The sequence below is a fragment of the Mycobacterium sp. M26 genome (assembly GCF_001494595.1).
In the GTDB taxonomy this organism is placed as follows: domain Bacteria; phylum Actinomycetota; class Actinomycetes; order Mycobacteriales; family Mycobacteriaceae; genus Mycobacterium.
The window spans coordinates 398,592-439,292 of sequence record NZ_LN929907.1 but is presented as its reverse complement, the minus strand read 5'-3'; the positions used below and the strand labels follow the sequence as shown (position 1 = coordinate 439,292).

The window sequence follows — 40,701 nt, the reverse complement described above, 5'->3', positions numbered from 1 at the left end:
TCGGCGGCACCACCTGCGGAGTCTCCTGACCGGTCAACCCCGGCGGCGGCAACGTCGGGGTCTCCCCGGTGTAGCTCGGCGGCACCACCTGCGGAGTCTCCTGACCCGTCACCGTCGGCGGCACCACCTGCGGAGTCTCCTGACCCGTCAACGTCGGCGGCACCACCTGCGGAGTCTCCTGACCGGTCAACCCCGGCGGCGGCAACGTCGGGGTCTCCCCGGTGTAGCTCGGCGGCACCACCATTGGGGTCGCTTGTGGGGTCGCCTGCGGTATCGCACCGGGCACCTGATGGGGCGCCAGTTGCGGGGTCAACCCCTCCGGGCTTGGGGTCGCCACCTGCTGCGGTGCCGGCGCGAGCCGCCCATTCGGGTCGATGCCGTAGTACCCCACATGCCCGGGAGCCGAGATGGGCACGAAGCCAGAGTCGGACGGGAGGACTTCGTCGGGCAGCTTTCGGTACACCAACTGGCCCTGATAGACCGAAAACCGGCCGAGGTGAAGGCTGTCCGGCAGCGAACCCTGAGGGAAAACTTGGAGGATGGCGTCAGGTTCCACCGTGCCGCTGGGGAGAATCCCCCACCCGGGTAGCTGAGACGCAGCCCCCGTCAACGCTCCATCGGGTCCGAGGACCTCGGGGAGGAAACCGGACGATGGTGGCGGCGGGGGGGCCGGGGCGTTGTGCTGAGGTACCACCTGCGGATCGGGTTGGGTCGGCGTTGACGCCTTGGCAGCCTCGGCAGCCCCCAGCACCTGATGCGGTGTTCGTGTCGGGGTGTCGGCAGGCGCCTTTGGCTTCTGAGCGCTATCCGTGCCTTCGTAACCGGGGTTATCCGCGCCCGCCCCGGTACCTGAATGCGACGTCCCGTGTGTGGTAGTGGCTGAGACGAAGGGTGTCGGGCTTTTTTGGGTGCTGGCCGCGCCCTTCTTCGAGTCGCTGGATTTCGAAACCGAGCCGGGTGTCGCGGAGCTCTTGTGGTGGGTGCTCGTATCGGCCTTCGAGGAGTCGTTGAGTTTCGCACCCTTCGTGCTCGACGGAGCCGATGTCTGTGCCGTAGGGGTTGACGCCTTCGGCTTGGAGGTCTTGTGCGCGGACGCCTGACTAGTCGAGGTGTTCTTCGCAGTCGAATCGGCATCCTTGGCGTCACCGGTTTTTGTGCCCTTGTCCGAGCCGCCGATGTCGGCGCGGTACGTCCGGGCCTGCTGGGTGATCGACTTGGTCAGGTGGCCCAGCATGGCGCTGGCGGGGGTGACCGCAGCTGCGGCACTGCTCGTCGCGACCAGGCCGAGCCCGAGAAGGGCCGCCTTCTGCTCCTTGGACACGCTCTCGCGCCTCAACTGCAGCCCGTCGAAGATCACCATGACATCGCAGGCGGCATCGTTAATCAGGGACACCGCGGCGCGTGGATCGCCCTCATTGAGCCGTGGGCGTGCGCCGAGCAGGCCAGACCGCGCAGGGATCTCCAGCACGCCGATGATGACGCCGACCGCGGAACCGGATTGCGCGATCACCAGGTTGCTCGGGCTTGGATCCGTCACCTCCGTCCACGAGACGCCGGCTTCGGCCGCGAGTTGCTGAGCGTGGTTGAACACGTTGGTGCGGGGTCCTCGGACCCGTCCGGGTGGTGTGACTAGGACGATCTCGCGGCCCAGGTGGTTGGCGATGCCCAGAGCGAACAACGGTTCGTAGCCAGATGTGTCACCGCTGTCGGTGACGGTGAACACCCTTCCTGTTCTCGTGTCGTGTTCCCCGAGTACGACCAGAGCGACCGCTGGGAGGCCGTGGTCGACCGCGCTCGCCGCGGCACGCGCCGCTTCGCGCACAAGTTTCTCGGCCTTGGCCGGCCTTCCGGTGACCACGACGATCGCGCTGGCTTGCGCCGCGGTCCGAATCGCCGACTCGATGTCGGCTCGACCTTCCTCGACGGCCACTGGGACGCCGAGTTCGCGCAGTCGTTCTACGGTCTTGCTGCGGCGTCGTTCTCCGACCACGATCACCTCGGAGGCGTACTCCGCGACGCGACCTAGGCCGCCGTCGGAGATCGTTCCCTCATCGAGCAGGACAACCTTGATGCGATCCGGAACGGACATCGGACTACTCCCCTCAGCAAAGCTGTGGCCGAACCCCCGGCTGGCCCGCCGGCGGCCTACTTCAACCTGACGTTACCTTCGATCCGATTCAGTCGTCTACGCCGGGTCAGATCCGATCGCGAGCGGTTCCAACAGACCAGCGCCATTACAGCCGCGGGGATCTGCTTGGCCACAATGCCTCCAATGCCCCAACCGTCCAACAAGGGCGAATCGATCAATGCGTGAAGGCCTAAGGCGAACATCAGCAAAGCCGTACAGATACCGATTCGGCGCGCGAGAGCGGTTTCCGGCCCGCTGAGCAGATAGCCGATTCCAGCCCCGACGATCGCCGTAAGTCCGGCATGGGTGATCAAGCCAGTGAGGAAACCCCGGACCAGCAGGTCGGACCACAGCGGATCGAGCGAGCCATCGGCCTTGGCGATCTCCGCGACGGAATAGGCCATCCCTTCGGCCGCATTGAACCCAACCCCAACAACCGCGCCCAGCACCATCCCCGAAAACGGATTCCGCAGTTCAGGCCGGGCTAGACACAGAAGCAACACACCAGCAGCTTTAAGGGTCTCCTCGGGGAGCGGCGCAGCCAACGCCGATGTCCAGGCCTCGCCCGACGACCCCAAAATACTGCCGACCACGTCGCGAATGGCCGGGGCAATCAGCTGCGCGATCGCCGCCGCCCCCAATGCACCCCATAGCGCCGCCGATACGACGGCCGAGGTACGCGGTCGAGCGTCCCCCGCCAGTTTCACCACGATGGCGGTCAGCAGCGCGGCGTAGCAGATCCAGCTGAGCAGCGCCGCACTCGCCGACGCGAACCCGATGGCCGATCCAAGCAGTCTGATCCCGAGCCAGACACCTGATACGGCGCAGAGCGCAGTCAGTGCCCACAACGCGGGCGACCGAAACGGCGGCGGGCTAGCCAACAGAGACGTCTTGGCCGGGAACGAACTGGCTCGCCCACGGAAAGATCACCGTGAACAACAACACCATCACCAGTGCGACGAGCACGATTGCGATCAGGATGCGGACGGGGGTTGGTCCGGGCAGCAATGCCCACAATGCCGCGTACATCAGTGCTCCTCGATCAATGTGCCGACCACGATCAACCGTTTAAACCGAACCCCGTACTTGGGATCACATGTCGTCAACGTCATCAGCCTCTTTGTCGCCGCTCCGTGCGGTTGCCCGGGGACCGCGGCGATGACCCCCACATCGGTGGGCTCGGTGAGAAATGACCGGTCGACCCGGTAGGTCCATTGACTCTCACCGAAAGAGAACACCACCACGTCGCCGGGTTTCAGCCGATCCAGATTCTCGAACGGCGCGGCATGACCAGCACGATGGCCAGCCACTGCAAAGTTGCCCACCTCCCCGGGGCCGGCGGTGCCGGGATAGTGCCCGGGGCCGAGAGCCAGCTGAGGCAGGTCGACGCCCTCGACCACCACCCAACTCCAATCCTCGCCCAAGGCGGGACTCTCGATCCGAAGATAGGGCTTTCCGACCGCCGGGATGGCGGGTGGAGGATCGATGTGTGCAGCCGGTACGGCCACTGTCGATGCATTGCGGTCGAGTTCGGCGCGAAGACCACGCTGGGCGCCGGCGGTCTCAAGGCCCGTCCACCACAGCAAGTACACAACGAAGAGCGCCAAGATCACTCCGAGAGTGATGGCGATTTCGCCGGTCCAGCGCAACGCGGAACGCCACATTGAGCTCGTCACCTTCGATCGGGATGCGCCGCGCGAGACATGCCCGGCAGTATGCCGCTTGCCGCAGGGGGACTGCAGCACAATCCTCCCATGGAGATCACCGGGTGCTCACGTGGTGCGGGTTCGGGCGGCGGCCAATGGCCGTAACGCACTACCCCTTGCTCGTCTTTGGGCTCGCGGCCGTCACGTTGGGTGCGTCCGCGTGGGCCGGCATGTCGCTGCTGGGCCGATGGCATGCCCTCGACGAGGATCTCCGGCCGGACCATTCCGTCGTCGTGGCGGCCACCTTGACCCTGCTGGCGCTGATCATCGGATTCAGCTTTTCGATGGCTGTCAGCCGTTACGACCAGCGGAAGAACGACGAAGAAGCGGAAGCTAATGCCATCGGTACGGCATTCGTGAGGGCTGACCTTCTTCCAGCCGACGACGCAACCAAAATGCGCTCCCTACTCGCCGAGTATCTCGACGAACGGATCCTTTCCTACACAACTAGCGATGAGTCACAGTTGCCACGCATCGATGCACAGACGGCACAGCTGCAGGCCAGCCTCTGGTCGACGGTTCAGGTTCCTGCGAACGCAAACCCCAACCCCGTCATCGCTCTGGCGGTGTCGGGTATCAACGATGTCCTGAACTCACAGGGATACACCCAAGCCGCCAACCGCAATCGAATCCCCATAGCGGATTGGGTCTTCTTGGGGACCATCGCGATCTGTGCCAACGTCCTGGTCGGCTGGGGGGTTCACCGCCGGAAGGGCGCAGGACGACTGCTGGTTGTCCTGCCACTGATCTCCGCGCTGTCCTTTCTGCTCATCGCCGAGATCGACTCCCCACGCCACGGCTTCATCAAAGTCCAACCTCAGAATCTCATCAGCCTCGAACAGTCGATTCATCCGAAGTGAGTTTCCGATGCGGTCCCGGTGGTCATCTCTGCGCTGCGGCGCCGAAGCTGCGATCGGGATTGCAGTGCTCCTGAGATATCGGCGCGTTGCGGCGCCCTGCCCCGATAATCCCTTACCCCGTCGAGGTCAGCACTGGTTCGGTCCACCTGTGCCAGGCGCGCAGGACGCGCCGGCCCAACGGTGTGGTGGTCATGGGGTGGTCGCGTTGGGCTCGGGTGAGGAGCGGGCCGCCGAGATCGGCTGCGAGCCGGTTGATTTGGCATTGCAGGACGCCTTGGTGAAGCTTCATGGCGGCGGCGGCTTTCGTGACGGTGGGGTACTGGCTGGCCACGGCGAAGCGAGCGAGGCGTTCGGCTCCTCCGATCCCGGCCAGGGCCGGCCGCAGCAGCGGTGGCGCACTGCGGGCTGCCTTGCCGGCTGTCAGGGTGGCGGTGTGGCTGGGGCCGCCGCGGCTGCGCAGCGGAATCTGGTGGTGGTGGGCCCAGCGGGCCATGTTCGCCGTGCTCATTCCTCTTTCGGCGGCGAGTTCTGGAAGGGTCCGCTGGTGGTCGACGTATTGGGTGTAGAGCCAGTCGCGGTCGACTGCGGCCAGGACGGGTTTGCGTTGCGGGGGTCGCAGTGTGATGCCGCAACTGCGTGCCAAAGCGGCGACGATTTGCCGGCTGGTGCTGTAGCGGCTCGCGATCTGCCGCAGCGACATCCGCTGGTGTTGGTAGAGGTTGCGCAACTCCGGGGCGGGCCACGGCGGACGGCCGGGGCGGGATGCACCGTCAGGGCGTAGCGGACGGCATCAGCGGTGGTGTTGAGGTGTTCGGCGACGGCGGTCAGTGACTGTCCGTGGCGGATCATGCGATGGATCGCCGCCAACGAAAGACGGTCGGGGTCGGCGCCGGGCAGGTTCAGGTCGGCGACCAACTCCAGTGGGGGCTGCCAGGTGAGTGGTTCGTCGATGCCGTTGGCGTACAGGAAGGTTGCGGCGTAGTCGTCGAGGGCGGTGCGCAGGGCCGGGGTGAGCAGGACCGGGTAGCGGAAGCAGGCCGAGCGGAATTGGTTGGTGTCGCGCAGCCAGGGCGCTTGGTCGAGTGGGTTACCGCTGATCGTGGTGTAGAGCTGACACCGCATGAGCCGCAGCCGTTCGCTACCTCCTGGTCGGATGTCGAGGTTGGTGCAGATCGCGGTCCAGGTGTTCTGGGGCAGCAGGGCGGTGTAGTCCAGGGATCGGCGACGCTGGTAGTCGATCGGGACGTCGTGATGGTGCAGGTGCTCGGCGAGGCGGATCAGCGCGGCGCGGGTGTCGGGCCAGTAGCCGTGCTGCGCGAGGGCTCGCAGATGGTGAGTGGTGGTGCGCCACGGCGCGGCCGAGCCGAGTACCTGGTGGGCGTCGGGGGCCTTGATGCGGCTGTTGACCATCAGCAGCGCCGCCGACAGCGAGGCCGCCAGGCGAGCCGGGTCCAATTGGGGCGGGCGCAGGCGCACCGCCCAAGGGGCCCACAGGGTTGCGGGGAGCCGGGACGCCAGTGCCTTGCTCGCCGCGGTGTCCAGTTCCGGCAGAGCCGGGCGCGGGGTGCCGATGCGGTAGCGCAGCTGGGTCAGCGGGGTCAGCCGGGGCGCGCGGGCTCTCAGGCGCAGCGCGGTCACCGCTGCGCTGGTGCCGCGCGCCCATCCGGCACTCGGCCAGTCCAGGGAAGCGCCGTTTTGTTGGGTGAGGTTTTCCAGCCGCGTCAGTCTGGCTGCGGCGTCATCGGGGTTGTCCTCGCCGAGCACGGCCACCGCTGCGGTGAGAGCGACCGCGGTGAGAATGGCCAGGGGTCGCGCCGCCGGTCGGCCCAGCGTGAGTGTGGCCCGGTAGGCAGTGTGCAGGTCGGCCGGGATGAGCTCGGCCAGGCCCGCGGCGACGGCCGGTGACAGCGCTCGAGCACCCAACGCGCGCAGGTCGGTGAGGAAGTCGGTGGTAGGGGCGGTGTGATCGCGGTAAACACCGAATGATGCGGCGCCGTCGTCGATGGCGGTGTCGATGAGTAGTTGGGCGCGCAGGGTGGGGTGCTCGGTGTGAAGTGGGAGGGTCGTTGCGGCACGCAGATCGGCGCCGCAGCGCCGGGCGAGCCGTCCGGCTCCGTCGGGGGCTCTGTGCCCGCACAGTCCCGGGGCGGCAGTGAGTTCGCCGGGGAACACCCGGTCGCGCTGGGCTTTGCCGCAGTCCGGGCAGGCGTCGGCCAGCAGGCACCGATGGGCCTGGCAGGCGAAGCTGTAGCCCAGTCGCCAGCGCAGCTGCCAGCGGCCGTGATCGTCGTCGAGGCAATGGGGGCAGAACCGCGAGTAGCGGGGGCGTGAGCGTGGAAACCTCACTCCCAAAGACACGACCTCGCCGGCGGCGCCGTAGCGGGCCAGGGTCATTGCGTGTACCTGCGGGACGCTGATGCCGGTTGCGGCGCTGATCGCCTCGGCGGCGCCGGCGGGTAATCCCGTCGTGTGTGTGGCGCGGGCGGCGTGGGCGGCGGGGCGGTCCAGGCCGACGGCGGCCAGGATGTCGCCGTGGGTCGTGCGTAACCGATGGCTGAGGTATTCCAGCCACGAGTCGAGTGCCTCTCCGGGAAGTGGTGGCACGCGGATCGGCAGGGTGCGCGGTGTCGTCCCCGGGTTCATCGCGTCGCCTCCGGTGAACGGCGGCCAGCACCCCGGGATCGGCCTGCCGACGATCGCGCAGGTCGGCGGGCCGCGACTGTGGTGGTCAGGGTGCGGCTGGTGAACGCGGCGTCGAACTCGGCTCGGCGGCACTCTGATCCGGTGTCGATCGTGACGGCGTCGAGTAGTTCGCGATCGAGGTACTCGCGCCCCGTGCGCACGGCCCGAAGGCAGCCGCGGTTGATCAGTGTCATTAAGGATCCGATGTGGCCGCTGCTGCGGGCGAACAGGTAGTCCGTCAGGTCGGTAGCCAGCATGCCGGGCCGCTTGTCGATGAGCACGACGCGTTGTTCGAGGGTCAGCAAGAGTTGGTGCCACTGGCGGCGTTGACGATCGGTCGCGACACCGAACGGGGCCATGGTCAGCTTGGTGGTGCGCCGCGCGGTCTGGGCGATCGCCCGGTCGGTGTGGGGTTGACCGTCGAAGAACAGCCCTCGTTTGTCCAGGTCGACCCCGACGTAGATCAAGGTGACGGGGAATTCGTTGGCGATGTATTTGAAGTGGTTGCTGATCTCCACGCCGGCGGTGTTGCGCCAGCGCAGAAAGTGCAGGTCGTCGATGACGAGCAGTTTGGTGTGGCAGCTCAGCACGCAATCGAGAGCGCGGTAGGCGTAGTCGGAGGTGCTTCCGTTGGCCTTGCCGGGGTGGGCGTAGAAGGCGAGCATGGCCTTGTTGAAGGCGACCATGCCGGTATTGCCGGTCAGCCCGACCCGGCACACCGGCCAGCGTTCATCACTGCCGGCGGTGAATTCGCCGTGGGCGCGGATTTCGCGGAGGTGGAACTTCTTGGCGAAGTCCAGCACGGCGGTGGTTTTGCCCAGTCCGGGATAGGCGTCGATGGCCACCGCGCCTTTGGCTTTGTCGCCGTCTTGGTCGTTGCTGTCGACGATGTCCCACAGGTCGTCATGCAGTGCGGCCAGTTGCGGGGTCTTGATGGGTCCGATGTTGGCGTGCCACTTACGGCGACGGGCGTCGTAGTCCTCGCGAGCCTTCTCGCTCAACGTGTTCAACGCCCGACGGGTCAACAACTCCGGTTGCACTCGCGGCGCGGCGGTGACGAATTCCCGCCACCCCTCCTTGCGAGACAGGGTGAGGTTGTCCAACTGTGCAGGTGGGCGCGCCGGGGCGGCCTCACGGCGGGCCATCACGCGTCCACGAAGGCGCCGGCGTAGAAGTCATCATCGCCGTCATCATCGTCATCGTCGTCGCCGCCTTGCGGTGCTCGCCCGTCGGCGGCGTCCCCGGCTTCTTCGGCTTCGGCCTGGTCCTCCCCAGCGGTATCGGCTTGCCGCTCGTCGGGGTCGGGGGTGATGAGGGATTCCTGCCTCGCCAGGCGCAGTGCCATGCGCCGTTCTGCCAGGGTGGCGCCCAGACCGAGGTTCCAGCGCCGCAGCAGGTCGTCGATGGCCAGCCGGTCATCGGGGTAGCGGTACTTTTCGGCGGCCTTACGGCGGGCGAAGCGCAACGCGTCTTCGCTCAGCGCCATGTGCAGTGCGGGGGCGTGTTCCCAGATCAGGGTGTGCCAGCGGCGGGTCTGCGGGTCACGGAAGTAGGCGCGGGTGATGTCGTCGGGGTCGTAGTGAATCGGCCACCGGCCGCGGGCGCGTCCGGCATACGGGCTTTGCACGCCACGGTAGGGATCCAGCGCGGCCCCGTTGTAGCGGCGGCCGTCGAAGTCGACCCCGTAGTGCTGGATGCGCCGCCACCCGGTCTTGAGGAACTCATAGCCCAGGTCGGGGTCGCGGGGAGCCTCGATGTAGCCGGCGCGGGCGAGGCCGTGTTCGAACATCTGCGCCGGGGACATCCGAAGCTTCGGGATGTGCGGGTCGATGAGGCTGTCATGCGGGCGATGGTGATAGATCGCCGCGACCCATTGGCGGATCATGTCCTCCAGCTCGTCGAGGTAGAAGAACGCGTCGGCTTCGGGATCGGCGCCGCGGGAGTGCACGTCGGGGCCCTTGTAGCCCGGCAGGGCTTGCAGCAGGTCTTCGCGCAGGGTGCGGAAGAACCGCTCCACGGGCCCTTTGTCGCGGCCGGTCCGCAGCCGGGCAGGTTGGATGGAGATGCCCATCCGTCGGCACACGCTGGTCAGGTGATCGGAGATGTAGATCTTGCCGTGGTCGATGACCAGGGTTTCCGGGACGATCGCTGGACCCGACGCCCCGGCCGTCGGTCCTTCCATGGCGTTGCGGTCGACCATCACGGTGCGCGGAATGCCGTGTTCGGGCCACACCGCCTCACGCGGCCAGTCCGCGCCGGCCGGGCGGGGCCGGAAGCTCTGGTAGAGCACCGCGGCGACATCCACGGACTTCGTCGACACCGGTGTCAGCCGCAGCCCGGTGATACAGCGGGTGTACCAGTCCATCGCCACGGTCAGCTCGGCCTGAACCCACCGCAGCGTCAACGGGTCCAGCGCGAAGACATCCAGTCGGGTGGTGTCCATCAGCAGGTACTCCCCGGGCCGGGTCGGCCGAAGCTTGCCGTACACACCGTCCGGTCGGGATGCGATATCCCGGTTGCGTTTGGTGGACAGCCGGAACAGGGGGTAGCGGTTCTCCAACTGCGCCAGGATTCGGTACGCGGCGGTGCGACTGGGTAGCGCCACCACGTCCGCGCCGAACCGGGCAGCTACGCGGGCGTTGGTCCGTTTGATCACCATTGCCTGCGAGGGCCGGGACTGGTCGGTGTGCTCGACCATGACTTCCACCGCGGTCTGCACCCAGCGCTCATCCACGCGTCCTACCGGGCTCTGCCGGCTCACCGCGCTCCGCGCCAGGCCTGCCTCGCCGTAGGCGAGGTAGTCCGCCGCCCAGCTCTGCACCGTGCGCATCGAGACACCGAGTTCAGCGGCCTTCGCGGCGTAGCGAACCGTCAGCGGCAACGCCGGGTCATACCCGGTTCGAGGTTCGCCGGGCTGGGCGAATTCCGCTGTACCGCTGCGGTATCCGGTCAATACCTCCCGGATGTCGCCTGCGCGCTGCCGCACAGCGTCACGCTCCGATGCGCTCAGAGCCGACAAGACCACATCCGCCGGGTCCACCGGATCATCGGAGTTCGGACCCGGACCGTCCGGGTACACGCGCGCCCGGTGGCCGTCGAGCAACTCGCGAAGACTGATCCGCACGACCTCGCTGTGCCGGCCGTAGGCGCCCAGGACGACCTCGGTTCCCGCAGGGCCGGGGTGCAGTTCGGCGACTTCCCACAGCTGGCCGTCGTGGAGCACCCTGGTGCCCACCCCGATCCGAATTCCTTCAGCGGACATGACAGTTTCCTTTCACCAGAGGGCTGGCCTTACTCAACGGCGCACTTATGTCCACTCCCAGGGACTGGCGCCACACCAGGTGCAGCACCGCTGCCCGAACACGCCACGGCGGCTCGCCGAAGTCGCGGTCGAGAACCTGGCCCAGGGTCGTGTCCGAACTCGACTGTTGCTCAATCGCTTTCAGCAGACCCGGGTCGAATCTGTCAGGGTTGCGGAAGCCTGCCAGAAAGCGCACATTGTGCAGCACAACCTCGGGCCAGTCGCTGCACACCTCATAACGCCAACCGAGTGCTTCGACGAGCACGCGGGTCCAGTCCACAGTGAAGCGCACCGTGTCCACCTCAAGCCGGTGGCGCGGCTTCACATCGACCACGGTGGGGACGGTGTCGGTGAACAGCAGGAAGTCGGGCACGTGTCTGCGCATCCGCCGATTCACTCTGGCGCGCAACAGAAACGGCTGTGCGATCACATGGCGCACCGTGGCGTCGTAGTCGGCCAACAACAGCCGGGCCAGCTCCAGGCGCGACTCATAGATCACGTGGTCACGATTGGTCGCCGACCAGTACGTACCGGAATAATGCCGCTGACCATCACGCCAACGGAACGTCCGCCACGGCACCGCACGGCTCAGGAAATCCGTTGTCACGCATTCCCATAGGGTCGCAACCTCAGACAGGGTGTCCCCGTCCCGGATCTCCGCTACCGCGTGGGGGGAATCCACCAAGAGGCCGGCCATATCATCACGGTCACCCCAAACCGTGCAAATGCAACCGGTCGTCCCGATTTCGTTTCATAATTGAAGCGCGTATGAAACCAAAACTGGGATTATGAAGTCAAAATCGGGAACCTACAAGTTCGCCCGGCGCTACCGCGCCATGTTCGTGAACCGCGACAGATGCAGCTGATGAGCCACAGTCACTGTCCTCGTCGGTCCCGCACGGTGTTTGGCGATGATCAGGTCGGCTTCACCACCACGCGGGTCGTCACTTTCGAAGGCGTCGGGCCGGTGCAGCAAGATCACCAGGTCGGCGTCCTGCTCGATCGACCCGCTTTCGCGTAGATCAGCCAGCATCGGCTTCTTGTCGGTGCGCTGCTCGGGACCGCGGTTCAGCTGGCTCATCGCCACCACCGGAACTTCCAGCTCCTTCGCCAAAAGCTTGATCTGGCGCGAGAATTCGGAGACTTCCTGCTGGCGCGACTCGACCTTCTTGCCCGAGGTCATCAGCTGGAGGTAGTCGAGCACGATCAGTCGCAGACCGGCCTTCTGGTGCAGCCGGCGCGCCTTGGCCCGGATCTCCATCATCGTCAGGTTCGGCGAATCGTCGATGTACAGCGGCGCTTCGCTGATCTCGCTCATGCGCCGCGCCAACCGGGTCCAGTCGTCGTCACTCATCCGGCCCGACCGCATATCGGCGAGCTTGATCTTCGCCTCGGCGGACAGCAGCCGCATGACGATCTCGGACTTGCTCATTTCCAGCGAGAACACGATGCTCGGCATCCGGTTCTTGATGGAGCATGAGCGCATGAAATCCAGGCCGAGAGTCGATTTCCCCATACCGGGTCGCGCCGCCACCACGATCATCTGCCCGGGGTGCAACCCGTTGGTCAGCTCGTCGAGTTCGGTGAAGCCGGTCGGCACACCACGCGAGATGCCGCCCTGGGATGCGATGGCGTCGATCTCGTCCATCGTCGGCTGCAGCAGCTGCTCGAGCGGGACGAAGTCCTCGGAAGTCCGCCGCTCGGTGACGTCATAGATCTCGGCCTGGGCGCGGTCGACGATCTCGTCGACGTCGGCCCCTTCGGCCCCGGCGTAGCCGTACTGCACCACCCGGGTGCCGGCCTCCACCAGCCGGCGCAGCAGCGCCTTCTCCGCGACGATGCCCGCGTAATACCCGGCGTTGGCCGCCGTCGGCACCGTCGAGATCAGGGTGTGCAGATACGGCAGACCACCGATCCGGCGCAGCAGCCCGCGGCGATCCAGTTCGGCGCCGACAGTGACCGCATCAGCGGGCTCACCGCGGCCGTAGAGATCCAGGATCGCGTCGTAGACGTTCTGATGTGCGGGCCGGTAGAAGTCGCCCGGACGCAGCTTCTCAAGCACATCGGCGATGGCGTCCTTGCTGAGCAGCATGCCGCCCAGCACCGACTGTTCCGCGGCGAGATCCTGCGGTGGCTGCCTGCCGAAGTCCTCACTGGGCGGAGGTCCATCCATCCCAGGCTGACCGAGATCGTCAACGACCGCCATCGACTGCCCCCACCTCCTCCACCACGTGCGAACGCACGTTCGATCCGCTGTCCAGATTTGTACCCGGGGGCACCGACAAAGTCGGTCGTCGTTGGATTGATCTGCACCGCCGAGCCATCACGCTAGACGTTGCTGAGTGCACCGCAACCCCGGCCTGTTGACCAACCTGTTAGTGGTTTGTGCATAGCTGGGGACAGTGGTGTTGAGGCCTTGGGGAGAACCTGTGGATCACTGTGAAGTTTGGCGCCATCTGCCCAGCTGAGCGCACAGTAGCGCCACTTATGTTCTGTGGATGGCAAGTTGTGCGGCGTGTCGTGCCAGGTTGCGCCCTCGGGCGTGTTGTGTTGCCGGAGCTTATGCGGCAGGTTAACGGACGGTTAGGTTAGCTGTGGCTCAGCCATCCCGAAGAGTTCGCCAGAAAGACAGCAATTCCCCGGGGGCAGCCGGTAGGGCCGCCACCCGGGGAAATTGACGCTGGTGGCTAATTCGCCGCGACGACGTCCACGGTCACGTCGACGTTGACCTCGGGGTGCAGGTGCACTCCGACGACGTGGCTGCCGGTGGCCTTGATGTGGGCCTTCGGCAACTGCACGGCGCGCTTGTCGAGAGCCGGGCCGCCGGCCTTCTTGATGGCGCCGACGATGTCGTTGGCCGTCACCGAGCCGAACAGCTTGCCCGAGTCACCCGCGGCCTTCACCGGCAGCGTGATGGCGCCCAGGGCGTCGATGGCGGTCTTGATCTCAACGGCATGCTCGCGGTCGCGGACGGTCTTGGTCTCGCGCGCGCGACGGATCTCGTCGGCCTGCTTCTGGGCACCGCGCGAGGCCACGATGGCCAAGCCGCGGGGCAGCAGGTAGTTCCGGCCGTACCCGTCCTTGACCTCGACGGAGTCACCGGCCACACCGAGGTGCTCGACCTCGGCAGTCAGGATCAGCTTCATTGTCGTTACTTCCTTGTCTATCGAGCCGACGAGGTGAACGGCAGCAGGGCGACCTCACGCGCGTTCTTGACGGCGATCGCGATGTCACGCTGGTGCTGCACGCAGTTACCCGTCACCCGGCGGGCACGGATCTTGCCGCGCTCGCTGATGTAGGTGCGCAGGAGCGCAGTGTCCTTGTAATCGATGCTCTGCCCCTTCTTGGAGCAGAACACGCACTTGCGGGTCTTGACCGGCTTTTCCGGGGCAGGGCGCCGCTTCGTGGAGGATTTGGCCATGAGTCAATCTCTTTCGTTCATTCATGAGCGCGCACCGGCGCGCTGAAGGTATTTCGTGTGTCAGAAGGGCGGTTCGTCGTCGCCGCCGGCGAACGAGCCCGACGCGGGGGCGCTGCCCCACGGATCGTCGTTGGACTCAGCCGCCGCCGGACGCGAGCCGCCTCCGCCGCCGCCGCCGAAGCCGCCGCCACCACCGCCGCGCGAGGCCTTGTTGACCTTGGCGGTGGCATAGCGCAGTGACGGGCCGATCTCGTCGACCTCGACCTCGACCACCGTGCGCTTCTCACCCTCACGGGTTTCGAAGGACCGCTGCTTGAGCCGGCCGGTCACGATCACCCGGGAGCCCCGTGTCAGGCTCTCGGCCACGTTCTCGGCCGCCTCACGCCAGATGTTGCAGCGCAGGAACAGCGCTTCGCCGTCCTTCCACTCCCCGCTGGCGCGGTCGTAGATCCGCGGTGTAGACGCCACCGTGAAGTTGGCGACGGCTGCACCGGACGGGGTGAACCGCAGTTCGGGGTCGGCGGTCAGATTTCCGACGACGGTGATGGTCGTGTCACCGGCCACAAGGTCCTCCTGGCATAGGCGGGTGGATGTACCGCGAAGCCTACGTAACGGGTACGACGCTCGCGGACTTCTCCACTTAGTGCTTGTCGGTCCGCATCACCTTGGTCCGCAGCACCGACTCGTTCAGGTTGAGCTGACGGTCGAGCTCGGACACGGTGGCCGGTTCGGCCTTGAGATCGACGACGGCGTAGATGCCTTCGGCGTGCTTGGCGATTTCGTACGCCAGCCGACGACGGCCCCAGATGTCGACCTTGTCGACACTGCCGCCGTCTTTCCGGATGACGTTCAGGAACGTCTCCAGAGACGGGGCTACGGTGCGCTCGTCAAGAGTGGGGTCAAGGATGACCATGATTTCGTATGGACGCATGGGAACCTCATCACCTCCTATGGTCGTAGCGGCCACGGTCGATCCGTGGCAGGAGAGTCGCCTGCGTCGGCAACCTGGCTAGGCTACCGGAACGCGGCTGATCAGCGAAATCAGCTCCGCTGGCGGAAGTACTCGGCGGCGCGGTCCGCAACAGCCTGCGGCGCCTTGGCCAGGTCACCGCAGTCGAACGGCGGTTGCGGGTCGTACTCGATCATCAACTGGGCCGCCTGAGCTGCCTCGCGGTCCACCAGCAGCTCCACCAGCCGCAACGCCATGTCGATCCCGGACGACACCCCCGCGGCGGTGATGATGCGCTGCGGCAGGTGCTCGACCACCCGCTGCGGGGTATAAATCGCGCCGAGCGATTCCAGGAGTTCGGGGGCCCGCCAGTGGGTGGCCGCCGTCAACCCGTCCAGCAATCCGGCGGCGGCGAGCACCAGGCTGCCGGTGCACACCGAGGTGGTGAACCTCGTCTGCTGATGCACCCGTCGCACCCAGTCCAGAACCGCCTCGTCGTGAATCAGGGTGCGTGTACCGACCCCGCCGGGGAACACCAGGACATCGGGCTCGGTGACCTCGTCGAAGGTGGCGTCACAGATCAACCCGAGCATGCCGTTGTCGCTGCGGACCTCGCCGCGCTCCTTGCCCACCCAGACGATGTCGATGGACGGGATGCGCTGCAGCACCTCGTAGGGGCCGATGGCGTCCAGCGCGGTGTTACGCGGGAACAGTGCTATCGCGACTTGCATCCGGTGCTCCTTCCGGCTCGGCCGCCGGGCCCACCGGCCGGGGACGCAGCCAGCGCGGGAACCACGCCGGGTAGGCATCGGGTGCGCCGTCGAACACCCCGCCGGCGGGATCGTCGACCCGCCCGCCCCAGCGCACCAGGTCGAGTTCGGGCCGGTAGATCTGGCGGATTACCAGCGCCATCAAGGCGATCACCGCGATATCACGGATCAGGACGGTCGCGGTGAACCACTGCTCGGGCAGGCCCTTGTTGGCCTCGCCGTACAGGTACAGCATCCGCGGCACCCAGACGAGCATGTCAATGGTCATCCACGCCAACAAGATTCGCCGGTGCGGCAGCGCCAGCACGGCCAGCGGCACCAGCCACAGCGAGAACTGCGGACTCCACACCTTGTTCACCAGAAGGAACGCCGCCACGGTCAGGAACGCCAACTGCGCCACCCGGGGACGCTGCGGAGCGGTCAGGGCGATGTAGGCGATGGCAGCACAACACAGCAGGAACAGCACGGCCACAACGGTGTTGAGCACCACCGGCGGCTCCCAGAAGCCGAGGTCGCCATCGAAGCCACCCCAGCCGGTGAAGGACTTGACCACGTTGTACAGCGAGTCCATGTCATCACCACGGCGGGAGTTGAGCCGGAAGAACTCCGACCACCCGCGCGGAAACAGCAGCATGACGGGAAGATTCACCACGAACCAGGCGCCGACGGCCGCCACCACGGTGCGGGCGGCGTCGGCCACCCGGTCGGTGCGGATCGCCAGCACCACCAGCGGGATCAACAACAACGCCGGGTACAGCTTGGCCGACACCCCCAAGCCGATCAGGATGCCGGCCAGCACCGGCTTCTTGCGCGCCCAGGCCAGTAGTCCACCCACCGCCAAAGCCGTTGCCAGCGCATCGAAATTGGTGAAGATCTGGAACACCAGCACCGGCGAGGCAGCCACCAGCGCGGCATCCCAGACCCGCCGGCCGGCCAGCCAGGACGACGCCCACACCGTGGCCAGCCAGGCCAGTGCCAGCCCCAGGGCGGCGAAGTTGAAGAACATCACCACTTCGGCGATCACCGGCAGCGACATCATCTTTGCGACCGCGGTGTAGGTCTTGGCCAGCGCCATCGACACGTACTGGTAGACCCCGGTCAGCACCGGATACTCCATGTACCGGATCGCCGGCTTGCCGTCATAGCGGGTTTGCGGCCGCCCGCTGGAGTCGGTCTCGATCCAGCTGGACTTGTAGGGAAACTTGCCCTGGCTCAACAGCTCCGCGCCGTAGAGCGGCACGGTGTCGGAGTAGCAGAGTTCGTAGTAGGCGCGCTGGTTCTGCCAGTTGGCCACCCGCTTGTCGGGGGGTCCGGTACCCACGGTCTGCAGGCACGGAGCCTTGGTCGACCACCCCAACGCCAGGAACACCAGCGCGAAGATGAACATGATCCGCAGCGGGGTGAACACCCGGGTGCGCCCGATCATCGCGTGCCGGCCTACCGGTCCGCCGACGACCCCCGACAGCGCTGACCCAAGACTGTCTGTGCGACTGGGAAAGTCGCGGTCATCGGCGCTGCGCAGATCCTCGGCGAGCGGCAGCGGCGACACCGTCGAGCGCGGTTGGCCGTCCCCCTCGATCACGGCGGCGGCGGTCCCGGCGGAACAGTCGCGTTGGGATCTCCCGGCGGCAGCGGAGCCTCAGGCACCGGCGGCGGCGGTCCCGGGGGCGGGACGGTGATGGTGGTCGGCGGCCCGATCGGGATCGTGATGCCCGGTGCCACTTCGATACTCGGCTGGATCACCGTCTCCGTGGGGGGCGGCGGCGTGGTCGTCGTCGGAGGTGGTGGTGGCGGGGCAGGCACACCGGCGTACCCACCGATCTCAGTCGGCTTCGGGAACGACTCGTTGTCGGTGCCCTTCAGGGCGCCGTCCATGGTGGCCTTCCAGATGTCGGACGGGATACCCGAGCCGTACACCGGTCCGCCCCACTTGTTCACCAAAGGTTGTGTGCCGTCGGTGGTTCCGACCCACACCGCGGTGGACAGCGACGGCGTGTAGCCCACCATCCAGGCGTCGCGGTTGGCGCCGGTGTCGCCGAGCTGATTGGTGCCCGTCTTGGCGGCCGACGCTCGGCCGCCGGCCAGGTTGTGGCCGTTGGACCAGCCGGCGATCGGCTGCATCGCGGCGGTCACGTTGTCGGCGACGGCCTTCTCGATGCGCCGCTCGCCGCTGTTGTCCTGCTGGGAGGCGTCGAAGAGCACCTCGCCGCGCGAGTTGACGACCTTCTCCACGAAGTGCGGCTTGTGGTAGATGCCGGAAGCGGCCAGCGTCGCATACGCCGACGCCATATCGATCACTCGGGTCTGGTACTGCCCGAGCACGATTCCGTCATACGGCGGTCCACCCTTGCCATCCTCAGACAGGGTGTGCTCCACGCCGGGGAAGCTCTCGGCGATACCGGCCCGGTGCGCGGCGTCGGCGACGTCGGAGGGGCCGTTCTTGAGCTTGAGCATCAACCGGTAGTAGCTGGTGTTCAGCGACTGCTTGAGCGCCTCGGCGATGTTGCAGGTGCCACAGCCACCGCCCTCGACGTTGGTGATCGTCACCCCGTTCATCGTCACCGGGGAGCTGTCGACCTGATAACCCAGACCCATGCCCTGCTCGAGGGCGGCAACCAACGCGAACACCTTGAACGACGACCCGGTAGGCAGCCCGGCTTGGGCGAAGTCGAAGCCCTGGGCGTCCGATCCGCCGTAGTAGGCCTTCACCCCGCCGGTGCGTGGATCGATCGACACCACCGCCGCACGCATGTCGGGCATCTGGCCGTCGAGGTACTTCGACACCGCGTCCTCGGCGGCCTGCTGGGCTTGCGGGTCGATGGTCGTGGTGATCTGCAGGCCCTGGGTGTTCAGCGTCTGTTCGTCGATATTGAACAGGTCGAGCAGTTCCTTGGTGACCTGACGCTCGATCAGGCCGTTGGGCCCGGTGGTGACATTCTCCGAGCGGGCCAGGTCCGGCGGCACGGTGGCCGGGAAGACCTGCTGGCCGCGTTCGTCTTTGGACAGCGCACCCATCTGCACCATGCCGTCGAGCACCCAGTTCCACCGCACCGCGGCACCTTCGGGATCGACGGCGGGGTCCAGGGTTGAGGGTCGCTGGATCAGGGCGGCCAGCAGCGCACCCTCAGCCACCGTCAACTGTTCGACCGGCTTGTTGAAGTACGCCTTGGACGCCGCCGAGATGCCGTACGCGCCGCGGCCGAAGTAGATGATGTTCAGATAAGCCTGCAGCACTTCGTCTTTGGACCACTCGCGCGACATCTTCGTCGAGATCACGAGTTCCTTGGCTTTTCGGACCAGGCCGCCGACGCCGGAGCGGGCGTCGCCCACCAGAGCGTTCTTGACATACTGCTGGGTGATCGTCGAACCGCCCTGCAGGTCACCGCCGAACAGGTTGTTCTTGATCGCGCGGGCGAAACCGGTCAGCGAGAAACCCGGGTTGCTGTAGAAGTCGCGGTCCTCGGCGGCCATCACCGCGTTGCGGACGTGCACCGGCACCTGGTCGATGTTGACGTCGACCCGGTTGCCCTCGGGCGGAATGATTTTCGCCAGCTCCGAACCGTCACTCGCCAGGATGGTGGACACCTGGTTGGTCCGGAGGTCACCGGGCTGGGGAACGTCGACGATCAGATAGGCCATGCCGAAGGTGAGCAGTGGCAGGACGATGAGGACGACGGCGGCCAGATAGATGGACCGGCGCACCCACTTCCAGGAGATCTGCTGGGAGAACCGCGGCGGCCGCGGCGGGGGTGTGCCACCTCCCCCACCGCCGGTCGGCGGCGGTGGCGGCGGAAGCTTCGGCGGCGGTGTGCCGTCCAGCGCCGCCTTGACGACGTCGATGGGATCACGCAGCAGCGGTGCGGTGTCGTCGCGCACCGGTTCGATCAGCGTGGTCAGCCGATCGTCGGGCGGCACCTGCCGTCGGGGAGCACTGCGGGACGGGACCGGATCGCCGGCGGTCGAGCCGTCCGTGGTCGGGATCTTGGTGGTCGGGGTCTCCGAACCGTGCCGCGGCGCGTTGGACGCACCATCGCCCCCTGAACCCGAACGGATGTCAGTGGCTGGCCGGTCGTGACGCCCTTCGCTATTCACTGGCCGTGCGCGCGCCGGAGCGCGCCGTCTGGGTGCCGCGGCGACCACGTCCGTTGGTAGGACGTGGCGCTCCGAGCACATACGACTTGACCAAGTGATTCCATTCGCAGGTTCGGCATACCTCCACCACATGCACCGAGAACTCGTCGTACTTGGTCGCCAGCAGAACCAACTCCTCGGCGGTGCGCGCGGAGCCGGACACCGCACCCAGGTGATCGCCGAACACCCACGACACCAGGGTCAGCGGTTCCTTGCGGCAGATCGGGCACATGACCGAGCTGGTCTTCCCATGGAATTTCGCAGCGCGCAGCAGGTACGGGTTGGCGTCGCACACCTCGGTGACACCCGTGCGGCCGGAGTAGACCTCGGCCAGCAGGGAGCGTCGCCGAAGGGCGTAATCCACCACCTGTCGCTGCAGTCGCACGGGGACCAGAGTACGTGGGCTATCTGAGCACCGGCGGTTAACCGCACCCACGGGTCGACCGGATTGCCCGTCTGGTCTGCGGTCTTGGGCGGTCAACTTCTACGATCATCGACGTGGCGACCACCCAGACTGCCAGCACCCGCGCCAAGGACAGTGACCGCAACGACATCTGTCAGATCCTCGACACCGCACTGTCGGAGGGGCAGCTGTCGATGGCCGAGCACGGCGAGCGGGTGAAGGCGGCCACCACCGCCATGACGCTCGGAGACCTGCGGGCGCTGGTGTCGGACCTGCAGACCGAGAACGCCCCGGTGCAGTTGCCGACGCTGAAGAAGCCGCGCCTTCGGTCGCCGTCGGCGGGCGGCGGCTGGGGATTGCGCGCCGCGGTCGCCGGCGTGCTGGTGACGCTGGGCATCGGGATCGGCTGGGGTCTGTACGGCAACACCCCCTCGCCGTTCAACTTCACCTCCGACCCCGGCGCCAAGGCCGACGGGGTGACGCCCGTTGTGCTCACGCCGCCGCGCCAACTGCACTCGCTGGGCGGCCTGAACGGTCTGCTCGAGCAGATGAAGAAGCGTTTCGGCGACACCACCGGGTACCGGCTGGTGATCTACCCCGACTACGCCTCGCTGGACCGCCCCGACCCCGAGGACGACCGGCGCGAACTGAGCTACACCTACCGCGGGGGCTGGGACGACCCCACGTCCACGTCGAAGCCCGATAGCGCGACCGTCGTGGATTTGAGCAAGTTCGACGCCAAGGCCGTCGTCGGAATCCTGCGCGGCGCCCCGGAGACGCTCAATCTCAAGGCCTCCGACGTCAAGAGCACCTACCTGACCATCGACCCCAGTGATGACAAGACCACACCCGGGGCGCTGTCGATCTCGGTCTACGTGTCCAGCGATTTCGGCAGCGGCTACATCGAGCTCGCCCCGGACGGCACGGTCAAGCAGATCAACTACCCCTAACAGGGGTTTTGTTCACCGCGACGTCGCTGCACGTCACCTTCCCGGCACCCCTGTGTTCACCATCAAGTGGCGCTGAATATATCGGCCCGATACTATTACCGGAGGTGTCGAAGCGCCGTAACGGATGAGCAAAGGAGGTGACCCGATGCTGGAGCTGGCCATCCTGGGTCTTCTCCTGGAGTCCCCCATGCACGGCTACGAGCTGCGCAAGAGACTCACGGGCCTGCTGGGGGCGTTCCGCGCCTTCTCCTACGGCTCGCTGTATCCGGCACTGCGCCGGATGCAGGCCGACGGTCTGATCGCTGAGGACGCCCTGCCCGCCGGAACTGCGGTATTGCGCCGTGCCCGACGGGTCTACCAGCTCACCGATGCCGGCCGACAGCGGTTCACCGAACTGGTCGCCGACACCGGCCCGCAGAACTACACCGACGACGGCTTCGGCGTGCACCTGGCCTTTTTCAACCGCACACCGGCCGAAGCGCGGATGCGCATCCTCGAGGGGCGTCGTCGCCAGGTGGAGGAACGGCGGGAAGGCCTTCGTGAAGCAGTCGCGCGGGCCAGCAGTTCGTTCGACCGCTACACCCGGCAACTGCATCAGCTGGGTTTGGAGTCCAGCGAGCGGGAAGTCAAGTGGCTCAACGAACTCATCGCCGCGGAGCGGGTCGCACAGGGGCACCCGGACCAGGCTTAACGCCACACAGAACCTGAAAAAGCCAGAAGAAGTACAAGAAGGAGACCGTCCATGACTGAGCACAACGCGCCAGGAACGTCGACGGATGTGCGGGTCGCCATTGTCGGCGTCGGCAACTGCGCGTCCTCGCTCGTCCAGGGTGTCCAGTACTACCAGGATGCCGACCCGAACTCGACGGTCCCCGGGCTGATGCACGTCAAGCTCGGCCCCTACCACGTGCGCGACGTCAAGTTCGTCGCCGCGTTCGACGTCGACGCCAAGAAGGTCGGCTTCGACCTCTCCGAGGCCATCTTCGCCTCCGAGAACAACACCATCAAGATCGCCGACGTGCCGCCGACCGACGTCGTCGTGCAGCGCGGCCCGACACTCGACGGCATCGGCAAGTACTACGCCGACACCATCGAGCTGTCCGACGAGCAGCCGGTCGACGTCGTGAAGATCCTCAAGGACAACAAGGTCGACGTCCTGGTCTCCTACCTGCCGGTGGGCTCGGAAGAGGCTGACAAGTTCTATGCGCAGTGCGCCATCGATGCCGGCGTGGCGTTCGTCAACGCGCTGCCGGTGTTCATCGCCTCCGACCCGGTGTGGGCCAAGAAGTTCGAGGACGCCGGTGTGCCGATCGTCGGCGACGACATCAAGAGCCAGGTCGGCGCCACCATCACCCACCGCGTGATGGCCAAGCTGTTCGAGGACCGCGGCGTCACGCTGGACCGCACCTACCAGCTCAACGTCGGCGGCAACATGGACTTCAAGAACATGCTCGAGCGCGAGCGCCTGGAGTCCAAGAAGGTCTCCAAGACCCAGGCCGTCACCTCCAACCTGACCGGCTCGCTGGCCGGCAAGATCGAGGACAAGAACGTCCACATCGGCCCGTCCGACCACGTCGCGTGGCTCGACGACCGCAAGTGGGCCTACGTGCGCCTCGAGGGCCGCGCCTTCGGTGACGTGCCACTGAACCTGGAGTACAAGCTCGAGGTGTGGGACTCGCCGAACTCCGCCGGCATCATCATCGACGCCGTCCGCGCAGCCAAGATCGCCAAGGACCGCGGTATCGGTGGCCCGATCATCCCGGCCTCGGCCTACCTGATGAAGAGCCCGCCCAAGCAGCTCGCCGACGACGTCGCGCGCGCCGAGCTCGAAGAGTTCATCGCCGGTGGGCAGGAGCGCTAGCGACCCGGGGATTGGCAAGGGATAGCTTCTGTCGTTGAGACCGCAGTGAGATCGCGAAAGTCCCGTCGGGATGCGATCTCCCTGCGGTCTCAACGTATAAAGAGCTAGTGATCTCCGACGAGGAACTGACCGGGCTCGACGAGTTCGCCTTGCTGCCCGAGAACGCCGAACAGGCCGGGGTCAGCGGTTCGCTGCCCGCGGTGCAGCGCATCGAACGCGGTGACATCAGCGCCGTGCGCTGGGGTACTGATCCGGTCCGGGTCGTGTTCCTGCACGGCGGCGGCCAGAACGCCCACACCTGGGACACCGTGATCCTCGGCCTCGGCCTGCCCGCATTGGCGATCGACCTTCCCGGCCACGGCCGTTCGGCATGGCGCGAGGACGGTGACTACGGCCCCAAGCTCAACGCCGTCGCCGTCGAACCAGTGATCCGCGAACTGGCCTCGCAGGCCGACCTGGTGGTCGGGATGTCACTGGGTGGGCTGACCGCGATGCGCCTGGCCGTTACCGCGCCCGACCTGGTACGCAAGCTCGTGATGGTCGACGTCACGCCGTCCGCACCGGAACGCCACGAGCAGATGACCAAGGCACAGATGGGCACGGTGGCCCTGGTCCAGGGTGACCGCACCTTCCCCGACTTCCAGTCCATGCTGGAGGTGACGGTGGCCGCCGCTCCGCACCGGGATCGAAACTCGCTGCGGCGTGGGGTCTTCCACAACTCCAAGCAGAACGACGACGGCACGTGGACGTGGCGCTACGACTCGTTCCGCAAGGGCGAAGGCTTCGAGGGCCTCTGGGATGACGTGCCTGCGCTGACCGTGCCCACCACGTTGATCCGCGGTGCCAAGTCGTTCTTCGTCAACGACGAGGACGCCGACGAATTCGCCCGCACTGCACCGGGATTCCAAGCGGTGCATGTGGTGGCCGACTCCGGGCACTCGGTTCAGGGCGACCAGCCGCTGGCGCTGATCGCCCTGCTGCGCGACGTGCTCGGCTGACCCCTTTCCCTGCTGTTCACCAGTTGATTCCCAGCTGATTGCCAGCCGCTTCCCGGGCTGCCATAGCGTCGCGGCATGTCCCTGGTGCCCCTGAATCTGCTTGTCACTCATAGCGGTCGCTCCTCGCGACAGCACGTGACGTGCCGTTACAAGTGCGGTGACGCGTGCTCGCAGCCGGCGCCGAACACCAGTGACAACGAGTATTTCGGCGACATCGTCCGCCAGGCGATGTCCCGGCGATCGATGCTCCGGGCGGCAGGGGTCGCAGTCCTGGCGGTCGGTAGTGGAACCGCGCTGGCGGCGTGCTCAGGCGAGGCCACCAAGGCGGCCGAGACCAGCACGTCGGGCGCACCGCCCGCGCCGTCGGCAGGGATGAACTTCGCCGCCGTGGCCCCCAACACCGAGGACGCCGTCGTCATCCCCGACGGCTACCGGCAGTCGGTGGTGATCAGCTGGGGCGACCCGGTGATCGCCGGGGCACCCGCCTTCGACGTCAAGAATCAAAGCGCCGCGGCCCAGCGCCAGCAGTTCGGCTTCAATAACGACTTCGCCGGGCTCCTGCCGATCGAGGGCTCCCCCGGCCACTACCTGCTCGTGGTCAACCACGAGTACACCACCGAGCGGTTCATGTTCCCCGGCTACGACGAGAAGCGGCCCACCCGAGAACAATTCGACACCGCTCTGGCGGCCCACGGCCTGTCGGTGGTCGAGGTCAAACGCACCGACAAGGGTCTGCAACCAGTGCTGGGCCGGTACAACCGGCGCATCACCGGCGACTCGGTGTTCACCCTCACCGGTCCGGCGGCCGGCAGCGATTTCGTCAAGACCACCGCAGACCCCACCGGCCGCACCATCACCGGCACGATCAACAACTGCTCCGGCGGAGTGACCCCCTGGGGCACGGTGCTGTCCGGCGAGGAGAACTTCAACTCCTACTTCGGCACCGCCGAGGGCGCACAGGCGCCCACCCCGGTCCTGGCCGACCAGTGGAAGCGCTACGGCATCAAACTCAAGCCGAGCGAACGGCGTTGGGAGACCTTCGATCCCCGCTTCGACCCGACCAAGACACCGAATGAGGTCAACCGGTTCGGCTACGTCGTCGAGCTCAATCCCTGGGATCCCCAGTCGGTTCCGGTCAAGCACAGCGCGATGGGCCGGTTCAAGCATGAGGCCGCCAACATCTACCTCACCAGCGACGGCACCGTGGTGGCCTACAGCGGCGACGACGAGCGCTTCGACTACATGTACAAGTTCGTGTCGAGCAAGAAGGTGCAGCCCGGCCGCGACGCCGCAGCGATGGCGCACAACATGACCATCCTGGACGAGGGCACGCTGTACGTCGCCAAGCTCTCCAGCGATATCCCTGCCGCCCAGATCGACGGTTCGGGAACCCTGCCGGCGCAAGGGTCCTTCAGCGGATCAGGCACCTGGCTTCCGCTGCTGCGCTCCGGGCCCGGCGGGGCTGCCGAGCCACTGATTCCCGGCATGACGGCCCAGGAAGTTGCGGTGTTCACCCGCTTCGCAGCCGACAAGGCCGGCGCCACCAAGATGGACCGCCCCGAGGATTTCGAGGCCAACCCGCGCAGCGGCAAGCTGTACGTCGCGCTGACCAACAACGACGAGCGGGGCGCCCCGGGCAAGGCCGCCGCCGATGCGGCCAACCCGCGCAACGACAACAAGAACGGTCAGATCCTCGAGATCACCGATGATCACGCCGGAACGTCGTTCACCTGGGACCTGCTGCTGGTGTGTGGCGATCCCGAGGCGGCCGACACCTACTACGGCGGCTTCGACAAGACCAAGGTCAGCCCGATCTCCTGCCCAGACAACCTGGCGTTCGACGCGCACGGCAACCTGTGGATCGCCACCGACGGCAACGCGCTCGATTCCAACGACGGCCTGTTCGCCGTCGCCCTCGACGGGCCCAACCGCGGGGAGACCAAGCAATTCCTCACCGTGCCACTCGGCGCGGAGACCTGCGGCCCCGTCGTCCTCGACGACCTGGTCACCGTGTCGGTCCAGCACCCGGGTGAACACGACGACAACAGCATCGACGATCCGTTGTCGACCTGGCCGGAGGGCGGAAATGGGACCGCGCGACCGTCGGTGGTCGCGGTGTGGCGGGACGGCGGGAACATCGGCGTGTGAGCCGACGTACAGCCTTCCTACCCGACGGTGGTCGGCCCGATCGCCACCGGAACTCCGTTGAAGAACGCGTTTCCCGACGGGCGGTCGACCTGGTCGCCGCCGGACGGCGTCAGCATGTTGTAGCTGGCCCCGCCGGCAGCCACCGCCACCGACCACCCGCCCGCGTGGCCCCAGCCTTGTGTGAGCCCGACCGCTCCGACGGCGATGGCGTCGTCGAGTTCAAGTGGTACCTCGATTCGCCCCCACGGAGATCTGATCGCTATGTCGCCGGCGTTCACCGCGGCGGCAGCCGCCGTGTCGGGGTGAACGAACGCCCGGCAGCGGCGGCCACCCGACATCAGCCGCGGCACGTTGTGTAGCCACGAGTTGTGCGAACGGAGCTCACGAATCGTGAACAGCCGTAACGGGTAAGCCGCGTCATCGGTCTCAGCGCACATCCGCTGCGCCTCGGCGATCAGCTCGGGCTGGTTGAGTCGTATCCGACCATCTGATGTGCGGACCTTCTCCGCCAGCACCCCGACTGGGCAGCTTTCGGCCAAAGTCACCGCGCCTTCGGTCGACAGCAACTTCTTGCGGCTCAGACCCTTTCGGCGTAGGCCGAAGCGGTCGCCATGCGGGCCCATCCGCAACAACAGGTCCATGGCCGTCATCGGCGACAACCGAACTCCCAGCTTGGCGAGCAACTGTGCGCCGGGCGCTGCCGACGCCGCCAGACCGAGGCGGCGCGCGATCTGGTCGATGATCCACCAGTCCTCCCGCGCCTCATCCCGCGGAGGTACCACGGGGCTCACCCACTGTGCGTTGGGCTCGGTGGTCTGGCCCTGGGTGAAAATCGGAATCTGCTCGCGCTCCAACCACAGCGCCGGCGGCAAGAGCCAGTGAGCATGCCGGCTGGTCTCGGTGATGTAGGGGTCAAGGGCGATCATCACGTCCAGCCGCTCCAGTGCCGCAGCTGACTTCGCCGAGTCGGGCGCGGACGTCACGAGATTGCTCGACATGGTGATCAGTGCGCGGAGCTTTCCCGGGCCCGGTGTGGTGATCTCATCCGGCAGGCAGGCCAACGGCGCGGTGCCGTTGATCTCCGGCACACCGTCAACGCGGGTCTTCCAGCTTCCGCGGGAGGCGAGACCCATCGCCGCGGCCATGCCGTCCAGGTCGATCATCGGAAAGGGGAAGACCATGCCACCCAGCCGGTCGAGGTTTCCGGTCACGATGGCCAGTGCATCGAGCAGGAACTTCGTCAGCGTCGAGTAGCGACTCAGCGACGCCCCGCACCTGCCGTACACCGATGCGGTCGGACTCGCGGCCAGACTGCGCGCCAGGTCGGCGATCACCCCTGCGCTGATCCCGGATTCCGTTGCAGCCCGGTCGATATCGAAGTATGCCGCCAGCTGCCGCAAGCCGTCCAGGCCGCTGCATGTGCGGTTGATGGCGGCCGGATCCACCAATCCCTCGTCGAGCAGCACTCGTAGCATCGCGCCGAGCAACCACACGTCGGCCCCCGGTCTGATCGCGACGTGCTCGAACATCCGCGCGGTCTCGGTGCGGCGCGGATCCACGACGACTACCCGTCCCCCGCGCTTCGGAATCTCGCGCAACACGTCTCGGATGCGTCCGGTCGTCACCAAACTGCCATGAGAGACAACGGGATTGGCGCCAACGATCAGCGCGAAGTCGGTATGGGCAAAGTCGGGCAGGATGTTGATAGTGGTGGCGCCGTAGGTCATGTCGGCGGCTGCCCAGTAGTTGTTCACGTCGACCGAGGCCGACGCGTAGTGGTGCTTGGTCTTCAACGCCGACGCCAATCCGCTGACCGCGAGGGATCCGGTGAAGTTCCATGCCACCGGGTTCCCCCAGGCGATGCCGATCGCCTCGGTGCCGTGCAGATTCCGTACCGCGCGCAGCCGAGTGCCGATGTCCTCGAGCGCCTCGTCCCAGCTCGCGGGCGCAAACTCGCCATTGGCCAATCGGCGCATCGGGCGGGTCACGCGGTCGGGGTCACCGACCACGGCGTTGAACGACAGGCCCTTGATACAGGCGAAGCCCCGTGACGAGGGGTGATCCGCATCAGGCCGCAACTCTGTGACGGCGCCGTTGTCGACGGTGGCGATCAGACCGCAGGACGCCTCGCAGATTCCGCAAAAGGTCTTCTTCTCGACCGCCACGTCACCCCTTAATCAAACGCTGTGTTCGAACTAGAACACTATGTACAGTTAGTCGCTGTGAGGTCAAGCACCCGGCTGCGGGTCCGGCGCACGACCAGCGAAAGCCGCATACTCGAGGCTTTCCGCACCCTGCTCCGCGATGGCCGGCGTCCGGGAGATCTGGCGGTCGAGGAGATCCTCACCGCCGCCGGCGTCTCGCGATCCACCTTCTACAGCTACTTCGCTGACAAGAACGAACTGCTGACACGGGCGGCCGAGCCGGTCGTCGAGGCCTACACCCAGCTCGCCGACACGTGGTGGCAGCGCGATCAGATCGCCGGTGCGGCACCGCCGGCCTGGGACGCACTCGCCGCCCTCAACGAGCAGTTCATCGCGGTCGCCAGAGACCATCGCGAGGTCTTCCTCGCCTTGACCGAGGTGGGTGGCGCGCCGGACGGCGGTCCACTGGCCGGCATCGTCGACCGATACGCCGAACGGATCGCCGCCCGCCTGATCCGCGAACAATCCGAGGGTCTGGTCTCCGCCGACGTCATCCCCGACGTCACCGCTCGCTTCATCATCACCGCCACGATGTCCGCGATCCACGATCACCTGGCCCGGGGCCGCAGGACGGGGGACGCCGCACTGGCGCGGACACTGGGGCACGCATTCTGGTTCGCGATCTATGGCGCTCCGCCTGCATCGTCGGCGTGATCGGGGCGGCGGGAATATCAGGGTATGAGCCGACGTACGGTTCAGGTGTGACTGCTATGTCTTCGTATCCCATTCGCATCGGTGTCCAGCTTCAGCCCCAGCACTCTGACGATTACGCCCAGATCCGCGACGCGGTGCGCCGCTGCGAGGACATCGGCGTCGACGTGGTCTTCAACTGGGACCACTTCTTTCCGCTCTACGGCGACCCGGACGGTGCGCACTTCGAGTGTTGGACGATGCTCGGCGCCTGGGCCGAGCAGACCTCGCGCGTGCAGATCGGCGCGCTGGTCACCTGCAACTCGTATCGCAACCCCGAACTGCTCGCCGACATGGCCCGCACCGTCGACCACATCTCGGGCGGGCGGCTGATTCTCGGCATCGGATCGGGTTGGAAGCAGAAGGACTACGACGAGTACGGCTACGAGTTCGGCACCGTCGGCAGCCGCCTCGACGACCTGGCCCAGGCCCTGCCCCGGATCACCTCACGGCTGGCCACACTGAATCCCGCTCCCACCCGCGAGATCCCGATCCTGATCGGCGGGCAGGGTGAGCGCAAGACGCTGCGGTTGGTGGCCGAGCACGCCCATCAATGGCACAGCTTCACCAACGCCGAGACCTACCCGGGCAAGGCTGCGGCACTGGACAAGCACTGCCAGGACGTCGGCCGTGACCCGGCCACCATCGAGCGTTCCTCGGGCGTGGAAGGCCGGGACGCCGAGACTCTGGCCGCTAACGCCGAGGCGCTCGCCGCGCTGGGCGTGACGCTGATGACCGTCGGCTGCGACGGACCGGATTACGACCTCAGCGCCGCGCAGGCACTGATCCGGTGGCGCGACAGCCGCTGAGTCAGCAGGGTTCGAATTCCAGCGGCAGCGATTCCAGGCCGAGCGTGCCGGCGGGCCAGAGCGTCTTGGCTTCGCCGGCCAGCCGGTACTCGGGAATGCGGGCGTGGAATTCCTCGATGGTGAGCCGCAATTCGCGCCGCGCCAGGTGGGAGCCGAGGCAGCGGTGGATGCCGCCACCGAAGCCCAGGTGTGTCGGTTTGGCCGTGAGGTCCATCTCGTGGGGATGCTCGGCTGCCGACGGCACCTCCCGGTTGGCGGTACCGAGCAGCAGCATCACCTGGGAATCTGCGGGGATCGTGACGCCTTCGACCTCGACATCCCGGGTGGTCCGCCGCGGAACCCCGGGCACCGGACCGTCGAGGCGCAGCACTTCCTCGACGAAAGGCGAGATCAACGCCGGATCGTCGATCAGCTTGCGCCGCAACGCCGGATCCTTCGCCAGGGTGAGCAGCGAGTAGCCGATCGCTCCGGTGACGGTGTCCAGTCCGGCCAGCACGATCAGGAAACACAGCCCGAGGATTTCCTCGTCGGTCCAGGCGTCGTCGCCGTCGATGGCCAGGATCGCACTGAGCATGTCCTCGCCGGGGTGGCGCCGCTTGGCCTCGAGTTGTTCGGCCAGGAAGCCGAATAGCGCCATGCTGCACTCGATCACCCGCGGTGTGGGCTCGTCGCCGAGTGAGGAGACATTGGCTTCCTTGATGATCCCGTAGGTCCAGTCGAGGAACTGCGGTAGGTGCTCGAGCGGCAGCCCGAACAGCGTGAGGATCGCCTGGGTGGGGAACTTGTAGGACAAGTCCTCGACCACGTCGCAGCGGCCCAATGGGGCGAACTGGTCGATGTGGCGGCGCAGCTGCGCGCGAAGATCGGCGTCCATCGCGTCCATGCGTTTGGGCCCGAACATCGGGTCGAGTACCCGCCGATAGTCGGCGTGCTTGGGCGGGTCGATGGCAAGCGGAATCATCTTGATGGCATTGGCCACACCGTCGAACGCCTTCTCCGAGGAGAAGATGTCCGGATTCTTCTGGGCGAAGCGCACCCCGTCGTAGCTGGCGATGATCCAGGTCGGTCCGACCCGGTACACCGGTCCGGGACGGCGTAGGTACTCCATCGCGGCCGTGCGGTCCTGCGCCATCGGCGTGCCCACATAGAAGTCGTCCGGCAGTTCGGTCGTGGTCATGCGCGTAGCGTAACGAGACTGTCAGTCTTGTTTGTGACGTTTGGCCGATTAACCTGGCATTGCGGCGATCAAGGCGGCAGGATTCTGGCAGCGGTCCGGCCTCCCCACCGGCCGCGCCGGAGAGAGCCATGCCCAAACGCTATGGAGTCAAAGAGAAAGACCAAGTCGTCGCCCACATCCTCGAGCTACTCCTGTCGGGCAGGCTTCGGTCCGGTGACCGCGTTGACCGCAACGAGATCGCGGCCGCTCTCGGTTTGAGCCGCGTTCCCGTGCAGGAGGCCTTGCTTCAGCTCGAACACGACGGCATCCTCATCACGCGCTACCACCGCGGGGCGTTCGTCCAGCAGTTCGACGAGGCCATCCTGCGCGAACACCACGAGGTGCACGGCCTGCTGACCGGAGCGGTATCCGCCCGTGCCGCCACCGACCCCCGGCCTGAGATCCTCGCCGACCTGGAGATGGCGATGGGTGCCATGCGGGCCGCCACCGGCCCACGGAGCTACCTCGACGGGGCCGACCGCTTCCGGGATGTGCTGATCGACGGCTACGCCGGCCCCCGGCTGAAGGCCACCATCAGCTCATCGCGCAGCTTCATGCCGTGGAACTTTTGGGCGGAATACCAGGACGCCCGCGCGCACCTGCTACCCCTCATCGAAGTCGAGTTCACGTCGATCTGCCGGCGCGATCCGGCGGGCGCCCGGCGCGCGTGTGTGGACCGCGCCGACCTGATGGCCGACCTGCTGATCGCTGAACTGGACCGCCGCGGAGTGTTCACGCAGTTGGATTCGCTGTGATCAGAAGCCGTGCTCAGCATGGCATCCCCACTACGTTCTAGTGATGACCACCTACTGGCGCAGGCTGCTGGCCGTCGTGATCGCGCTGCTGCTGATCGTCAGCCTGGCGCCGATGGCCCCGGCAAGCGCCGACCAGTGCGCCCCGCCTGGTGAGAAGTCGGCCAGCGCACTGCCCACCAATCTTGCTGCGGCCGCCCAGGGGCCCGGCGAGGACAAGTACACGACGGCCACCACCGAACCCCTGAGCTCGGTCAACCTCGACGCGCTGCGGCTCATCACGCCCGGAACGCTGACCGTCGGCACGCTCTCGGATGCACCGCCCAGCATCTGCATCAACTCCCAGGGCCAGTTCACCGGTTTCGACAACGAACTGCTGCGGGCGATCGCCGACAAGCTCGGCCTGAAGATCAATTTCGTCGGCACCGAGTTCTCCGGGCTGCTCGCCCAGGTCGCCGCACGCCGGTTCGACGTCGGCTCGTCATCGATCACCACCACCGACGCCCGTCGCCGCACCGTCGGCTTCACCAACGGCTATGACTTCGGCTACTTCTCCCTCGTCGTCCCCGCGGGTTCTCCCATCACCGGCTTCGACAAGCTGGGGCCGGGCCAGCGCATCGGCGTGGTGCAGGGCACGGTGCAGGAGTCCTACGTGATCGACACGCTCAAGCTGCAGCCGGTCAAGTTCCCCGACTACAACACCGTCTACGCCAGCCTCAAGACGCGCCAGATCGACGCGTGGGTGGCGCCCTCACAACAGGCGCAGGGCACGGTCAAGTTGGGCGATCCGGCCGTGATCGTCGAAAACACCTTCAGCTTGGACAATTTCGTCGCCTATGCCGTCGCCAAGGAGAACCAGCCGCTGATCGACGCGCTCAACGCCGGCCTGGACGCCGTGATCGCCGACGGCACGTGGTCGCGGCTCTACAGCGAGTGGGTGCCCCGCGAGCTACCGCCCGGCTGGAAGCCCGGCTCGAAAGCGGCTCCGCTGCCGCAACTTCCCGACTTCGCCGCCATCGCCGCAGCCAATCAGAAGCCGGCCGACGCCACCCCGGTGGCCACGAAATCGGTGCTGACCCAGTTGCGGGAGTCCTTCCTGGACTGGGAGCTGTACAAGAAGGCGATCCCCGATCTCATCAAGACCGGCCTGCCCAACACGCTGCTGCTGACCATCAGCGCCAGCATCATCGGGCTGGTACTGGGCATGGTGCTTGCGGTGGCCGGGATTTCGCGCTCCCGCTGGCTGCGGCTACCCGCCCGGATCTATACCGACATCTTCCGCGGACTGCCCGAGGTGGTCATCATCCTGCTGATCGGACTGGGCATCGGCCCAGTGGTCGGCGGGCTCACCGGGAACAACCCCTATCCGCTGGGTATCGCCGCGCTGGGGCTGATGGCGGCGGCCTACATCGGCGAGATCTTCCGCTCCGGCATTCAGAGCGTGGAACCCGGTCAGCTGGAAGCCTCACGCGCACTGGGCTTCAGCTACTCGTCATCCATGCGACTGGTCGTGGTGCCACAAGGCATACGCCGAGTGCTGCCCGCTCTGGTGAACCAGTTCATCTCGCTGCTGAAAGCCTCCTCGCTGGTGTACTTCCTCGGCCTGGTGGCCAGTCAGCGCGAGCTGTTCCAGGTGGGCCGCGACCTCAACGCCCAGACCGGCAATCTCTCGCCGTTGGTGGCGGCGGGTCTGTTCTATCTGCTGCTGACGATTCCGCTGACCCACCTGGTGAACTACATCGACGCCCGGCTTCGTCGCGGCCGACCACCGGCGGAGGAAGACCCCCTGGATCCCGCACTCACGAGTCAGGAGGTCGTGTGATGGCCGAACATCAGCGTCCGGAGCCGGTCTCGTTGACCGCCAACGATATTCACCTCGCGTTCGGCAACAACGCCGTCCTGCGCGGTGTCGACGTCGAGGTACCCGCCGGGACGACGGCGGCCATTATCGGCCCGTCCGGGTCGGGCAAGTCCACCCTGTTGCGCACGCTGAACCGGCTCTACGAACCGGACAAGGGCGACATCCTGCTCGACGGGCGCTCGGTGCTGCGCGACGATCCGGACAAGCTGCGGCAGCGGATCGGCATGGTGTTCCAGCATTTCAATCTGTTCCCGCACCGCTCGGTGGTGGACAACGTGGCACTGGGCCCGCGCAAGCTCAAGAAGCTGTCCGCCGACGAGGCGCGGGAACTGGCGCTGGCCCAACTCGATCGGGTGGGACTCAAGCACAAGGCCGAGGTGCGGCCCGCGACGTTGTCCGGTGGCCAGCAGCAGCGGGTGGCGATCGCCCGGGCGCTGGCGATGGCCCCGCAGGTGATGTTCTTCGACGAAGCCACCTCGGCGCTGGATCCGGAACTCGTCAAGGGGATCCTGGCACTGATCGCCGAACTCGGCGCCGACGGGATGACGATGGTCGTGGTCACCCATGAGATGGGGTTCGCCCGGTCCACCGCCGACTCGGTGGTGTTCATGGACCACGGCAAGGTCGTCGAGTCCGGGCCACCCGATCAGATCTTCACCGCCGCCACCACCGACCGGCTGCAACGGTTCCTGTCCCAAGTTCTGTAACCACCGTCGGAGAAAACGCGATTACCGAACGGTTGACAAGCACAGACAGGTTAGACTAGCGAACTATGATTGAGACCGAACCGCAGGTCACCGACCTGTCCGGGGAGTTGCAGCGCGTTCTCTCCAAGTTGTTCTCGGTCTTGCGCCGGGGCGATCCGCGAACCCCGACGGGCGGCGACCTCACCCTCGCCCAGTTATCGATCCTGCTCACTCTGCTGGAGACCGGTCCGATCCGGATGACCGAGCTCGCCGCCCGCGAGCGGGTGCGCACCCCCACCACCACGGTGGCGATCCGTCGGCTTGAGAAGCTCGGCTTGGTCAAGCGGTCCCGCGACCCCTCGGATCTGCGGGCCGTTCTGGTCGAAGTGACCCCGGAAGGGTTGGTGCAGCACCGCGATGCACTCGCCCTGCGCCGCGCGCACCTGGCCTCGCTACTGGCCAAGCTCAGCGACGAGGAACGCGACACCCTGGCCAGGGCACTGGCCCCCCTGGAACGGATCGCCGACCAGTCGGAGTCCTAGCCCAGCCAGTCCAGGACGGCGGCCGCGGTCCACGACTGCTGCATGCTGCCCAGCGGTTCACCGGTGAACGGCTCGTAATACTCGGCGAAGGTGCCGTCGCTGGCCTGCCGCAAGCCTTCTCGGCGCAGAATCAATGACCGCTCGGACCAACCGCGGCGGGCGAACGCCCACGAGAACAACCATGTCAGGACCGGCCACACCGGGCCACGCCAGTACTCGCGCGGCCGAAAGTCCTTGGACACCGGCGACGTTGACGGGATCACCGCGTACTTGAGGTCGGGATGCCCGCAGAACCGGGGGCCTTCCAGGATCCGCAGCAATGCCCGCTCCTGGTCGTGCGGCAAGCCCCCGCACAGCAGCGGGGCGAACTGCGCCGCCGTTTCGGTGGCAATCCACTTGTCGGCGCGTACATCGAAATCCTTTGCCGCACCGGTACGTTCGTCGGTGGTGGCGACAACGCCGGTGCGGAATCGATCGGCCCACGAGTACAGCTCGCGGACGTCGGCCAGCGGCCGCTTGTACTCCTCGCCGATGTTGGCCAGCACGTCGCAGGCCAGCGCGAAGATCGCCGAGACGAACACGTCCTCGACGGCGAAGCTCATCACCTTCGGCAATAGTTCGTCGTCGTAGCGGGCGGATTTCATCTCCTCGAGCAGCCACAGGTAGCGGTCGTACTCTCGGTCCGAGGGCCGCTGGCTGGGGTCGGTGACGATGTGGTTGTCCTCGCGCTGATACTCCGGCACGTTTCCCGGAATCACGTTGGCGTAGGCCGAATCCCACCGCGGCGAGTTGTCCATCCCGGACTCCCAGCCGTGGTAGAGCGTGATGCGGCCGCGCTCGTTGTGGTCGCGAGCCTCCGCCAGCCAGCGATGCCAGCGGACCAGATCCGCCCACCGCCGGTCCAGGAACGCCTCGGCGACGGCGCGGGTGGAGCGTCCCCGCATCCGGGCGCGGTCGAGGATGCGCTGCACTGCGATCGCGTGCACGGGCGGCTGCGTGATACCCGAGGTGTGGCGGCTGCGGGGGGCGTGGGCGGCCAGCGCCGAACAGGCCCAGCGGGCCGGCCCCGGGAAGTACCCGTCGACCCCGTGGGCGAACACGATGTGCGGGATCATCCCGTTGGTCCACTGCGCGGACAATAGGGTGTCGAGTTCCACGACGGCGCGTTCGACGCTGAGCGGGGCCAAACCGACCGCCACGAAGGCCGCGTCCCAACTCCACATGTGCGGGTAGAGCTGGGGGGCGGCGGAGGTCATCACCCCCAAGTCATTACCGCGCAGCAAGTATGCCGCTCGGGCGGCCAGCTGCGTCGGACCGAAGCTCGGGTCGAATGCCACGCGTTCATTCTGCGACGTGCCGCTGTGAATCGCAGGTCGGTAGGGTGACGAGTATGCCGAGCGAGGGTGATCCGGGGATCAGGACCGCGTTGATCACCGGGGCCGGTGGCGGTATCGGATCCGCGATCGCCGAGGCGCTGGCCCCCACCCACACCCTCCTTTTGGCCGGTCGGCCCTCGGCCCGGCTCGACGCTCTCGCCGCGCGGCTGGGGGCCACCACCTGGCCGCTTGATCTGGCCGATGCGGAATCGATTGAGGCGGCGGCCGAGCCGCTGGCCGAGCTGGACGTGCTGGTCCACAACGCCGGGGTGGCCTACCCGGGCCGGTTCGACGAGTCGATCCCCGAACAGTGGCGGGCGTGTTTCGAGATCAACGTGACCGGACCGGTCGCACTGACCCTGGCGCTGCTGCCTGCGCTGCGGGCGGCGCGCGGTCAGGTCGTGTTCATCAACTCCGGTGCGGGTCTGAACGTCTCGCCGGGTCTGGCAGCGTACTCGGCAAGCAAGTTCGCACAGCGCGCGTTCGCCGATACGTTGCGCGCCGACGAACCCAGTCTGCGCGTCACCAGCGTGCACCCGGGCCGCGTCGACACCGAGATGCAGCAGGATCTGGTCGCTTACGAAGGTGGCGAGTACGACCCGGCGCGCTTTCTGAAACCGGAGACCGTCGCGCGCATCGTCGCCGAGGTGATCGCCACTCCGCCGGACGCCCACACCCATCAGGTCGTCGTCCGCCCCCGGTGATTTCGGCGCGGTTGACGTCGCTCAGCGACGATTAGCGCGCCGAAATCGCGGCCCGGATGACTGCGATGACGCGCTCGGGGTACTCAGTCAGGTCCAGCCAGGTAAACCTCAAGATCTGCCAGCCGGCGAGCGCAATGTCGTTCTGCCGCCGCCGATCACTCTGGAAGACCTCCTCATCGGTGTGGAAGGCGAAGCCGTCGATCTCGATAGCGATCTTGCGTGCGGGAAACGCGGCATCGACCTTGTAGCCAGCCACCGGGTGGTTGGTCCGCCATCCGGTGAGCCCAGACTGCCGCAATAGGGCAACGAGTATGCGCTCAGCTTCCGATCGGGCGCCGTCGGCGGCACCTTGAAGAAGTCGACGAGCGGCTGGCGCTCCGTAGCGGCCAGCATTGCGAAGATGCGCGCGCCATAGAGCTCTCAGGTCCAGGCGTTGCTGAAGCGCCCGATCCATGAGCTTGACGCCGCCGCGGCGCCGCACCGATGCCTCCACCACTGTGAGGGCGAGTTCCGTCACGTTCAGGCCCCGGACGACTGTGACGTCTGCGGTGCCAAGGTTTCGTCGTCGTACTCGGGCCCCTTCGTGACTCCGGCCATGACTGTTCCTCGGGACGGTCACCTCGACGATGTCGGGAGGAAACATCGTCAGACGATGCCACCAGGCGGCGGCCAGTCCGCTTGCCGCTGCGTGCTCACCGTGCGCCCACACTGCAGCCCGGATTCTGGCTGCGTCGCTGAACTCACGATCATCGACGAAGTAGACGCCGCGGGCGTAGCGGCGCCAGTCGCCCGCGCGCACGCGCCGTTGAATCGCTGAGTTGCTGAGCCCGACACCGTTGGCCTGCAGGAGCGTGATGACGCCATCTTGTTGCCGAAGCAGTTCATTCAACACACCAAAGAAGGACGTGCCGCACAGCAGTCGGGTTCCATCCCTCGCGATTTCGGCGCGCTTGGCGTCGCTGAGCGACGATAAGCGCGCCGAAATCCCTAGAGAACGAGGTTGACCAGTCGGCCGGGCACCACGATGACCTTCTTGGGCGTGGCACCGGCCAGGAACGCCTGCACCTTCTCGTCGGCCAGCGCCGCGGCCTCCAGACTGGCCTTGTCGGCATCGGCGGCCACCGTGATGCGGCCCCGCACCTTGCCGTTGACCTGAACCGGGTACTCGACGGTGTCGGTCACCAGGTAGGTCTCGTCGGCGACGGGGAACGGGCCGTGCGCCAGCGACGTGTCATGGCCCAGTCGACGCCACAGTTCCTCGGCCAGGTGCGGCGCCAGCGGCGCCACCATCAACACCAGCGGTTCGAGCGCCGCGCGGGCGGTGATGCCCTCCTTGGTGAGGTGGTTGGTGTACTCGATCAGCTTGGCGGCGGCGGTGTTGTTCCGCAGGCCCGCATAGTCGTCGGAGACCCCCGCAATGGTGCGGTGCAGCAAACGCAGGGTGCCCTCGTCGAGCGACTCGTGCTCGGAAACCCGTTCAGCGCCGGTGGTTTCGTCGACGACCAGGCGCCAGACCCGCTGAAGGAACCGGTGCGCGCCGACAACGTCCTTGGTGGCCCAGGGGCGCGAGGCCTCCAGCGGACCCATCGACATCTCGTACACCCGCAGGGTGTCGGCGCCGTAGCTGTCGCAGATCTCGTCAGGTGAGATCGAGTTCTTCAGGCTCTTGCCGATCTTGCCGAACTCCTGGAACACCTCAATTTCGCCGTCAGAGCCGGGCAGGAAGAACTTCCCGTCGCGCTCCACCACGTCGGCGGCCGGAACGTAGGCCCCGCGCGCGTCGGTGTAGGCGAACGCCTGGATGTAGCCCTGGTTCACCAAGCGGCGGTAGGGCTCCCGCGAGGTGACATGTCCGAGGTCGTGCAGCACCTTGTGCCAGAACCGCGAGTAGAGCAGGTGCAGCACCGCGTGCTCGACACCACCCACATACAGATCGACGCCACCCGGGTCGGACGGTCCGTGCTCAGCCGGCCGCGGCCCCATCCAATACGCTTCGTTCTCCTTGGCGCAGAACTCTTCTGCGTTGTGCGGGTCGGCGTAGCGCAGCTCGTACCAGGAACTGCCAGCCCACTGCGGCATGACGTTGGTGTCGCGGGTGTAGGGCTGCAGGCCGTCGCCGAGGTCGAGGTCGACGTGCACCCAGTCGGTGGCCTTGTTCAGCGGCGGCGACGGCTCGCTGTCGGCGTTGTCGGGATCGAACAGCACCGGGGAGTAGTCGGCGATATCCGGAAGTTCCACCGGCAGCGCCGAATCGGGTAACGGATGTGCCCGGCCGTCGGCGTCGTAGACGATCGGGAACGGCTCACCCCAGTAGCGCTGTCGGGCGAACAGCCAGTCGCGCAGCTTGTATTCGATGCGGGCCCTGCCGCGACCGTCCGCCTCGAGGCGCTCGGTGACCGCCTTCTTGGCGTCCTCGACGTTCAACCCGTCCAGGTACTGCGAATTGACCAGCGCACCGTCACCGACGTAGGCGGCCTCGGCCACGTCGCCACCGGAGATGACCTCCAGGATGGGCAGCCCGAACTCGGAGGCGAAATCCCAGTCCCGCGGATCGTGACCGGGTACCGCCATGATCGCTCCGGTGCCATAGCCCACCAGGACGTAGTCGGCGATGAAGATCGGAACCTGTTGTCCATTGACCGGATTGGTCGCATAAGCACCCAGGAACACACCGGTCTTGGTCTTGTTCTCCTGGCGCTCCAGATCCGACTTCGCGGCAATCGCGCGCCGGTAGGCGGCCACCGCCTCAGCGGGCGTTTCCGCGCCCGCAGTCCACCGCGGATTCACGCCGTCGGGCCACTGCGCGGCGAGCAGGCCGTCGACCAGTTCGTGCTCGGGGGCGAGCACCAGATACGTCGCACCGAAAAGAGTGTCGGGGCGGGTGGTGAACACCTCGATATCGGTGCCGTCGGCACCGAACAACACCGAGGCGCCAGTGGACCGGCCAATCCAGTTGCGCTGCATGGTCTTGACCTTCTCCGGCCAATCCAGCACGTCGAGGTCGTCGAGCAGCCGATCGGAGTAGGCGGTGATCCGCATCATCCACTGCCGCAACCGCTTACGGAACACCGGGAAGTTGCCGCGCTCGCTGCGGCCCTCGGAGGTGACCTCCTCGTTGGCCAGCACGGTGCCCAGACCGGGGCACCAGTTCACCAGCGAATCAGCCCGGTACACCAGCCGGTAGCCGTCGACGACGTCGGCACGCTCCCCCGCCGACAACGACGACCAGGCCCGGCCGTCATCGCGAGTTCTTGTCCCGCTCTCGAACTCGGCGATCAACTCGGCGATCGGCCGGGCCTTGTTCTGCGCGGTGTCGAACCATGCGTTGTAGATCTGCAGGAAAATCCACTGCGTCCACTTGTAGAAGTCGACGTCGGTGGTCGAGAAGCTGCGCCGCTGATCGTGGCCCAGGCCCAGCCGGCCCAGCTGACGGCGGAAGTTGACGATATTGGCTTCGGTCCGGACCCGGGGATGGGTACCGGTCTGCACCGCGTACTGCTCGGCAGGCAGGCCGAAGGCGTCGAAGCCCAATGCATGCAGCACATTGCGGCCC

The 40,701-nt window shown here is 66.6% G+C and carries 35 protein-coding genes and 1 pseudogene (1 of these 36 cut by a window edge); 13 read left to right on the top strand and 23 right to left on the bottom strand.

Annotated elements, in window-relative coordinates; translation table 11 throughout:
- From BN3385_RS28485 to BN3385_RS02145, 4 genes and pseudogenes are all read right to left on the bottom strand, one after another.
- Positions 1 to 2,089, bottom strand: a pseudogene (locus BN3385_RS28485) (hypothetical protein); the annotation flags it as partial.
- 56 nt (positions 2,090 to 2,145) lie between these two features.
- The gene (locus BN3385_RS02150; RefSeq protein ID WP_059014635.1) at positions 2,146 to 2,976 is read right to left on the bottom strand and encodes a PrsW family glutamic-type intramembrane protease; all 831 of its coding nucleotides are present in this window, start codon (positions 2,974 to 2,976) and stop codon (positions 2,146 to 2,148) included.
- 25 nt (positions 2,977 to 3,001) lie between these two features.
- Entirely contained in the window at positions 3,002 to 3,157 is a 156-nt protein-coding gene (locus BN3385_RS28480; protein WP_197415104.1) for a hypothetical protein, read from the bottom strand.
- Positions 3,157 to 3,792, bottom strand: coding sequence for a class E sortase (locus tag BN3385_RS02145; RefSeq protein WP_059014633.1), 636 nt, complete (start codon positions 3,790 to 3,792; stop codon positions 3,157 to 3,159). The genes BN3385_RS28480 and BN3385_RS02145 overlap by 1 nt, the downstream gene beginning before the upstream one ends.
- A gap of 137 nt (positions 3,793 to 3,929) precedes the next feature.
- Here BN3385_RS02145 and BN3385_RS02140 point away from each other — a divergent pair, with 137 nt between their 5' ends.
- On the top strand, positions 3,930 to 4,694 hold the full coding sequence (locus tag BN3385_RS02140; RefSeq protein WP_059014631.1) for a bestrophin-like domain: 765 nt from the start codon (positions 3,930 to 3,932) through the stop codon (positions 4,692 to 4,694).
- A 112-nt stretch (positions 4,695 to 4,806) separates the two neighbouring features.
- Here BN3385_RS02140 and BN3385_RS02135 read toward each other — a convergent pair whose 3' ends face one another.
- The 14 genes from BN3385_RS02135 to BN3385_RS02070 all read right to left on the bottom strand — a co-directional run bounded on the left by BN3385_RS02135 (position 4,807) and on the right by BN3385_RS02070 (position 20,333).
- Complete coding sequence (locus BN3385_RS02135; protein WP_059014629.1) at positions 4,807 to 5,202, bottom strand: LysR family transcriptional regulator; 396 nt, start codon at positions 5,200 to 5,202, stop codon at positions 4,807 to 4,809.
- Positions 5,199 to 7,337 carry a TniQ family protein gene (locus BN3385_RS02130; RefSeq protein WP_059014627.1) on the bottom strand — a complete coding sequence of 713 codons (2,139 nt, stop codon included), beginning with the start codon at positions 7,335 to 7,337 and terminating at the stop codon, positions 5,199 to 5,201. Before BN3385_RS02130 ends, BN3385_RS02135 begins: the two co-directional genes overlap by 4 nt.
- Complete coding sequence (locus BN3385_RS02125) at positions 7,334 to 8,521, bottom strand: TniB family NTP-binding protein (protein ID WP_059014625.1); 1,188 nt, start codon at positions 8,519 to 8,521, stop codon at positions 7,334 to 7,336. Before BN3385_RS02125 ends, BN3385_RS02130 begins: the two co-directional genes overlap by 4 nt.
- A complete protein-coding gene (locus BN3385_RS02120) occupies positions 8,521 to 10,638 on the bottom strand; it encodes a TnsB C-terminal domain-containing protein (RefSeq protein ID WP_059014623.1) in 2,118 nt (705 codons plus the stop codon). The genes BN3385_RS02125 and BN3385_RS02120 overlap by 1 nt, the downstream gene beginning before the upstream one ends.
- Entirely contained in the window at positions 10,628 to 11,284 is a 657-nt protein-coding gene (locus tag BN3385_RS02115) for a TnsA-like heteromeric transposase endonuclease subunit (RefSeq protein ID WP_082690359.1), read from the bottom strand. The genes BN3385_RS02120 and BN3385_RS02115 overlap by 11 nt, the downstream gene beginning before the upstream one ends.
- 219 nt (positions 11,285 to 11,503) lie before the next feature.
- The gene (gene dnaB, locus BN3385_RS02110) at positions 11,504 to 12,883 is read right to left on the bottom strand and encodes a replicative DNA helicase (protein WP_059014620.1); all 1,380 of its coding nucleotides are present in this window, start codon (positions 12,881 to 12,883) and stop codon (positions 11,504 to 11,506) included.
- 481 nt (positions 12,884 to 13,364) lie between these two features.
- Entirely contained in the window at positions 13,365 to 13,823 is a 459-nt protein-coding gene (gene rplI / locus BN3385_RS02105; protein ID WP_059014618.1) for a 50S ribosomal protein L9, read from the bottom strand.
- Between the two features lie 17 nt (positions 13,824 to 13,840).
- Positions 13,841 to 14,098 (bottom strand): 30S ribosomal protein S18, encoded by a 258-nt coding sequence (rpsR, locus tag BN3385_RS02100; RefSeq protein ID WP_059014616.1) that lies wholly within the window; start codon positions 14,096 to 14,098, stop codon positions 13,841 to 13,843.
- A 60-nt stretch (positions 14,099 to 14,158) separates the two neighbouring features.
- Complete coding sequence (locus BN3385_RS02095) at positions 14,159 to 14,662, bottom strand: single-stranded DNA-binding protein (protein ID WP_059014614.1); 504 nt, start codon at positions 14,660 to 14,662, stop codon at positions 14,159 to 14,161.
- Positions 14,663 to 14,738: 76 nt separating this feature from the next.
- Positions 14,739 to 15,029 carry a 30S ribosomal protein S6 gene (rpsF, locus tag BN3385_RS02090; RefSeq protein WP_059014612.1) on the bottom strand — a complete coding sequence of 97 codons (291 nt, stop codon included), beginning with the start codon at positions 15,027 to 15,029 and terminating at the stop codon, positions 14,739 to 14,741.
- A 110-nt stretch (positions 15,030 to 15,139) separates the two neighbouring features.
- Complete coding sequence (locus BN3385_RS02085) at positions 15,140 to 15,778, bottom strand: DJ-1/PfpI family protein (RefSeq protein WP_059016284.1); 639 nt, start codon at positions 15,776 to 15,778, stop codon at positions 15,140 to 15,142.
- Positions 15,747 to 17,396 carry a glycosyltransferase family 87 protein gene (locus BN3385_RS02080; protein WP_059016283.1) on the bottom strand — a complete coding sequence of 550 codons (1,650 nt, stop codon included), beginning with the start codon at positions 17,394 to 17,396 and terminating at the stop codon, positions 15,747 to 15,749. The genes BN3385_RS02085 and BN3385_RS02080 overlap by 32 nt, the downstream gene beginning before the upstream one ends.
- Complete coding sequence (locus tag BN3385_RS02075; RefSeq protein WP_059016282.1) at positions 17,396 to 19,732, bottom strand: transglycosylase domain-containing protein; 2,337 nt, start codon at positions 19,730 to 19,732, stop codon at positions 17,396 to 17,398. The genes BN3385_RS02080 and BN3385_RS02075 overlap by 1 nt, the downstream gene beginning before the upstream one ends.
- A gap of 169 nt (positions 19,733 to 19,901) precedes the next feature.
- Positions 19,902 to 20,333, bottom strand: a complete 432-nt coding sequence (locus BN3385_RS02070) for a DUF5318 family protein (protein WP_059014609.1) — start codon at positions 20,331 to 20,333, stop codon at positions 19,902 to 19,904.
- A gap of 113 nt (positions 20,334 to 20,446) precedes the next feature.
- Here BN3385_RS02070 and BN3385_RS02065 point away from each other — a divergent pair, with 113 nt between their 5' ends.
- The 5 genes from BN3385_RS02065 to BN3385_RS02045 all read left to right on the top strand — a co-directional run bounded on the left by BN3385_RS02065 (position 20,447) and on the right by BN3385_RS02045 (position 26,308).
- The gene (locus BN3385_RS02065) at positions 20,447 to 21,301 is read left to right on the top strand and encodes a DUF1707 SHOCT-like domain-containing protein (protein WP_059014607.1); all 855 of its coding nucleotides are present in this window, start codon (positions 20,447 to 20,449) and stop codon (positions 21,299 to 21,301) included.
- Between the two features lie 145 nt (positions 21,302 to 21,446).
- Positions 21,447 to 21,992: a PadR family transcriptional regulator gene (locus BN3385_RS02060; protein ID WP_059016281.1), complete on the top strand. Its 546-nt coding sequence runs from the start codon at positions 21,447 to 21,449 to the stop codon at positions 21,990 to 21,992.
- Between the two features lie 51 nt (positions 21,993 to 22,043).
- Entirely contained in the window at positions 22,044 to 23,162 is a 1,119-nt protein-coding gene (locus BN3385_RS02055; protein ID WP_059014605.1) for an inositol-3-phosphate synthase, read from the top strand.
- Positions 23,163 to 23,269: 107 nt separating this feature from the next.
- A complete protein-coding gene (locus tag BN3385_RS02050) occupies positions 23,270 to 24,160 on the top strand; it encodes an Rv0045c family esterase (protein WP_059014603.1) in 891 nt (296 codons plus the stop codon).
- A 75-nt stretch (positions 24,161 to 24,235) separates the two neighbouring features.
- A complete protein-coding gene (locus BN3385_RS02045) occupies positions 24,236 to 26,308 on the top strand; it encodes a PhoX family protein (protein ID WP_059014601.1) in 2,073 nt (690 codons plus the stop codon).
- Positions 26,309 to 26,325: 17 nt separating this feature from the next.
- Here the strand turns inward: BN3385_RS02045 and BN3385_RS02040 are convergent, their stop codons facing one another.
- Positions 26,326 to 28,473: a molybdopterin-dependent oxidoreductase gene (locus BN3385_RS02040; RefSeq protein WP_082690238.1), complete on the bottom strand. Its 2,148-nt coding sequence runs from the start codon at positions 28,471 to 28,473 to the stop codon at positions 26,326 to 26,328.
- A gap of 57 nt (positions 28,474 to 28,530) precedes the next feature.
- Between BN3385_RS02040 and BN3385_RS02035 the strand changes: the two genes are divergently transcribed.
- Complete coding sequence (locus BN3385_RS02035; RefSeq protein ID WP_059014598.1) at positions 28,531 to 29,166, top strand: TetR/AcrR family transcriptional regulator; 636 nt, start codon at positions 28,531 to 28,533, stop codon at positions 29,164 to 29,166.
- A gap of 56 nt (positions 29,167 to 29,222) precedes the next feature.
- Entirely contained in the window at positions 29,223 to 30,011 is a 789-nt protein-coding gene (locus BN3385_RS02030; RefSeq protein WP_059014596.1) for an LLM class F420-dependent oxidoreductase, read from the top strand.
- Between the two features lies 1 nt (position 30,012).
- On the opposite strand, the gene BN3385_RS02025 is transcribed toward BN3385_RS02030, so the two are convergent.
- Complete coding sequence (locus BN3385_RS02025; RefSeq protein ID WP_059014594.1) at positions 30,013 to 31,188, bottom strand: cytochrome P450; 1,176 nt, start codon at positions 31,186 to 31,188, stop codon at positions 30,013 to 30,015.
- Positions 31,189 to 31,316: 128 nt separating this feature from the next.
- Here BN3385_RS02025 and BN3385_RS02020 point away from each other — a divergent pair, with 128 nt between their 5' ends.
- From BN3385_RS02020 to BN3385_RS02005, 4 genes are all read left to right on the top strand, one after another.
- Positions 31,317 to 31,982, top strand: coding sequence for a GntR family transcriptional regulator (locus BN3385_RS02020; protein ID WP_059014592.1), 666 nt, complete (start codon positions 31,317 to 31,319; stop codon positions 31,980 to 31,982).
- Between the two features lie 112 nt (positions 31,983 to 32,094).
- Positions 32,095 to 33,801: an ABC transporter substrate-binding protein/permease gene (locus BN3385_RS02015; protein ID WP_502688049.1), complete on the top strand. Its 1,707-nt coding sequence runs from the start codon at positions 32,095 to 32,097 to the stop codon at positions 33,799 to 33,801.
- Positions 33,801 to 34,547 carry an amino acid ABC transporter ATP-binding protein gene (locus BN3385_RS02010; RefSeq protein WP_059014588.1) on the top strand — a complete coding sequence of 249 codons (747 nt, stop codon included), beginning with the start codon at positions 33,801 to 33,803 and terminating at the stop codon, positions 34,545 to 34,547. Before BN3385_RS02015 ends, BN3385_RS02010 begins: the two co-directional genes overlap by 1 nt.
- Positions 34,548 to 34,612: 65 nt before the next feature.
- Positions 34,613 to 35,068, top strand: coding sequence for a MarR family winged helix-turn-helix transcriptional regulator (locus tag BN3385_RS02005; RefSeq protein ID WP_059014586.1), 456 nt, complete (start codon positions 34,613 to 34,615; stop codon positions 35,066 to 35,068).
- On the opposite strand, the gene ggh is transcribed toward BN3385_RS02005, so the two are convergent.
- Positions 35,065 to 36,405: a glucosylglycerate hydrolase gene (gene ggh, locus BN3385_RS02000; protein ID WP_059014584.1), complete on the bottom strand. Its 1,341-nt coding sequence runs from the start codon at positions 36,403 to 36,405 to the stop codon at positions 35,065 to 35,067. The two genes, BN3385_RS02005 and ggh, sit on opposite strands and share 4 nt — an antisense overlap.
- A 77-nt stretch (positions 36,406 to 36,482) precedes the next feature.
- Between ggh and BN3385_RS01995 the strand changes: the two genes are divergently transcribed.
- Positions 36,483 to 37,148, top strand: coding sequence for an SDR family oxidoreductase (locus BN3385_RS01995; RefSeq protein ID WP_059016279.1), 666 nt, complete (start codon positions 36,483 to 36,485; stop codon positions 37,146 to 37,148).
- Positions 37,149 to 37,179: 31 nt separating this feature from the next.
- Here BN3385_RS01995 and BN3385_RS01990 read toward each other — a convergent pair whose 3' ends face one another.
- Positions 37,180 to 38,040, bottom strand: a complete 861-nt coding sequence (locus BN3385_RS01990) for a PDDEXK-like endonuclease domain-containing protein (RefSeq protein WP_059014582.1) — start codon at positions 38,038 to 38,040, stop codon at positions 37,180 to 37,182.
- Between the two features lie 95 nt (positions 38,041 to 38,135).
- Positions 38,136 to 40,701: the 3' portion of a leucine--tRNA ligase gene (gene leuS / locus BN3385_RS01985; RefSeq protein ID WP_059014580.1), read on the bottom strand. The gene runs 299 nt beyond the window's last position; the window shows 2,566 of its 2,865 coding nt (coding positions 300–2,865); its start codon lies off the right edge, out of view — the gene reads right to left on this strand; the stop codon is at positions 38,136 to 38,138.

Coding starts and splice junctions, on each gene's coding strand:
- BN3385_RS02005 (WP_059014586.1), top strand. CDS start 34,613: ATGATTGAGACCGAACCGCAGGTCACCGACCTGTCCGGGGAGTTGCAG.
- BN3385_RS02030 (WP_059014596.1), top strand. CDS start 29,223: ATGTCTTCGTATCCCATTCGCATCGGTGTCCAGCTTCAGCCCCAGCAC.
- BN3385_RS02020 (WP_059014592.1), top strand. CDS start 31,317: ATGCCCAAACGCTATGGAGTCAAAGAGAAAGACCAAGTCGTCGCCCAC.
- BN3385_RS02045 (WP_059014601.1), top strand. CDS start 24,236: ATGTCCCTGGTGCCCCTGAATCTGCTTGTCACTCATAGCGGTCGCTCC.
- BN3385_RS02085 (WP_059016284.1), bottom strand. CDS start 15,778: ATGCAAGTCGCGATAGCACTGTTCCCGCGTAACACCGCGCTGGACGCC.
- dnaB (WP_059014620.1), bottom strand. CDS start 12,883: ATGGCGGTCGTTGACGATCTCGGTCAGCCTGGGATGGATGGACCTCCG.
- BN3385_RS02120 (WP_059014623.1), bottom strand. CDS start 10,638: ATGTCCGCTGAAGGAATTCGGATCGGGGTGGGCACCAGGGTGCTCCAC.
- BN3385_RS02015 (WP_502688049.1), top strand. CDS start 32,095: ATGGCCCCGGCAAGCGCCGACCAGTGCGCCCCGCCTGGTGAGAAGTCG.
- BN3385_RS02140 (WP_059014631.1), top strand. CDS start 3,930: ATGGCCGTAACGCACTACCCCTTGCTCGTCTTTGGGCTCGCGGCCGTC.
- BN3385_RS02060 (WP_059016281.1), top strand. CDS start 21,447: ATGCTGGAGCTGGCCATCCTGGGTCTTCTCCTGGAGTCCCCCATGCAC.
- BN3385_RS02125 (WP_059014625.1), bottom strand. CDS start 8,521: ATGGCCCGCCGTGAGGCCGCCCCGGCGCGCCCACCTGCACAGTTGGAC.
- BN3385_RS02145 (WP_059014633.1), bottom strand. CDS start 3,792: ATGTGGCGTTCCGCGTTGCGCTGGACCGGCGAAATCGCCATCACTCTC.
- rpsF (WP_059014612.1), bottom strand. CDS start 15,029: ATGCGTCCATACGAAATCATGGTCATCCTTGACCCCACTCTTGACGAG.
- BN3385_RS02135 (WP_059014629.1), bottom strand. CDS start 5,202: ATGAGCACGGCGAACATGGCCCGCTGGGCCCACCACCACCAGATTCCG.
- BN3385_RS28480 (WP_197415104.1), bottom strand. CDS start 3,157: ATGTACGCGGCATTGTGGGCATTGCTGCCCGGACCAACCCCCGTCCGC.
- BN3385_RS02025 (WP_059014594.1), bottom strand. CDS start 31,188: ATGACCACGACCGAACTGCCGGACGACTTCTATGTGGGCACGCCGATG.
- BN3385_RS02010 (WP_059014588.1), top strand. CDS start 33,801: ATGGCCGAACATCAGCGTCCGGAGCCGGTCTCGTTGACCGCCAACGAT.
- BN3385_RS02055 (WP_059014605.1), top strand. CDS start 22,044: ATGACTGAGCACAACGCGCCAGGAACGTCGACGGATGTGCGGGTCGCC.
- rplI (WP_059014618.1), bottom strand. CDS start 13,823: ATGAAGCTGATCCTGACTGCCGAGGTCGAGCACCTCGGTGTGGCCGGT.
- rpsR (WP_059014616.1), bottom strand. CDS start 14,098: ATGGCCAAATCCTCCACGAAGCGGCGCCCTGCCCCGGAAAAGCCGGTC.
- BN3385_RS02130 (WP_059014627.1), bottom strand. CDS start 7,337: ATGAACCCGGGGACGACACCGCGCACCCTGCCGATCCGCGTGCCACCA.